Origin of the sequence: Herbidospora cretacea (assembly GCF_001570605.1) — a bacterium.
Lineage (GTDB): Bacteria > Actinomycetota > Actinomycetes > Streptosporangiales > Streptosporangiaceae > Herbidospora > Herbidospora cretacea.
In genome coordinates, this window is the sequence record NZ_BBXG01000006.1 from 169662 (window position 1) to 225718 (window position 56057).

54 protein-coding genes, 1 tRNA gene and 1 pseudogene (2 of these 56 cut by a window edge) are annotated in these 56057 nt (G+C 70.3%); 30 read left to right on the forward strand and 26 right to left on the reverse strand.

All coding sequences use genetic code 11. The features are described 5' to 3' along the window. The 3 genes from ddaH to AW270_RS13515 form a co-directional block, all read right to left on the reverse strand. On the reverse strand, nt 1-585 hold the 5' portion of the coding sequence (gene ddaH / locus AW270_RS13505; RefSeq protein WP_061294829.1) for a dimethylargininase. 189 nt of this gene lie to the left of the window's left edge; only the first 585 of its 774 coding nucleotides appear in the window; the start codon lies at nt 583-585; its stop codon lies off the left edge, out of view. A gap of 199 nt (nt 586-784) precedes the next feature. Further along, nucleotides 785-1216 (reverse strand): Lrp/AsnC family transcriptional regulator, encoded by a 432-nt coding sequence (locus AW270_RS13510; protein WP_034382928.1) that lies wholly within the window; start codon nt 1214-1216, stop codon nt 785-787. A gap of 31 nt (nt 1217-1247) precedes the next feature. Further along, a complete protein-coding gene (locus AW270_RS13515) occupies nt 1248-1889 on the reverse strand; it encodes a TetR/AcrR family transcriptional regulator (protein WP_245674698.1) in 642 nt (213 codons plus the stop codon). A 55-nt stretch (nt 1890-1944) separates the two neighbouring features. Between AW270_RS13515 and AW270_RS13520 the strand changes: the two genes are divergently transcribed. Beyond that, nucleotides 1945-2673: an ABC transporter ATP-binding protein gene (locus AW270_RS13520; protein ID WP_061294533.1), complete on the forward strand. Its 729-nt coding sequence runs from the start codon at nt 1945-1947 to the stop codon at nt 2671-2673. Between the two features lie 103 nt (nt 2674-2776). Then, on the forward strand, nt 2777-3496 hold the full coding sequence (locus AW270_RS13525; RefSeq protein ID WP_061294535.1) for an ABC transporter permease: 720 nt from the start codon (nt 2777-2779) through the stop codon (nt 3494-3496). On the opposite strand, the gene AW270_RS13530 is transcribed toward AW270_RS13525, so the two are convergent. From AW270_RS13530 to AW270_RS13545, 4 genes are all read right to left on the reverse strand, one after another. Continuing rightward, nucleotides 3493-3675 carry a DUF397 domain-containing protein gene (locus AW270_RS13530; RefSeq protein ID WP_439649054.1) on the reverse strand — a complete coding sequence of 61 codons (183 nt, stop codon included), beginning with the start codon at nt 3673-3675 and terminating at the stop codon, nt 3493-3495. The two genes, AW270_RS13525 and AW270_RS13530, sit on opposite strands and share 4 nt — an antisense overlap. Before the next feature lie 106 nt (nt 3676-3781). Then, nucleotides 3782-4675 (reverse strand): Sco1979 family transcriptional regulator, encoded by an 894-nt coding sequence (locus AW270_RS13535; RefSeq protein ID WP_245674700.1) that lies wholly within the window; start codon nt 4673-4675, stop codon nt 3782-3784. A 134-nt stretch (nt 4676-4809) separates the two neighbouring features. Further along, complete coding sequence (locus AW270_RS13540; RefSeq protein ID WP_082801528.1) at nt 4810-6912, reverse strand: MMPL family transporter; 2103 nt, start codon at nt 6910-6912, stop codon at nt 4810-4812. Between the two features lie 94 nt (nt 6913-7006). Continuing rightward, a complete protein-coding gene (locus AW270_RS13545; RefSeq protein ID WP_218009210.1) occupies nt 7007-10372 on the reverse strand; it encodes an ATP-binding protein in 3366 nt (1121 codons plus the stop codon). Between the two features lie 96 nt (nt 10373-10468). Between AW270_RS13545 and AW270_RS13550 the strand changes: the two genes are divergently transcribed. Both AW270_RS13550 and AW270_RS13555 read left to right on the forward strand, forming a co-directional pair. After that, entirely contained in the window at nt 10469-10975 is a 507-nt protein-coding gene (locus AW270_RS13550; RefSeq protein WP_061294543.1) for a hemerythrin domain-containing protein, read from the forward strand. Nucleotides 10976-11013: 38 nt separating this feature from the next. Continuing rightward, the gene (locus tag AW270_RS13555) at nt 11014-11670 is read left to right on the forward strand and encodes a hemerythrin domain-containing protein (RefSeq protein ID WP_061294545.1); all 657 of its coding nucleotides are present in this window, start codon (nt 11014-11016) and stop codon (nt 11668-11670) included. Between the two features lie 18 nt (nt 11671-11688). Here AW270_RS13555 and AW270_RS41775 read toward each other — a convergent pair whose 3' ends face one another. Both AW270_RS41775 and AW270_RS13565 read right to left on the reverse strand, forming a co-directional pair. After that, the gene (locus AW270_RS41775) at nt 11689-12405 is read right to left on the reverse strand and encodes a DUF5941 domain-containing protein (protein ID WP_061294547.1); all 717 of its coding nucleotides are present in this window, start codon (nt 12403-12405) and stop codon (nt 11689-11691) included. Further along, complete coding sequence (locus AW270_RS13565; protein ID WP_061294549.1) at nt 12402-13931, reverse strand: CDP-alcohol phosphatidyltransferase family protein; 1530 nt, start codon at nt 13929-13931, stop codon at nt 12402-12404. Before AW270_RS13565 ends, AW270_RS41775 begins: the two co-directional genes overlap by 4 nt. Before the next feature lie 170 nt (nt 13932-14101). On the opposite strand from AW270_RS13565, the gene recO reads away from it, so the two are divergent. Further along, nucleotides 14102-14839, forward strand: coding sequence for a DNA repair protein RecO (gene recO / locus AW270_RS13570; protein WP_061294831.1), 738 nt, complete (start codon nt 14102-14104; stop codon nt 14837-14839). Between the two features lie 43 nt (nt 14840-14882). Further along, nucleotides 14883-15653, forward strand: a complete 771-nt coding sequence (locus AW270_RS13575; protein ID WP_061294551.1) for an isoprenyl transferase — start codon at nt 14883-14885, stop codon at nt 15651-15653. 8 nt (nt 15654-15661) lie between these two features. On the opposite strand, the gene AW270_RS13580 is transcribed toward AW270_RS13575, so the two are convergent. Genes AW270_RS13580 through AW270_RS13605 form a run of 6 tightly spaced genes read right to left on the reverse strand, consistent with a single transcriptional unit; the run spans nt 15662 to nt 19559 of the window. Then, the gene (locus AW270_RS13580) at nt 15662-16186 is read right to left on the reverse strand and encodes a CGNR zinc finger domain-containing protein (protein WP_061294553.1); all 525 of its coding nucleotides are present in this window, start codon (nt 16184-16186) and stop codon (nt 15662-15664) included. Between the two features lie 30 nt (nt 16187-16216). Then, complete coding sequence (locus tag AW270_RS13585; RefSeq protein WP_061294555.1) at nt 16217-16594, reverse strand: Fur family transcriptional regulator; 378 nt, start codon at nt 16592-16594, stop codon at nt 16217-16219. Then, nucleotides 16591-17421 carry a metal ABC transporter permease gene (locus AW270_RS13590; RefSeq protein ID WP_061294557.1) on the reverse strand — a complete coding sequence of 277 codons (831 nt, stop codon included), beginning with the start codon at nt 17419-17421 and terminating at the stop codon, nt 16591-16593. The genes AW270_RS13585 and AW270_RS13590 overlap by 4 nt, the downstream gene beginning before the upstream one ends. Beyond that, nucleotides 17418-18200, reverse strand: coding sequence for a metal ABC transporter ATP-binding protein (locus tag AW270_RS13595; protein WP_061294559.1), 783 nt, complete (start codon nt 18198-18200; stop codon nt 17418-17420). Before AW270_RS13595 ends, AW270_RS13590 begins: the two co-directional genes overlap by 4 nt. Nucleotides 18201-18214: 14 nt before the next feature. Further along, a complete protein-coding gene (locus AW270_RS13600; RefSeq protein ID WP_061294561.1) occupies nt 18215-19129 on the reverse strand; it encodes a metal ABC transporter substrate-binding protein in 915 nt (304 codons plus the stop codon). A 46-nt stretch (nt 19130-19175) separates the two neighbouring features. Next, nucleotides 19176-19559, reverse strand: coding sequence for a DUF6703 family protein (locus tag AW270_RS13605; protein WP_061294563.1), 384 nt, complete (start codon nt 19557-19559; stop codon nt 19176-19178). Between the two features lie 53 nt (nt 19560-19612). On the opposite strand from AW270_RS13605, the gene AW270_RS13610 reads away from it, so the two are divergent. Next, a complete protein-coding gene (locus tag AW270_RS13610; RefSeq protein ID WP_061294565.1) occupies nt 19613-19894 on the forward strand; it encodes an antibiotic biosynthesis monooxygenase family protein in 282 nt (93 codons plus the stop codon). A gap of 85 nt (nt 19895-19979) precedes the next feature. Further along, a complete protein-coding gene (locus AW270_RS13615) occupies nt 19980-21344 on the forward strand; it encodes a glycine--tRNA ligase (RefSeq protein ID WP_061294832.1) in 1365 nt (454 codons plus the stop codon). Here AW270_RS13615 and AW270_RS13620 read toward each other — a convergent pair whose 3' ends face one another. Continuing rightward, a complete protein-coding gene (locus AW270_RS13620; RefSeq protein WP_063819198.1) occupies nt 21345-22766 on the reverse strand; it encodes an alpha/beta hydrolase in 1422 nt (473 codons plus the stop codon). Nucleotides 22767-23065: 299 nt separating this feature from the next. Here AW270_RS13620 and ppdK point away from each other — a divergent pair, with 299 nt between their 5' ends. From ppdK to AW270_RS13635, 3 genes are all read left to right on the forward strand, one after another. Beyond that, a complete protein-coding gene (ppdK, locus tag AW270_RS13625) occupies nt 23066-25663 on the forward strand; it encodes a pyruvate, phosphate dikinase (protein ID WP_061294570.1) in 2598 nt (865 codons plus the stop codon). Nucleotides 25664-25777: 114 nt separating this feature from the next. Further along, nucleotides 25778-27010 (forward strand): deoxyguanosinetriphosphate triphosphohydrolase, encoded by a 1233-nt coding sequence (locus AW270_RS13630; RefSeq protein ID WP_082801530.1) that lies wholly within the window; start codon nt 25778-25780, stop codon nt 27008-27010. A gap of 10 nt (nt 27011-27020) precedes the next feature. Next, nucleotides 27021-28214 carry an NAD(P)/FAD-dependent oxidoreductase gene (locus AW270_RS13635; RefSeq protein WP_061294575.1) on the forward strand — a complete coding sequence of 398 codons (1194 nt, stop codon included), beginning with the start codon at nt 27021-27023 and terminating at the stop codon, nt 28212-28214. 15 nt (nt 28215-28229) lie between these two features. Here the strand turns inward: AW270_RS13635 and AW270_RS13640 are convergent. After that, nucleotides 28230-29312 (reverse strand): annotated as a pseudogene (locus AW270_RS13640) (RNA-guided endonuclease InsQ/TnpB family protein); the annotation flags it as partial. 174 nt (nt 29313-29486) lie between these two features. Here AW270_RS13640 and AW270_RS13645 point away from each other — a divergent pair. The 4 genes from AW270_RS13645 (at nt 29487) to AW270_RS13660 (ending at nt 34002) form a co-directional block, all read left to right on the forward strand. Further along, nucleotides 29487-30338 (forward strand): M23 family metallopeptidase, encoded by an 852-nt coding sequence (locus AW270_RS13645; protein WP_061294833.1) that lies wholly within the window; start codon nt 29487-29489, stop codon nt 30336-30338. 9 nt (nt 30339-30347) lie between these two features. Continuing rightward, nucleotides 30348-32180 carry a DNA primase gene (gene dnaG / locus AW270_RS13650; protein ID WP_061294576.1) on the forward strand — a complete coding sequence of 611 codons (1833 nt, stop codon included), beginning with the start codon at nt 30348-30350 and terminating at the stop codon, nt 32178-32180. Between the two features lie 178 nt (nt 32181-32358). Then, nucleotides 32359-33465, forward strand: coding sequence for an RNA polymerase sigma factor RpoD (rpoD, locus tag AW270_RS13655; protein WP_245674701.1), 1107 nt, complete (start codon nt 32359-32361; stop codon nt 33463-33465). A gap of 66 nt (nt 33466-33531) precedes the next feature. Beyond that, on the forward strand, nt 33532-34002 hold the full coding sequence (locus tag AW270_RS13660; RefSeq protein WP_061294578.1) for a hypothetical protein: 471 nt from the start codon (nt 33532-33534) through the stop codon (nt 34000-34002). A 58-nt stretch (nt 34003-34060) separates the two neighbouring features. Here AW270_RS13660 and AW270_RS13665 read toward each other — a convergent pair whose 3' ends face one another. Further along, the gene (locus AW270_RS13665; RefSeq protein ID WP_061294580.1) at nt 34061-34342 is read right to left on the reverse strand and encodes a hypothetical protein; all 282 of its coding nucleotides are present in this window, start codon (nt 34340-34342) and stop codon (nt 34061-34063) included. A gap of 169 nt (nt 34343-34511) precedes the next feature. Between AW270_RS13665 and AW270_RS13670 the strand changes: the two genes are divergently transcribed. The 4 genes from AW270_RS13670 (at nt 34512) to AW270_RS13685 (ending at nt 37671) form a co-directional block, all read left to right on the forward strand. Next, nucleotides 34512-34584 (forward strand) — tRNA-Asn (locus AW270_RS13670). Between the two features lie 273 nt (nt 34585-34857). Continuing rightward, a complete protein-coding gene (locus tag AW270_RS13675; RefSeq protein ID WP_061294582.1) occupies nt 34858-35970 on the forward strand; it encodes a nitric oxide synthase oxygenase in 1113 nt (370 codons plus the stop codon). A 13-nt stretch (nt 35971-35983) separates the two neighbouring features. Beyond that, on the forward strand, nt 35984-36763 hold the full coding sequence (locus AW270_RS13680; protein ID WP_061294834.1) for an enoyl-CoA hydratase-related protein: 780 nt from the start codon (nt 35984-35986) through the stop codon (nt 36761-36763). 23 nt (nt 36764-36786) lie between these two features. Continuing rightward, the gene (locus AW270_RS13685) at nt 36787-37671 is read left to right on the forward strand and encodes an alpha/beta fold hydrolase (protein ID WP_061294585.1); all 885 of its coding nucleotides are present in this window, start codon (nt 36787-36789) and stop codon (nt 37669-37671) included. Here the strand turns inward: AW270_RS13685 and AW270_RS13690 are convergent. Beyond that, nucleotides 37658-38377: an aminoglycoside 3'-phosphotransferase gene (locus AW270_RS13690; protein ID WP_061294587.1), complete on the reverse strand. Its 720-nt coding sequence runs from the start codon at nt 38375-38377 to the stop codon at nt 37658-37660. The two genes, AW270_RS13685 and AW270_RS13690, sit on opposite strands and share 14 nt — an antisense overlap. After that, on the reverse strand, nt 38377-39483 hold the full coding sequence (gene galK / locus AW270_RS13695; protein ID WP_061294589.1) for a galactokinase: 1107 nt from the start codon (nt 39481-39483) through the stop codon (nt 38377-38379). The genes AW270_RS13690 and galK overlap by 1 nt, the downstream gene beginning before the upstream one ends. Nucleotides 39484-39501: 18 nt before the next feature. On the opposite strand from galK, the gene AW270_RS13700 reads away from it, so the two are divergent. The 6 genes from AW270_RS13700 (at nt 39502) to trxA (ending at nt 42799) form a co-directional block, all read left to right on the forward strand. After that, nucleotides 39502-40293 carry a 1-aminocyclopropane-1-carboxylate deaminase/D-cysteine desulfhydrase gene (locus tag AW270_RS13700; RefSeq protein WP_218009211.1) on the forward strand — a complete coding sequence of 264 codons (792 nt, stop codon included), beginning with the start codon at nt 39502-39504 and terminating at the stop codon, nt 40291-40293. A gap of 2 nt (nt 40294-40295) precedes the next feature. Next, nucleotides 40296-41009 carry a peptidoglycan editing factor PgeF gene (pgeF, locus tag AW270_RS13705; RefSeq protein ID WP_061294593.1) on the forward strand — a complete coding sequence of 238 codons (714 nt, stop codon included), beginning with the start codon at nt 40296-40298 and terminating at the stop codon, nt 41007-41009. A gap of 34 nt (nt 41010-41043) precedes the next feature. Further along, nucleotides 41044-41220: a DUF4236 domain-containing protein gene (locus AW270_RS37675; protein ID WP_082801531.1), complete on the forward strand. Its 177-nt coding sequence runs from the start codon at nt 41044-41046 to the stop codon at nt 41218-41220. 57 nt (nt 41221-41277) lie between these two features. Then, a complete protein-coding gene (locus AW270_RS13710) occupies nt 41278-42060 on the forward strand; it encodes a class I SAM-dependent methyltransferase (protein ID WP_061294594.1) in 783 nt (260 codons plus the stop codon). An 89-nt stretch (nt 42061-42149) separates the two neighbouring features. After that, complete coding sequence (locus AW270_RS13715; protein ID WP_061294596.1) at nt 42150-42488, forward strand: MerR family transcriptional regulator; 339 nt, start codon at nt 42150-42152, stop codon at nt 42486-42488. Next, nucleotides 42485-42799 carry a thioredoxin gene (gene trxA, locus AW270_RS13720; RefSeq protein WP_061294599.1) on the forward strand — a complete coding sequence of 105 codons (315 nt, stop codon included), beginning with the start codon at nt 42485-42487 and terminating at the stop codon, nt 42797-42799. The genes AW270_RS13715 and trxA overlap by 4 nt, the downstream gene beginning before the upstream one ends. On the opposite strand, the gene AW270_RS13725 is transcribed toward trxA, so the two are convergent. After that, on the reverse strand, nt 42790-43293 hold the full coding sequence (locus AW270_RS13725; protein ID WP_061294601.1) for an O-acetyl-ADP-ribose deacetylase: 504 nt from the start codon (nt 43291-43293) through the stop codon (nt 42790-42792). The genes trxA and AW270_RS13725 overlap by 10 nt on opposite strands. Nucleotides 43294-43314: 21 nt before the next feature. After that, nucleotides 43315-44886, reverse strand: coding sequence for a GDSL-type esterase/lipase family protein (locus tag AW270_RS37020; RefSeq protein ID WP_063819199.1), 1572 nt, complete (start codon nt 44884-44886; stop codon nt 43315-43317). Nucleotides 44887-45336: 450 nt separating this feature from the next. Here AW270_RS37020 and AW270_RS13735 point away from each other — a divergent pair, with 450 nt between their 5' ends. From AW270_RS13735 to AW270_RS13745, 3 genes are all read left to right on the forward strand, one after another. Next, nucleotides 45337-46320: an endonuclease domain-containing protein gene (locus AW270_RS13735; protein ID WP_063819209.1), complete on the forward strand. Its 984-nt coding sequence runs from the start codon at nt 45337-45339 to the stop codon at nt 46318-46320. After that, nucleotides 46320-46946: a hypothetical protein gene (locus tag AW270_RS13740; protein ID WP_061294605.1), complete on the forward strand. Its 627-nt coding sequence runs from the start codon at nt 46320-46322 to the stop codon at nt 46944-46946. Before AW270_RS13735 ends, AW270_RS13740 begins: the two co-directional genes overlap by 1 nt. Nucleotides 46947-47044: 98 nt before the next feature. Then, a complete protein-coding gene (locus tag AW270_RS13745; protein ID WP_218009212.1) occupies nt 47045-50164 on the forward strand; it encodes an ATP-binding protein in 3120 nt (1039 codons plus the stop codon). Here AW270_RS13745 and AW270_RS13750 read toward each other — a convergent pair. Continuing rightward, on the reverse strand, nt 50142-51821 hold the full coding sequence (locus tag AW270_RS13750) for a DUF2264 domain-containing protein (protein WP_061294609.1): 1680 nt from the start codon (nt 51819-51821) through the stop codon (nt 50142-50144). The genes AW270_RS13745 and AW270_RS13750 overlap by 23 nt on opposite strands. A 55-nt stretch (nt 51822-51876) precedes the next feature. Here AW270_RS13750 and AW270_RS13755 point away from each other — a divergent pair, with 55 nt between their 5' ends. Continuing rightward, on the forward strand, nt 51877-53265 hold the full coding sequence (locus AW270_RS13755; protein WP_061294610.1) for an aldehyde dehydrogenase family protein: 1389 nt from the start codon (nt 51877-51879) through the stop codon (nt 53263-53265). Then, complete coding sequence (locus tag AW270_RS13760; protein WP_061294835.1) at nt 53262-54200, forward strand: hydroxyacid dehydrogenase; 939 nt, start codon at nt 53262-53264, stop codon at nt 54198-54200. Before AW270_RS13755 ends, AW270_RS13760 begins: the two co-directional genes overlap by 4 nt. Here the strand turns inward: AW270_RS13760 and AW270_RS13765 are convergent. The 3 genes in view from AW270_RS13765 to AW270_RS13775 are tightly spaced (at most 27 nt apart) and all read right to left on the reverse strand, a layout consistent with a single transcriptional unit that may run on beyond the window. Then, nucleotides 54197-55042 carry a carbohydrate ABC transporter permease gene (locus tag AW270_RS13765; protein WP_061294612.1) on the reverse strand — a complete coding sequence of 282 codons (846 nt, stop codon included), beginning with the start codon at nt 55040-55042 and terminating at the stop codon, nt 54197-54199. The two genes, AW270_RS13760 and AW270_RS13765, sit on opposite strands and share 4 nt — an antisense overlap. Continuing rightward, nucleotides 55039-56007 carry a carbohydrate ABC transporter permease gene (locus AW270_RS13770; RefSeq protein ID WP_082801532.1) on the reverse strand — a complete coding sequence of 323 codons (969 nt, stop codon included), beginning with the start codon at nt 56005-56007 and terminating at the stop codon, nt 55039-55041. The genes AW270_RS13765 and AW270_RS13770 overlap by 4 nt, the downstream gene beginning before the upstream one ends. A gap of 27 nt (nt 56008-56034) precedes the next feature. Continuing rightward, nucleotides 56035-56057 carry the 3' portion of an ABC transporter substrate-binding protein gene (locus tag AW270_RS13775; RefSeq protein ID WP_169807314.1) on the reverse strand. It continues 1207 nt past the right edge of the window, so only the last 23 of its 1230 coding nucleotides appear in the window; its start codon lies beyond the right edge, outside the window; it ends in the stop codon at nt 56035-56037.

The window sequence follows — 56057 nt, forward strand, 5'->3', positions numbered from 1 at the left end:
CGTGGCGATGACGGCGTCGGGGAACATCCGCCGCAGCACCCGCAGGCTGCCTTCGGAGAAGGCGCCCGGGTAGTAGGCGACGTTGTGACCGTCGAGGGCGAACAGCGCGGTGTCGAGGTGGTAGAACCGCGGGTCGACCAGCCGCAGCGTGATCACCGGGCGGCCGAGGAACTCCTGGGCCTCCATGTGGGCGGCCACGTCGGTCCGGAAGCCGGTGCCGGCCAGGATCACCTCGTCGAGCGTGAGGAAGTCGCCCTCGCCCTCGTTGGTGAAGTTGGCCTCCTTGACCGGCAGGCCGAGCTCGGCGAACCACTTGGCGTACGCCGGGCCCTCGTCGGCCCGCTCGGCGTGCGCGAACTTCGCGCCGTAGACGTGGGCGTCGACCACGAGAGCGCCGTTGGCGGCGAACACCATGTCGGGCAGCCCGTCGATCGGGTCGATCACACTCACCCGGTGGCCCAGCGACTCGTAGGCGGCCTTCAGGGCGTCCCACTGCTGGACCGCCTTGCCGGCGCTCGCGCCCGCGACCGGGTCCATCCAAGGATTGATCTTGTACGTCACGTCGAAGAATTCCGGGCGGCACATAAGGAAATGACGCGGCGTGGCCACCCGCTCGCGGGTGGTGGTCGTCGTCTCGTAAGCGGGTGTGTTCACGCACGTCTCCGGCGGTGAGCTGGGGCAGTGCTCTCAGACTAGGAACCGGCGGCCGGTGCTCCAATGCGGCGACATTGCGTCCCTAACGCGGTCTCTTGCGTCTTTGGGCCGGTTGGCGGTGATTTGTTGCTCAGGTGATCAGCCGGGTGAGCACGATCGCGCTTTTGGTCCTCGTCACGAACGGCTCGGCGGCGATCCGCTCGATGACCTGCTCGACGTGGCGGACGTCGGTGGCCCGGATGTGCAGCAGCGCGTCGGCCTCGCCGGTCACCGTGCAGGCGCTGACCACTTCGGGGTGGCGGGAGACGGCCAGGCCGATCTCGGCGGGGGAGGTCTTGCCCCGGCAGAACAGCTCGACGTAGGCCTCGGTGGTCCAGCCGAGGGCGGACGGTTCGACGCGGGCGGTGAACCCGGTGATGGCCCCCTGCTGGACCAGGCGGTCGACCCGCCGTTTCACCGCAGGGGCGGACAGGCCGACCTGCCCGCCGATCTCCGCATAGGTCGCCCGGGCGTCGTCCACGAGGGCCCCGATGATCGCCCGGTCTAGCTCGTCCAACTTCACGAGCATCTGTATACCGCCTGCGGACGGCCGATCAGCGGGCGGGACGCGCCCGCGCGAAGTCGGGAGCGGCGCGTTCGAGGAGGTCGAAGGCCCTGACCACCTCTCTCCTGAGGTCGGGCAGGATCGCGTCGGGGGTCTCGCCGGCCGTGCGGCGCTGGAAGTAGGACGAGGCCGTGACGCGGACCACCGCGCAGGTGACGGCGGCGATGACCTTGGGCGTGATGTCGCCGGGGTCGGTGCCGGCCTCGTCGGCGAGGGCCTCGGCGAGGACCTGTTCCCGCCGCTCGTGCAGCTCGCGGGTGCGCGAGACCAGCGACGGCGAGTCGTTGATCATCTTCGCGACGAGCTCGCTGCCCTCGGAGGTGCCGTACCGCCAGTCGCGGGTGTCGATGGCGTCGAGCAGGTCGCGGCGGATCGCCTCGACGGCCGACTCGCCCGGCTCCCGGTTGCGCACCACGACGGCGAGGCGCTGCTCGGCCTCGTCGAAGCGGTCGAGGCAGAGGTCCTCTTTGGTCTTGAAGTAGTTGAAGACCGTGTTGACCGACACGTCGGCGACCCTGGCTACCTCGGCGACGGTGACGTTGTCGAAGCCGTGGTGCAGGAACAGGCCCGTGGCGATGTCGGAGATCCGGAGCCTCGTCTCCCGCTTCTTGCGCTCGCGCAGCGTCTCCATGGTTGTGATTCTACCAAACTTGTAGTGACACCAAATTTGTGGTTTCTCTAAAAACATGATTCACGCGAAAGCGCTGACCAGGACCTTCAAGGGCGTGCCCGCCGTGCGGGGCGTCGACCTGGACGTGCACGAAGGGGAGATCGTCGGGTTCCTCGGGCCCAATGGGGCCGGCAAGACCACCACGCTGCGCATGCTGACGACGCTGCTGCGCCCGACCTCCGGCACCGCCACCGTGGCGGGCCACGACCTGGTCGCCGACCCCTCGGGGGTCCGCGGGTCGATCGGGTACGTCGCCCAGGGCGGCATGTTCACGCCGCCGTCCCTGATCGGAGCCGAACTGCTGCTGCAGGCGCGTCTCCACGGCCATTCGGCCCGGGAGGCCCGGCGGCTGGTGGGGGAGGTGCTGGAACGGGTCGGCCTGGCCGGGTTCGAGCGGCGTTCCCCCGCGTCGCTGTCGGGCGGGCAGGCCAGGAGGGCCGACCTGGCGCTGGGGCTGGTGCACGCCCCCAGGCTGCTCTTCCTCGACGAGCCCACCAACGGTCTCGACCCCCGGGCGCGGGCCGAACTCTGGGACCACATCCGCGGCCTGAGGACCACGATCTTCCTCAGCACCCACTACCTCGACGAGGCCGACGCGCTGTGCGACCGGGTGCTGATCATCGACGGCGGGCGCATCGTGGCCTCGGGGTCACCCGCCGACCTGAAGCGCGACCACGCGGCCGCCACCCTCGACGAGGTGTTCCTGACGGTCACCGGCCGTCCGATGGCGGAGGCGGCGGCGTGAAATGGCGGCCGGTGATGTGCGGAAGTAGGTGTCCGGATATTGCCGGACGTCCGTATCGACGGAAACGCCCGGGAATTTCGGCTGACTCGCGGGAGGTCATCGGATGACTGCGTTTGTTGTGGCGGCGCATTATCTCCGCGAAACGTTCCGGCACAAGTTCGTCATCGTTTTCGGTGTGGTTCAGCCCGCGCTCTATCTGGTCTTCTTCGGGCCGGTGTTCACCGGTTCGGGGGTCGGTGACTGGGACGTGCTCGTCCCCGGTCTGCTGATGCAGCTCGCGCTGCTGACGTGTGGGCTCACCGGCTTCAACATCGTGTTCGACCACCGGTTCGGGGTCCTGGAACGGCTCCGGGTGACGCCGGCCGGCCGGTTCTCCCTGCTGGTGGGAAGGGTGCTCAAGGACGCCGTCCTGCTGCTGGTCCAGGCGGCCGCCCTGCTCGGGCTGGCCCTCGCCTTCGGGCTGCGGGCGTCGGTCCCGGGCGTGGTGGCGGGGCTCGCGCTGGTGGTGACCATGGCGCTCGGGCTGGCGGCGCTGTCCTACGCGGCGGCGCTGACCCTCGGCGACGGGCTGTTCGCGCCGGTCATGGGCACGGCGGTGGTCCCGCTGCTGCTGCTCTCCGGGGCGCTGCTCCCGATGGAGGGCGCCCCGGCCTGGCTCGACGCCGTCTCCCTGGCCACCCCGTTCCGGCACGTCGTCGACGCGCTCCGGGCGCTGTTCGCCGGGTCGTCACACGGGATCGGGTGGGCGGTGCTGAGCGTCGGGCTGTTCCTCGCGGTCGCGCTCCCCCTGGCGACGCGGGTGTTCAACCGGGAGAACGCCTAACCGAGCAGGTGGTCGAAGCGGCCCGACTTGATCTCGGTCAGCATCGCCGTGACCGCCTCGGCCCCGAAGACCAGCGCCGGTCCCTGCGGATCACGGGAGTTGCGCACCGCCGTGGTCCCGTCGGGGAGGCGGGCGAACTCCACGCAGCTGCCGTTCGGGTTGCTGTGACTGCTCTTCACCCAGACCGCATGTCGCAGCTGACCGGAATTCGGGACGTAGCCCATCGTGCCCCTCTCAAGTGGTGAGAGGGCCACCCTAGTAGGTCATCTGCACGTGCATCGGCAATTACAGAGAGGCGCGAATCTCTGTCAACAGATCGTGTGTCTGCCGGGCCTGGTGGGCCTCCACGCACAGGCTGTTCATGACCTGCATGTAGCGGTCGACCTCGTCGAGTTTCTCCAGGTAGAGGGCGCTGGTGAGCTGTTCGAGGTAGACCACGTCAGGCAGTTCGCGCTCGTCGAAGCGCAGGATCGTGAACGGCCCGCCGGCCGCCGCGTGGCCGCCCCGGTCGAACGGGACGATCTGGAGCGTGATGTTCGGGTGGTCGGCCATCTCCAGCAGGTGGTCGATCTGGGCCCGCATGACGGCGCGGCCGCCGAGCGGTCGGCGCAGCGCGGCCTCGTCGATGACGGTCCACAGCTTCACCGCGTCGGGGCCCCGCAGGCGGGCCTGCCGGGTCATCCGGAGGGCGACCCGGCGCTCGATCTCCTCCTCGGGCGCACCGCCGTTGGCCAGCAGGATGACGGCGCGGGCGTAGTCGGGGGTCTGGAGCAGGCCGTGGACGAACTGGACCTCGTAGGCGCGGATCACCGACGCGGCCTCTTCCAGGCCGACGTACATCTCGAACCAGGAGGGGAGCAGGTCGCTGTACTTGTGCCACCAGCCGGGCGAGTTGGCCTGGCGGGCGAGGGAGATCATCGCGTCGCGGTCGGCGGAGTTGGTGACGCCGTAGAGGGTCAGCAGGTCGGCGACGTCGCGCTCCTTGAAGCTGACCCGGCCGAGCTCCAGCCGGCTGATCTTCGCGTGGGAGGCGCGGATGACGTGTCCGGCGTCCTCGGGGGAGATGCCCTTGGCCCGGCGCAGCCGCCGGAGCTGGGCACCCAGCAGGATGCGCAGGACCGTGGGGCCACCACGGGAGTACGACAGCACACCGGCGGTGGGGTCCGGGTCAGCGGTCACGACAATCTCCACACGGGTCAGCACGAGTAGGCGTATTTCCTGAACGTGCATCATTGTCGCATCAGCGGCTCTTGGCAAACAGTGCATCATTCATGGGAAATCACCAAGAGCCGCTTCTGCACGTGCATATGTACTTATTTCTGGATTAGTGCGGATTCCTTGTGAACCGACTTAGTGGGCAGCGCGTCGTGGTGCCGGACGTCGGGCAGCACCCGGCCGAGCCATCGGGGGATCCACCAGTTGGCCCGGCCGAGCAGCGCCATCGTGGCGGGCACCAGCACCAGCCGCACCAGCGTCGCGTCGATCAGCACCGCCGCCGCCATGCCCACCCCGGTCGTCTTCACCGTCACGTCGGGGTCGAGCGCGAAGCCGACGAACACCGCCACCATGATCGCGGCGGCGCTGGAGATGACCCGCCCGGTCGAGGTCAGGCCACGGATCACGCTGCCCCTGGCGTCGCCGGTGGCCAGGAAGTCCTCCCGGATCCGGGACAGCAGGAACACCTCGTAGTCCATCGACAGGCCGAACAGCACGGCGAACATCAGGACCGGCACCCACGTCGACACCGAGGCGCCGTGCGGCAGCCCGACCAGGGCCGCCCCGGCGTCGGTCTGGAACACCACCGTGATCACGCCGTACGCCGCCGCGACCGACAGCAGGTTCATCACCGCGGCCTTGAGGGCGACGACGGGGGCCCGGAACATCACGGTCAGCAGGAGCAGCGACAGCACCACCACGAAGGCGACCACCACCCAGAGCCGCTCGGCCAGCCGGTCGGAGATGTCCCCGAACACCGCCACCACCCCGGTGACCATCACGCCGTCGGGCAGGGTGGCGCGCAGGCGACGGACCAGCTCGGTGGTCCGTTCGTCCTGCGGCCCCGTCGCGGGCTCGACGGTGATCACGGTGGCCTCGCCCCGCGTGACCGGCGGGGACACCGCCCTGATCCCGGGCTGCCCGCCGAGGGCGGCCGTCACCCGCCCGGCCAGCTCCGCCCGCATCGCCAGCACGACCGGGCCGTTGGCCCCCGGGCCGAACTCCTCGGCGACCAGGTCGTAGGCGACGCGGGTGGTCTTGCTCTCCGGCTGGGTGCCGGCGTCCTGCGGCCAGGTGCGCATGCCCAGCATCGGCGCGGCCAGCGCCAGCAGCACGACCACCGCGACCAGCGCCGACCGCTTCGGCCGGCGGCCCACCCACTCCGCCCACCGGGCGGTGCGCGAGGTCCTTCGCGCCGGCCGGGTGAGGCCGAGGCGCTCCCTGCGGGGCAGCACCCGCCGGCCCGCCAGGCCCAGCATCGCCGGGACCAGCGTGACCGAGGCGATCATGACCGCGCCGACGGTGGCGAAGGTGGCGTACGCGAACGAGGCGTAGACCGGCAGCGTGGACAGGTGCAGCCCGAACAGCGAGACCAGCACGGTCAGGCCCGCCATCAGCACCGACGTCCCGGCGGTCGCGGTCGCGTGGGCCGCCGCCTCCCGGGGCGGCAGGCCCGCCCGCAGGGCCTCGACGTGCCGGCTGACCAGGAACAGCGCGTAGTCGATGCCGACCCCGAGGCCGACCATCGTGGCGATCGTCGGCGCGATCGTGGAGATCTCGATCACCCCGGCCAGCAGGGTGACGATCGCGGTGCCGACGCCCAGGCCCGTCATCGCGACCAGCAGCGGCAGCCCGGCGGCGACCAGCGAGCCCAGCCCGGCCAGCAGGATGACCAGGGCGGCCACGATGCCGGCCGCCTCGGCGACGCCGCTCGGCGCGGAGACGTTCTCCGGCATCTCGCCGCCGAACGCGACGGTGAGGCCCGCCGCCCTGGCGGGGGCGGTGGCCTCGGTGAGGGCGTCCACGCCCTCGGAGCCGGAGAAGTCGGTGACCGGGACGCGGTAGCCGACCTCGATCAGCGCGGTGTCGCCGTCGGCCGAGACGCGCGCCGGGGCGACATGGGAGACGTGCGGCATCGCGGCGAGCCGCTCGTCCAGGGTGGCCAGCAGGTCCGGCGGCACCGGCCGCTCGCCGTGCACGACCACCCGCGCCCCGGCCCCAGCCAGGTCGGGGAGGTGCTCGGCCAGGAAGTCCTTGCCCGCCTGGGAGGGGATGCCCGGCACGTCGTAGTCGTCGTGGGGGGTGCCGCCCGCCGCCAGGGACAGGCCGGTCGCCGCGACCAGGGCGACCAGCCAGGCGGCGAGTGTGCGCCACGGGTGGGCGGCGGCCGCGCCACCGAGGCGGCCGAGCAAGCGAGACATGGGGGGCGTCCTCTCCTGGATCCGCGTTTGTGCTGATCCAGGGTCGGCCGGGCCGCTTGGTCACCTCTTGGGGCGGGCTTGGAGCCGAGTCGGGTCAGCCCGGGGGGAGGGCGGCCAGGGCCTTCTCCGCGTCGGCGGCCCAGACGGGGGCGCCGCGACGGCGGGCCACCTCGGCGGCGTGCCGGTAGCAGGCCGCCGCCTCGTCGAGGTCGCCGAGCCGCACGGCCAGGTCGCCGAGCAGGTGCGCGACCGGGCGCAGCGAGACCGACAGCGAGGCCGCGCCGGGCAGGCTGTCGCGCAGCGGCAGGAGCTCCGCGCGGATCCGCCGCACCTCCTCCGGCGTGCCCACCGCGGCCGCCGCCAGGGCGCGCAGGCCCAGGTAGAGGGAGTAGTAGAAGTCCTTGCGGATGGGGGCCAGCCGGGTGCGGATCTCGGCCGCCTCCTTGAGACGGCCCTCCCGGCTGAGCGCCACCGCGAGCAGGTCGCTGACGATCGCGCCGTGCTCCTCGTGCAGGGCGTAGGCGATGTCGGCGTACTCGCCGTGGCGGTCCTGGCTGACCCGGATCGCGAAGACCGCCAGCGCGTGGGCGCCTTCGGCGTTGAGCGAGCCCTTGCGGAGCAGCAGACCGAACGCCGCGCCGTAGGCCGCCTCCGCGCCGTCGAAGTCGCCGGCCACGTGGCGGAGCGTGGCATAGGCCACGTTGGTGACCTCGCGGGCCTCGATCATCTGGTACGCCGTCGCCAGGTCGTGTGCCGCCTTGAGATGCCGGTGCATGCCGGGCACATCGCCCAGCATCCAGCAGGCCCGGGTGGCGACGAACTCGCCGTACCAGCGGTAGGCCAGCAGGTGGTCGTGGCGGTAGGCCAGGTCGGCCAGGCGCACCGACAGATCCAGCACCTGCCGGGGGGCCAGCTCGAACGGGGTCTCCTTGATCCGGACCGTGAGGGCCAGCGCGGTCATCGCCGGGTCGTCGAGCGTGGCGGCCAGCGCCTCCAGCTCGTCGGCGGCCGCGGCGCTGCGCGGGTCGCCCTCGTTCTCCAGCTCCGAGACGACCATCTCCAGCAGGCGGCAGCGCACGACCGGGTCGAGGTCGTCCCGCCTCAGCAAACGGGTGATCAGGCCGACGGTGCGTTCGTCCACGTAGGAGTAGGGGCGGATGAGCCACGGGGTGGCCTCGGTCCAGCACGAGAACGCGGCGATCAGCAGGTCGTCGCGGCCGGCCGCCTGGGCGACGTCCACCGCCTTCTGGCGGGTGGCCCGCGCGTGCGCGACCGCGCCGTCCTGCACCTGGGCGCGGACCAGCGCGGCCAGCAACTCGACCTTCGCGGCGTCCCGGTCGGCCGTCGCCTGGACGGGCACGCGCTCGAACGCCACCAGCGCCTGTTCGTACAGTTCGGTGGCGGTGTCGTAGGCGTAGCGGCGGGTGGCCAGCTCGGCGGCCTTGACCGAGTGCGCGACGGCGCGTTCGGCGGTCGCCGAGGTGCCCGCGCTAGCGTAGTGGTGGGCCAGCGCGGTGTGGTCGTCGGGGTGCAGGGCGGCCAGGGAGTCGGCGACGCGGGCGTGCATGCGGGTCAGCCGCACCTGCGACAGGTCGTGGTAGAGGGTGTCGCGGACCAGCGCGTGGGTGAACCGCACCCGGCCCGGCGACGGCTCGGTGAGCAGGCCGGTCAGCACGCCCGCCTCCAGGGCGTCGAGCACGCCGTCCTCGTCGGCGTCGGCCGCGCCCACCAGGACCTCGACCTCGGCCTCCCGGCCGACGGCCGCGGCGAGCCGGAGCACGGTGACGGCGGGGGCGGGCAGCCGGGCCAGCCGCCGCCGCAGGACGTCGCGCACCCCTTCGGGCACGCTCCTGGCCACGCCCGCCAGGCTGCCCTCGGAGGCCAGCAGGCGGGCGCTCTCCCGTACGTAGAAGGGGTTGCCGCCGGTGCGCTCCGCGATCCAGGCGACCGTCCCGGCCTCGACCTCGCGTCCACAGACCGACGTCACCAGGCGCTCGACGTCGCCTTCGGACAGGCCGTCGAGGTGGAGGCGGGTGGGGGAGCGGGCGGCCAGCGCGGCCAGCGCGTCCTCCTGGGCGTCGGTCACGTCGGAGGGGCGGAAGGCGGCCACCAGCAGCACCCGCGCGTTCGTCAGCTCCCCTGCCACCGCGACCAGCAGGCCCAGCGTCTCGGCGTCGGCCCGGTGGAGGTCGTCGAGGAGGATCGCCAGCGCCCGCCCCGACGTGCGGGTGAGCGAGCGCAGCCAGGCGCAGGCGGCGCGGTGCATGCGGAAGCGGCCGGTGGCGGAGTCGTCGGCGTCCGGGCGCGCGTCGCCGAGCAGCGGGGCCAGCGCCTCGGCGTGCTCGCTCAGCGGGGCGATCTCGGTCAGCGGGCCGAGCGCCTCGATCCACGCCCAGGCGGGCGGCGCGCCCTCGGTCTCGGGGCAGCGGCCGGTCACGACCAGCCAGGTCGCCGGGTCGAGGTCGTCGGCGATGCGGGCCATCAGGGTCGACTTCCCGGCCCCGGGCTCACCGCTGATCAGCACCACCTCCGCGTCGACGGCGGCGGCGCGGGCGGCGGCCTCGCCGATCTCGGCCAGCTCCAGGTCCCGGCCGACGAACAGCGGCCCCGCGGGATCGGTCCACGATCCGGCCGGGGGAGCGGCGATCATGACCGGCGAGGGGTCGGCCGGTTCGGGCGCGCGGGTGGCGGCGTGCAGCAGGTCGAGCCGCTGGGCCAGCACCGCCTCTTCGAGCTCGGTCAGCGCCGGGCCAGGGTCGAGGCCCAGCTCGTCGACCAGGGTGGTGCGGGCCCGGCGCAGCGCCGCGAGCGCGTCGGCCTGCCGCCCGCTGCCCCACAGGGCCAGCGCCAGCAGCCGCCACCCCTCCTCGCGGAGGGGTTCGCGCCGCGTCAGCATCTCGGCGGCCGGCACGGCGTCCGCCGGCGGAGCCGACCGCAGGGTCGTCTCGACCAGCAGTTCCTGGGCGGCCAGCCGCAGTTCGGTCAGCCGGGCGGCCTCGGCGACGGCCCACTCCTCGTCGGCGAACTCGGCGAACGCCGCGCCCCGCCAGTTGCCCAGGGTGTCGCTCAGCAGCGTGCGGGCCGCGCCGGGGTCCCGCGCGCTCAGGTCGCGGGCCTCACCGGCGGCGCGCTCGAACCGCCAGGCGTCGACGGCCTCGGCGTCCAGCCGGACGGCGTAGCCGGGGGCGGCGCTGACCAGCACCGAGGCGGGTGCGCGCGGCGGCCGGCCGGGTTCGAGGAGGCGGCGCAGGTTGGCCACATAGGACTGCAGCGACGCGATCGCCTTGGCCGGGGGCTCCCCGCGCCAGAGATCCTCGATCATGCGGTCGACGGAGACGACGTCCCCGCGCGCGGCGACCAGCAGGGCGAGGACGGCGCGCTGCCTCGGCCCGCCGAGGAGCACGGAACGCCCGTCGACGTCCGCTTCGAGCGGTCCAAGGACCCGCACGCGCACAGCCACGGAGCAATGGTATACACCCAGAACATCCCAAGAGACCTTCAAGCCATATGGCGGACATTCAACCTCTGACCTCGACAGAAAGGTTGAAAAGAGATCATGTCTGCCGATCGGCCCGACACCCACGACATGCTCGTGGTCCACCGGGTGTTCCGCCGCGAGTCGCGGGTGCTCGCCGGGCTCGTGCCCGCCGTCGCCGCCGGGGACGTCGTCCGCGCCGGGATCCTGGCCGCCCACTACCGCGACCACGCCCTGGGCCTGCACCACCACCTCAGCGCCGAGGACGACCTCGTCTGGCCGAAACTCCTGGCCAGGGTCGACATGGAGGCCGACCTGGTCATCCGGATGGAGCACCAGCACGAACGCGTCCGGGAGGGCCTCGACCGCATAGGCGCGGCGATGCCCGAATGGGAGCGCGAGGCCGACCCCGCCGTCCGCGACCACCTGGCCGGACTGCTCGCCGACCACCGGGCCGCCCTCGTCGAGCACCTCGACGACGAGGAGAGACACGTCCTGGCCCTGATCGAGGAGCACCTGTCGGCCGCCGAGTGGGCCGCCGCCGTGGCCCGTTGGATCGGGCCCGTACGCGGGGCTTCAAGAGCGTGACCAATCATCTCCAAGTGGGTCCTCCCACCCTGGAGCACATGACGAACGAACGCCCCTACGTCCAAGAGATGGTCATGATCCACCGGGTCTTCCGGCGCGAGTCGAAGATGATGCCCGAGCTGTTCCGCCGGATCAGGCCCGGCGACACCGCCCGCGCCGCCCTCATCGCCGAGCACTACCAGGGCTACGCCGACGGCCTGCACGGCCACCACACCAACGAGGACGACCTGCTCTGGCCCAAACTGCTGGCCCGGGTCACCCTGGAGGCCGACCTGGTCAAGCGCATGGAGCACCAGCACGAGTACATCGCCGACACCATGCGCCGCGTAGAGGACCTGCTGCCCGGCTTCGCCCGCACCGCCGACCCCGCCGTCGGCGACCGCCTCGCCGACCTGCTCACCGACCACCACCACGCGCTCGTGGAGCACCTCGGCGAGGAGGAGACGCACATCCTGCCGCTGGTCTCCACCCACATCACGGTGGCCGAGTGGAAGGAACTGGGGGAGCGCGGCGTGAAGGAGGCGTCCGGCGGCTCGCTGCAGCGGCAGCTCGTCGTGCTCGGCGCGATCCTGGAGGACGCCACCCCCGAGGAGCGCGCCCACTTCATGGGGAACCTGCCGGTCCCCGCCAAGCTCGCCTGGAACCTGGCGGGGAAGCGCCTCTACAGGAAGCGCGCGGCTCTGATCAGGGCCTAGTCCGGGTCTGGTCCGGGTCTAGGTGGGCTCGGTGTCGCCGGTGGCCGCCTCGACCGCGTCCTCGGGGCTCGCCTCGAGGTCCTGCTCGGCGTTGGCCACCGCGAGCGCCGACTGCTTGTCGAGCCGCACCCAGCTCGTGACGCTCTCGACCGAGAACAGCACCACGAGGTAGAGGGTCAGCGCGCCCGCCACCCAGGTCAGCGTGCCGGTGGCCGCGCCGGCGCCGAGCACGAGCAGCCGCACCTCCCAGCCCAGACCGGCCTGGAAGATCCACGCCGGGGGCCAGATGCTCTGCCGGGTCCGGTAGACGGTGTCGTAGGTGTGGTAGCCCACGATGTAGAGCAGCACGAACAGCAGCCACTTGGGGGTGTCGACGGCCAGCCCGACCAGGATGATCGTCAGGAACTCGGCCGCCCGCAGCAGCGGCGGGGTCAGCCAGTCGAAGCGTCCCAGGTGGTCGTGGGCCGAGGTCGGCACCACCAGCAGGGTCAGCACCAGCGCGGGCACCAGCAGCATCGGCCCCTCGGTCAGCGACCCGGTCACCGCCAGCGCGATGATCGCCAGCAGCGCCGCCAGCGTCATCGGCACCGGCGGCAGCCCTCTGCCCAGCCGGGGCTTCAGCAGGGCGACCAGCGGCCCGTCGTCGCGGTAGGCCACCAGGCGCGCGGTCTGCACGCGCTGCCGCTCCAGGTGGGGGTCGACGACCTCGGGCTCGGGCTGGGGGTGCGTGATCATGCCATCGACCTCAGGAGACGTCCGGTCAGGGTGTACGTGGCCGCGATGCCGCCCCAGGTGATCAGCACCAGGAACGTGATCCGGGGATCGAAGAACGCGGTCACGATGGCGATCGCGGCGAACCGCTCGCCGATGGGGAAGACGATCATCTTGCGGGCCCAGTAGACCGACTTGAAGCGGCCCGCCCTCGTCCACATCCGCAGCAGCGCCTTGACGGGGGTGGTGCTGCCGCTCTTGCGCACCTCCAGGGCGTCGCGGAGCTGCCGGTCGTCGGCCACCGCCAGGTCGAGCGTCGGCAGCGGGTTCGGCGGCTTGCGGCGGTTGGCCGCGCCGAACGAGAAGTCCAGCAGGTGCTTGACCGACTGCAGCGACAGCGCGATCAGGGCCAGCGTCCAGATCTCGTCGCTGTCCTGACCGGCCACGGTCGCCCCGACGGCCAGGCCGACGAAGACGGCGTACTCCTTGAACCGGTCGAACGTCGCGTCGAGCCAGGCCCCGAGCACCCCGAACTTGCGGGCGTACCGGGCGACCTGCCCGTCGACGCAGTCGAACACGAACGCGAAGTAGATGAGGATGCCGCCCGCGACGTACCCGGGCCGCCCGCCGGTCGCGAACGCCCCGGCGGCCAGCAGCCCCAGCGCGATCGAGATCAGCGTGACCTGGTTGGGGGTCAGGCCGCGGCGCGCCGCCCAGCGCGCGATGAAGCGCGAGTAGGTGCTGACGAAGTAGGTCGTGAAGAAGCCGTCGGCGCCCTTCACGGCGTTGTCGAGCCGGGCCCGGTCCTCGTCGTAGGTGCGGAACTCGTTCTGGGCGTCGAGGGCGTTGGCCTCGTTGAGCTGCCGGTAGAACAGGTCCCGGCGGCCCCGGATGCCGACCGACACCCCGCGCCGGACCAGCCCGAGGGTCAGCAGTTCGGTCACGCCGTCTTCGGGCCCGCTCAGCGAGGCCAGCTCGGCCAGGTCGGTCGCCGCCTCGGCCAGGGTCGGCACGTGCCGAGCCTTGACGTGGAGCGGGCCGAGCAGCGCCGCGTTCGGCCGGGTCACCTGGTGGTAGGCCGTGCCCACGGAGATCACCCGGGTCCTGCTGATCCGGGTCCGCTGCGGCCGTCCTTCCAGGACATTGGTCCCGATCTCGGGCACGGCCTCCTCGATGGGGGCCAGTTCGGGCGCGTCGGGGTCCCGCTCCTCGCGGACGACCAGCGCGACGGCGCCCTTCTTGGACTTCACCAGCTGGTAGATCAGCTCGTCGTGGATGAGCGAGTCGGCCGGCAGGACCAGCAGATCGTCGTCCAGCACGGCGGCCAGCTCACCGATCGCCCGGAGGTCACCGGCCCGGTCGGCACTCTCGACCGCACGGGCCCCGGGGTAAAGGGCGGCTTGACCTGGCCGTACGATCACCACGGGCTCGGGGTCGTACGGGGCGGCCTGGTCGAGCAACCGCTGGAAGGCCGTGGGTGAGCCCGAAAGGCCGGTGAGCGGCAGTGGGGGAGCCCCGGATTCGGAGCCCAGCAGCACCACGCGGGTCATGGCACCCTTTCTCTGGTTCATGCGACGGGCGGAGGAAACCCACGCAGAGGCCAAAGCTTAGTGACCTTTCGGTTAACCCGTCGCACCCCAGGTTTACCGGACGTACAGACAATGCCATCAGGTTACTTACCGAAATTTGGCCAAATGTGACCCGGAGTAGCATGGCCGCCGTGAGTCTCTACCGTGACGAGGGCGTCGTCCTGCGCACCCACAAACTGGGCGAGGCCGACCGCATCATCACGATCCTGACCAGGCGCACCGGCAAGGTCAGGGCGGTCGCCCGCGGCGTCCGCAAGACCAAGTCCCGCTTCGGCGCCCGCCTGGAGCCCTTCACCCACGTCGACGTGCAGTTCCACACCGGACGGACGCTCGACATGGTCACCCAGTGCGAGACCATCCGCCCCTACGGCGAACCGCTGGTCTCCGACTACCCCCGCTACACGGCCGGCATCGCCATGCTGGAGACGGCCGACCGCCTGACGGTCGACGAGAAGGAACCCGCGCTACGGCAGTTCCTCCTCCTGGTCGGCGGCCTGCGGACCCTGGTCGACGGCTCCCACGAACCCCGCCTGGTCCTCGACGCCTTCTTCCTGCGCTCCCTGGCGGTCGCCGGCTACGCCCCCGCCCTGTCGGAGTGCGCCCGCTGCGGCGCCGAGGCGGTCCGCGCCTTCGCGATCGTGTCCGGGGGAGTGGTGTGCGGGAACTGCCGCCCGTCGGGCGCGGCCGTCCCGGCCGCCGAGACGATCGCCCTGATGATCGCGCTGCTGCGCGGCGACTGGGAGACCGCCGACACGTCGGAGCAGCGCAACCGGGTCGAGTGCAGCGGCCTGGTGGCCGCCTACCTCCAGTGGCACCTGGAACACGGCATCCGCTCGCTGAAGCACGTCGAGCGCGGCGGCGTCGTCTGAGGTCGTTCTGAGCGCTGACCGCGACCCAATACGCTCAGGGACCATGGTTCGTCCCCCGTCGCCCCACCCTTCCGGGGCCACCCCGCCCGCCCTGCCCGCGGATCTGGTCCCCAAGCACGTGGCGATCGTCATGGACGGCAACGGCCGCTGGGCCAAGCAGCGCGGCCTGCCGCGCACCAAGGGCCACGAGATGGGCGAGGCGTCGCTGTTCGACGTCATCGAGGGCGCCATCGAGATGGGCATCCCCTACCTGTCGGCCTACGCCTTCTCGACCGAGAACTGGAAGCGGTCGCCCGACGAGGTCCGTTTCCTGATGGGCTTCAACCGCGACGTCATCCGCCGCCGCCGCGACGAGCTCAACGCCATGGGGGTGCGGGTCCGCTGGTCGGGCCGCCCTGGGCGGCTGTGGAAGTCGGTCATCCAGGAGCTCACCGAGGCCGAGGCGATGACCGTCGGGAACAGGACGCTGACGCTGCAGTTCTGCGTCAACTACGGCGGCCGGGCCGAGATCGTCGACGCCGCCCTGAAGCTGGCCGCCGACGTCGAGGCGGGCCGGGTCAAGCCGGGCAAGGTCAACGAGAAGACCTTCGCCCGCTACCTCCACCAGCCCGAGATCCCCGACGTCGACCTGTTCGTCCGCTCCTCGGGCGAACAGCGCACCAGCAACTTCCTGCTCTGGCAGTCGGCCTACGCCGAGATGGTCTTCCTCAACCGCCTGTGGCCCGACTTCGACCGCCGCGACCTGTGGCACGCCTGCGAGGTCTACGCCAGCCGCGACCGCCGCTACGGCGGCGCCGTCCCCAACCAGGTCTGAGGCAGGGGCTAGGCCCGGCGGCGGGCCCGGTAGGCCGCGACGTGCATGCGGTTGCCGCAGGTCCGGGAGTCGCAGTAGACGCGTGAGCGGTTCCGCGACTCGTCGACGAAGACGTGGGAGCAGTCGGGGGCCGAGCAGGTCCGCAGGCGCTCCCACTCGCCCTCGACGAGCACGTGGGCCAGCGCGACCCCGCAGTCGGCGGCCAGGTGTTCGGCCAGCGACGCGCCCGGCGCGAAGTAGTGGACGTGGAGCGGGAAGCCGTCGTGCCGGGTCAGGCTGGGTGTGATCCGGGTGCGGCCGAGCAGGGTGTTGAGGCGCGTCACGGCGACGTCCTCGTCGGGGGAGGTGAAGACCTCGTGGAAGGCCGCCGAGAGGGTCTGGACCTCGGCCAGGTCGGTGGCGTTGACGAACTCGATGCCGCTGACCTGGCGGCGTTCCACTAACGTGCCGAGCTCCTCGAGGTCGCCCGGCGGGGTGTTCACCAGGTCCACCACCGTGGCCAGCGAGTGCACCATGTCGTGACTGAACGGCATCGCAGCTCCTCTGGGGTCTGTCCCGGAACTCTAACCCTTCGCACAGGCGGCGCAGGTGCCGAACACCTCGACCGTGTGGGTGATGGCGGTGAAGCCGTGTTCCGCCCCGACCTGCTCGGCCCACAGTTCGACGTCGGGGCCGTCGACCTCGACGGTCCGGCCGCACTTCACGCAGACCAGGTGATGGTGGTGGCTGTCGGTGGCGCAGGCGCGGTAGACGGTCTCGCCCGCGTCGGTGTGGAGGACGTCGACCCGGCCGTCGTTGTTGAGGGCCTGGAGGGCGCGGTAGATCGTCGTCAGGCCGATCTTCGAGCCGTCGGCGCGCATCTCGGTGAAGATGTCCTGGGCGCTGCGGAACGCCTCGCTCTGCCGAAGGATCTCGTGCACCGCGTCGCGGCTTCTGCTCATGCTGTCGACTCCCCTGTACGGCTCCGCCTCACGAATCTACCGATCCCGAGCGCGACCGCGAACCCGGCGAGGGCGAGCAGCACGATCGTGGCCCCGGAGGGCACGTCGAGGTAGAACGACGACGTGAGACCGCCGACGGTGGCGAGGACGCCGAAGACCATCGACAGGGCCATGGTCGTCCGGAAGCTCCGGGTGAGCTGCTGTGAGGTGGCCACCGGCACAACCATAAGCGCGCTGACGAGCAGCAGCCCCACGGCCCGCATCGCGACGACCACCGTGACCGAGGCGATCACCGCGATGAGCAGGCCGAGGAACCTGACCGGCAGGCCGCTGGCCCTGGCCACCTCCTCGTCCTGGCAGAGCACGAACAGCTCCCGGCCGAAGACGGCCAGCAGCGCCAGGACGGCCACCGCGAGGCCCGCGATGACCCACAGGTCGGTGGCGTCGACGCTGGTGATCGCGCCGAACAGGTAGGAGTTCAGGGAGGCGGTGCTCTCGCCCGGCGTCAGGTAGATGATCATCACGCCGCCGGCCAGGCCGCCGTAGAACAGCAGGGCAAGCGCGACGTCGCCGCTCGTCTTCCCGCGCGCCCGCACCATCTCGATCGCCACCGCCCCCAGCGCGGCCACCACCACGGCGGTCGCCACCGGGGCCGTGCCGGTCAGGAACCCCAGCGCCACCCCCGTCAGCGCGACATGGCCGATGCCGTCGCCCAGCAGGGCCAGCCGCCGCTGCACGATGAAGGTGCCGACGGCGGGCGCGGTCAGACCGACCATGACGGCGGCCACCAGGGCGTACCGCATGAAGTCGAGATCGAAGATGGTCATGCCTTCTCCTGGGCCAGCGCCCAGCCCGGCAGGGTGGTCTCCGCCGGCTCGGGCTCGTGCGGGTGGACGTGGTCGTGGCCCGGGAGCGCGTGGGTGCCGACCGCCGTCGGCGGGGCGCCGTCGTGGACCTTGCAGCCCTGGTTGAGCACGACCGCCCTGCTGATCAGCGGCTCCAGGGGGCCGAGCTCGTGGGCCACCAGCACCACCGTCTTCCCCCGTTCGACCAGGGCCGACAGGGTCTCGGCGAGCATCTGCTGGCTGCCGGAGTCGACCCCGGCGGTCGGCTCGTCGAGGACGAACGCGTCGGGCTCCCCGGCCAGCGCGCGGGCGATCAGCACCCGCTGCTGCTGGCCGCCCGACAGCGACGAGACGGGGTCGCCCGCGCGGTCGGACAGGCCGACCTCGTTCAGCGCCGCCGCGACCGCCTGCCGGTCGGCCGAGCTGGTGAGACGGCCGCGCCGCTGCCGGGCGATGCGGCCCGAGGCGACCACCTCGCGGACCGTCGCCGGAACCCCGCCGCCGACCGACAGCCGCTGGGGGACGTAGCCGATCCGCCACCACTCCCGGAAACGGGCGGGCGGGCGGCCGTACAGGAGAGTGGTGCCGCCGGAGAGGGGCTGAACCCCGAGCAGGGCGCGGACCAGCGTCGACTTGCCGGAGCCGTTGGGGCCGAGCACGGCCACGACCTCGCCGTCGTCGACGGTCAGGTCGACGCCGCGCAGGATCTTCCTGCCGTCGATCGTCACCTGACCGGCGGTCATGTCGAAAGCCGTGCTCATGGGTCGCCTTCCGGTCATTGGCAGCCGAGTGCGGTGCGGAGCTCGGTGAGGTTGGCGGTCATGCCGGAGATGTAGTCACCGCCCTGGGGAGGGCTCTCCAGCGGATTGAGAACCGCCGTCTTGGCCCCGACCTCGCTCGCGAGGACCTCGGCGACCTTGGGGCTGACGAGTTCCTCGGTGAAAATGGTAGTCACCTTCTTCTCCTTCGCGATCCGGGCGGCCTCGGCCAAACGGGCAGGAGACGGCTCCCCGTCGGGGTCGATGCCGCCGATGCCGACCTGGTCGAGCTTGTAGCGGTTCGCGAGGTAGCCGAAGGCGGTGTGCGCGGTGACGATGGTCCGGTTGGCGCAGGTCTCCAGGCCCTTGGCGAACTCCGCGTCGAGGGTGGTCAGCGCCGCCGCGGTCTGCTTCGCCCGTTCCTTGTACGCCGCCCCGTGGGCCGGATCGGCCTCGGCCAGCCGCCCGCCCAGCGCGGTCGCCAGCGTGGCCATGCGGGAGGGGTCGAGCCACAGGTGGGGGTCGTAGGGGAGCTCCGCCTCCTCGTGGCCGTGCTCCTCCTCCTCTTCCCCGGAGTGGACGGCCTCCAGGGTGGGCACCGCCGTCGCCGCGTCGAACCCCCGGTCGGCGGCGTGCTGGGCCACGGCCTCGTCGACGGCGGGCTGCACGCCCTTGACGTACACGACCAGAGAGGCTTCGGCGACCCCGGCCACCTGCTGGGGGGTCAGTTCGAGGTCGTGGGGCTCGACTCCGGGCTTGGTCAGGCCCTCGACCGTGACGTCGGGGCCGCCGACCTTCTCGGCGAGCCACTGGAGGGGGAAGAAGGCCGCGTCGACGACCGGCTTGCCCGAGTCGGCCGCGGTGGTGCCGCCGCAGGCGGCGGTCAGGGCGAGGGCGGACAGGGCTATCGAACGCGCAATATTTCCGGGCATCACCTCATCGAGTGTGCCAGAAAATGAAAATGATTGTCAAAACGGCTCAGAAGCCGCCGAATCGGGTCACCGCCACTGCCAGCAGGAACGCCAGCAGGGCCAGCCGCAGCACCCGCGAGCCGACCCTCAGCGACGGCCACGACAGGTAGGCCAGCCACCCCGTGAACGCGATCACCGGCAGCATGCACAGGCCGCCGCGCCAGTCGGGGAAGGCGAAGCCGCCGATGAAGAAGGCCACCAGCACGATCGGCAGGACGATCTTCGGCAGCTGGTAGAGGAAGACGAGCAGCGGCGCGCTGCGGGTCTCGACGGTCTTGCGCAGCCCGGTCGCGCCGGGCGTGAAGAACTGCTCGCCGGGCGGCAGCGGCCGCGGTGCCTTCTTGGTCTTCCGAGGCTGGGCGAGAGGATGGCGAGGTCGACGGTTGGCCACCCGTCGAGGTTACTCGCAGGTGGAAGACCCCCGCCTGATGGCATGCTGGGCTCATGCTGGCCGTGATCCGCTATTCCGTGCCCGAAGCCAGGGCCGAGGAGTTCGCCCTCCACGCCCGCGAGGTGATCGACCTCTTCTCGGCCCAGAGCGGCTACCTGCGCGGACAGGTCGGCCGCTCGGTCGACGAGCCCAACCTGTGGGCGCTGGTCAGCGAGTGGGAGGGCGCCGGCTTCTACCGCCGCGCCCTGTCGGCGGCCCGCATGACCATGTATCCCCTGATGACCCTGATGATCAATGAGCCCGGGGCGTTCGAGCAGGTCTATCCCAAGGGCTGAGGCCACTAGGCTTGCGGCTATTCCTTTCACCATCGCCGACACCCAGCCGGATGGAGCACCACTCATGGCACGTCGCACCGACGTCATGGAAACCATCGTCAGTCTCGCCAAACGCCGCGGGCTCGTCTACCCGTCGAGTGAGATCTACGGCGGTCTGCGGGCGTCCTGGGACTACGGACCCCTGGGTGTCGAGCTCAAGAACAACGTGAAGCGCGAGTGGTGGAAGTCCATGGTGCAGGGCCGCGACGACGTCGTCGGCCTCGACTCCTGCGTGATCCTGGCCCGTGAGGTCTGGCAGGCCAGCGGCCACGTCGAGACCTTCACCGACCCGCTGACCGAGTGCCAGTCGTGCCACAAGCGCTACCGCGCCGACCACCTCGAAGAGGCCTACGCCGAGAAGCACGGCAACCCCCCGGCCAACGGCCTGGCCGACATCACCTGCCCCAACTGCGGCAACAAGGGCACCTTCACCCAGCCCAAGCAGTTCAGCGGCCTGCTGAAGACCTACCTGGGCCCGGTCGAAGACGAGTCGGGCCTGGCCTACCTGCGCCCCGAGACCGCGCAGGGCATCTTCATCAACTACCTCAACGTGCAGCAGTCGGCCCGCAAGAAGATCCCGTTCGGCATCGGCCAGCAGGGCAAGTCGTTCCGCAACGAGATCACCCCGGGCAACTTCATCTTCCGCACCCGCGAGTTCGAGCAGATGGAGATGGAGTTCTTCGTCAAGCCCGGCACCGACGAGGAGTGGCACCAGTACTGGATCGACGAGCGCCTGCGGTGGTACGTCGACCTCGGCATCTCCAAGGACAACCTGCGTCTCTACGAGCACCCCAAGGAGAAGCTGTCCCACTACTCCAAGCGGACCGTCGACATCGAATACCGCTTCAACTTCACCGGTTCCGAGTGGGGTGAGCTGGAGGGCATCGCCAACCGCACCGACTACGACCTGTCGAGCCACGGCAAGGCCTCCGGCACCGACCTGTCGTTCTTCGAGCAGGACAGCGGCGAGCGCTACGTGCCCTACGTCATCGAGCCGGCCGCCGGCGTCGACCGCGCCACGCTGACGTTCCTGCTCGACGCCTACACCGTCGACCAGGCCCCCAACGCCAAGGGCGTCATGGAGGAGCGCACGGTCATGCGCCTCGACCACCGGCTCGCCCCGGTCAAGGTCGCGGTGCTGCCGCTGTCGCGCAACGCCGACCTCACCCCGAAGGCCAAGGACCTGGCCGCGCAGCTGCGCCGCCGCTGGAACGTCGACTTCGACGACGCCGCCGCGATCGGCCGCCGCTACCGCCGTCAGGACGAGATCGGCACCCCGTTCTGCATCACCGTCGACTTCGACACCCTCGACGACCACGCGGTGACGATCCGCGAGCGCGACACGATGGCGCAGCAGCGCATCGCGCTCGACCAGGTCGAGTCCTACCTCCGCCAGCACCTCAACGACTGATCAGGTCGCCGGGCAGACGGTGCCCTTCTTGGGCACCGTCCCGTTGATCAGGAACGCGTCGACGGCGTCGGTGATGCACGCCGTCTGGCCGTAGGCCCCGTGGCCCTCGCCCTCGAACGTCAGCAGCACCGCGTTGCCCAGTTCCGCGGTGAGCTTCGGGGCCCACACATACGGGGTGGCCGGGTCGTTCTTGGCCCCGACGACGACGATCGGCAGGGCCGTGCCGCGCGCGTCCACCCGCTTGTTGGTGTCCTCGCCCGGGACCGGCCAGATGCTGCAGATGCCGGCGCTGGCCGCGTCCGGGCCGAAGATCGGCGAGACCTTCGTCAGGTCCCTGGCCAGCGCCTCCGACTGCGCGAAGGTCGGCCGGTCGGTGGTGTCGGCGCAGAGCACCGCGTTCAGTGACGACAGCAGGGTGTTGTACGTCCCGTCGGGCTGACGGCCGGCGTACTGGTCGGCGAGGGACTGGAGGCCTGTCCCGTCGCCCTTGATGGCGGCGGCCAGCGCCTCCGAGAGCAGCGGCCAGGTGGCCTTGCTGTAGAGGGCCTCGCTGATGGCCGACCGCGCGGTGTCGTCGGTCACCTCGCGCCCGTTCACGACCAGCGGCTTCTTCTGGAGCTGGTCGAGCAGGGCGACCACGGCCGCGTTCCCGCCGAAAGGGCAGTTCTGCCGCAGGCAGTCGGCCAGATAGTTCTCGTACGCCTTCTGGAAGCCCAGCACCTGGGTCTTCGACTGGTCGAGCAGGCCGACCGTCGGGTCGAGGGCGGCGTCGAGCACCATCCGGCCCGTCTTGGCGGGATAGAGGGTGGCGTAGGTGGCGCCGAGGTGGGTGCCGTACGAGAAGCCCAGGTAGTTGAGCTTGGGGTCGCCGAGGCCCTGCCGGAGGAGCTCCATGTCCTTGGCGGCGTTGACCGTGCCGACGTAGGGGAGGATGCGCCCGGCGTTGCGCTGGCAGCCCTGGGCGAACTCGACCGACAGGTTCCGCTCGGTGGCCTCGTTCAGCGACGGCTCGGCCTCCAGGAACTCCTCGAACTCCTTGGGCGGCAGGCACTGGATGCCGCTGCTGCGGTCGACGCCGCGCGGGTCGAAGCTGACCAGGTCGTAGTTGCGGTTCAGGGTGCCGAAGGCGGCGCCCGAGGCGATCAGGGTGGTCACCCCCGAGCCGCCGGGGCCGCCGAAGTTGAAGACCAGCGACCCGATGCGCGGCCCGGTCGCCCGCAGGCGGACCACGGCGAGGTCCAGGGTGCCCTTCGACGCGTCGGCGTAGTCGAGCGGCACGCGCAGCGTCGCGCATTCGTAGGACGCCAGCGGGGCCTCGGCGCACCGCGCCCATTTCAGGCCCGGCGGATCGGCCGGGCCGCCGCCCCCGCCGACACCGGTCATCGCCACCAGGGCGATCGCGACCAACTTCGCTCGGCTCATCCGTCACCCTCCGGAATGGGATCTTGTCGGAGGGTGTTTCCACGATAACAGGGCATTGGTCTGAACCAATTGTCGGGGGTCGTGAAAAATGCTTGGTCGAATTGGTTCAGACCAATCTGAGTCTCCGGAAAAAACGGCCGTTCTTTACGTTCCGGCGAATTGGATTAGACCGGTTGTACCCGCTCTGCCTGCGGGAACACTTATAGATGACAGCCGTGAGGTTTCATGCTGTGCTTAATCGGTAGAGTCCCGCTCGCGGGGTGGATCCGCGATTGTTTGGGCCCCTGGAGGAGACTGTCGTGCCGAAGCTCGTCTATGACTTCACTGAAGGAAACAAAGACCTCAAGGATCTTCTCGGGGGCAAGGGCGCCAATCTCGCGGAAATGACGAACCTCGGTCTCCCGGTCCCGCCCGGCTTCACGATCACCACCGACGCCTGCCGCGCCTACATGGAGGACGGCTCGATCCCCGCCGAGGAGATCGGCACGCACCTGGCCAAACTCGAGGCCGCCATGGGCAAGCGCCTCGGCGACCCGGAGGACCCGCTGCTGGTGTCGGTCCGGTCGGGGGCCAAGTTCTCGATGCCGGGGATGATGGAGACCGTCCTCAACATCGGCCTCAACGACAGGTCGGTGCTCGGCCTGGTCCGCCAGGCCGGCAACGAGCGCTTCGCGTGGGACTCCTACCGCCGCCTGATCCAGATGTACGGCAAGACCGTCATGGACATCGACGGCGACCTGTTCGAGGCGGCCATCGACGAGCTCAAGGCCGGCCGGACCGACCTCGACCTGACGGCCGAGGACTTCAGGGCCCTGGTGGGGACCTACAAGGAGATCGTGCGCCGCGAGAAGGGCCGCGACTTCCCCGAGGACCCCAAGGAGCAGATGGAGCTGGCCATCAAGGCCGTCTTCGACTCCTGGAACGCTGACCGCGCGATCCTCTACCGCCGCCAGGAGCGCATCCCGGCGGACCTCGGCACGGCGGTCAACGTGGTCGCGATGGTCTTCGGCAACCTCGGCATGGACTCGGGCACCGGCGTCGCCTTCACCCGCGACCCGGCCAGCGGCCAGCAGGGCGTCTACGGCGACTACCTCCAGAACGCCCAGGGCGAGGACGTCGTGGCCGGCATCCGCAACACCGTGCCGCTCCAGGACCTGAAGGAGATCGACCCCCACTCCTACGGCGAGCTCATGGACATCATGGCCAAGCTCGAGGGCCACTACCGCGACCTGTGCGACATCGAGTTCACCATCGAGCGCGGCAAGCTCTGGATGCTGCAGACCCGGGTGGGCAAGCGCACCGCCGGAGCCGCCTTCTGCATCGCCACCCAGCTCGTCGACGAGGGCCTGATCGACCTCGACGAGGCGCTGCGGCGCGTCACCGGTGACCAGCTCGCCCAGCTCATGTTCCCCCGCTTCGCGGCCGACCACGGCAACAGCGTGCTGACGAAGGGCATGAACGCCTCCCCGGGCGCGGCCGTCGGCAAGGCGGTCTTCTCCTCGGCCCGCGCCACCGAACTGGCCGCTCAGGGCGAGCACGTCATCCTGGTCCGCCGCGAGACCACCCCCGACGACCTGGCCGGCATGATCGCCGCCCGGGGCGTGCTGACCTCACGCGGCGGCAAGACCTCCCACGCCGCCGTGGTCGCCCGCGGCATGGGCCGGACCTGCGTCTGCGGCGCCGAGGAGATCGAGGTCGACGCGCAGGCCAGGCGCTTCACCGTCGGCGACGTCGTCGTCGAGGAGGGCGACATCATCTCCATCGACGGCGGCACCGGCCGCGTCCACCTCGGCGAGGTGCCCGTGGTCGCCTCCCCGGTCGTGGAGTACTTCGAGGGCTCGGACAACAGCGACGAGCTGGTCCGCGCCGTCGACACGATCATGAAGCACGCCGACGGGCGCCGCCGCCTCGGCGTCCGGGCCAACGCCGACACCCCCGACGACGCCGGGCGGGCCCGCCGGTTCGGCGCGAGCGGCGTCGGCCTGTGCCGGACCGAGCACATGTTCCTCGGCGACCGGCGGGTGCTGATCGAGGACCTGATCCTGGCCGACACCCCCGAGGAGCGGCAGGCCGCGCTCGACGCCCTGGAACCCCTCCAGAAGGCCGACTTCGCCGGGCTGTTCGCGGCCATGCAGGGCCTGCCGGTGACGATCCGGCTGATCGACCCGCCGTTGCACGAGTTCCTGCCCGACATCATCGACCTGTCGGTCAAGGTCGCCACCGGCAAGGGCACCAAGAAGGACCGCCGCCTGCTGGAGGCCGTGCAGCGCCTCCACGAGCAGAACCCGATGCTCGGCCTGCGCGGGGTCCGCCTCGGGCTCGTCGTGCCCGGCCTGTTCGCCATGCAGGTGCGGGCCATCGCCGAGGCCGCCAAGGCCACCGAGGGGGCCGAGCCCGAGATCATGATTCCGCTCGTGGGGGCCGTACAGGAACTGGAGAGCGTGCGCGAGGAGGCCAGGCGGATCCTCGCCGAGGTCGGGGTGGACGCGCTCATCGGCACCATGATCGAGGTGCCGCGCGCGGCCCTGACCGCCGGGCAGATCGCCGAGGCGGCCGAGTTCTTCTCCTTCGGCACCAACGACCTGACCCAGATGACCTGGGGCTTCTCGCGGGACGACGTCGAGTCGGCGTTCTTCGGCACCTACCTCGACAAGGGCATCTTCGGGGTCTCGCCCTTCGAGTCGCTCGACCGCGACGGCGTCGGCCGCCTCATGAGGGTCGCCGTCGAGGAGGGCCGCCGGGCCCGGCCCGGCATCAAGATGGGCATCTGCGGCGAGCACGGCGGCGACCCCGACTCGGTCAGGTTCTGCCACGAGATCGGCCTCGACTACGTCTCCTGCTCACCTTTCCGGGTGCCGGTCGCCCGGCTGGAGGCGGGCCGCGCGGCGGTGCTGTAACGCCAGTAACACGGGACGGCGGCTCAGGCAATCAGATGTTTCCAGGGTGTTTGTCGTGAAGCCCGATATTTGCGGGTACCTTCTAGCTCCCTCGCCGCGACGAAAGGGGGAGCCGTGAGGCCATACAGCCAGCACGACGAGGCACGATGGGTTCCCGAGCCGCCGGGGAACCCGGAGAGAAGCCCGTTCGAACGCGACCGCGCCAGGGTGCTCCACAGCGACGCCCTGCGCCGGCTCGCCAGCAAGACCCAGGTGGTCGCGCCGGTCGACCAGATGATGCACAGCCCGCGCACCCGCCTGACCCACTCCCTCGAATGCGCCCAGATCGGCCGCGAGATGGGCAAGGCCCTGGGCCGCGACCCCGACCTGGTGGAGACCGCCTGCCTCGCCCACGACCTGGGCCACCCGCCGTTCGGACACAACGGCGAGTTCGCCCTCAACCAGATCGCCGAACGCTGCGGCGGCTTCGAGGGCAACGCCCAGAGCCTGCGCCTGCTGTCGCGCCTGGAAGCCAAAGTCATCACCGAGGACGGGATCAACGCCGGCCTCAACCTGACCCGGGCCACCCTGGACTCCGCGATCAAGTACCCGTGGGACCGCTCCTGCGGGGAGAAGTACTGCGTCTACCCCGACGACATGCCGATCTTCGAGTGGGTCCGCCAGGGCGCCCCGCCCGGCTCGGTCAGCTTCGAGGCCCAGATCATGGACTGGGCCGACGACGTCGCCTACTCCGTCCACGACCTGGAAGACGCCCTGCACAGCGGCTATGTCACGCCCACCATGCTCCGCGACCCGGCCGAGCGCCTGGAGGTCTGCAAGCTCACCCAGGAGTGGTACCTGCCCGACGCGGACCTCAACGAGTTGGAGGACACCTTCACCCGGCTGATCGGCGAGCCCCTGTGGCCCGGCCGGTTCGACGGCGGCTTCCCCGACCTGGCCGCGCTCAAGCAGCTCACCAGCACGCTCATCGGCCGCTTCTGCCGCCGCGCCCAGGACGCCACCCGCGACGCCTACGTCCTCGACGAGGCCGGCCGCCACGACGCCGACCTGGTCGTGCCCCACGTGACCCGGCTGGAGTGCGCCCTGCTCAAGGGCGTCACCGTCCGGTTCGTGATCGGGGAGGCCGACAACCAGACCGTCCGGGCCCGCCAGCGGGAGCTCCTGGCCGAACTGACCTCGCTCACCATGCTGGGCGCCCCCCACACCCTCCAGCCCGCGCTGCGCCCGGCCTTCGAGAACGCCAAGGACGACGCGGGGCGGCTGCGGGCGGTGATAGACCAGATCGCGTCGCTGACGGACGCGTCCGCCACGGCGATGCACCGCATGCTGTCCGCCAGGAGCGCCTGAAGGAGCACCCATGTTCGTCATCATCGGAGCCGGCCTGGCCGGGGCCAAAGCCGCCGCCACCCTCCGCGAGGAGGGCTACGAGGGCGGGATCACCCTCCTCGGCGCCGAGCACGAACGCCCCTACGAGCGCCCGCCGCTCTCGAAGGGCTACCTCCAGGGCTCCTCGGAACTGGAGAAGGCCTACGTCCACCCCGAGGGGTGGTACCGCGACAACGACGTCGACCTCCGCCTCGGCACGGCCGCGACCTCCGTCGACCGCGCCGCCCGCGAGGTCGTCGTCGGCACCGGCGAACGGCTGGGCTACGACAAGCTCCTGATCGCCACCGGCGCCACCCCCCGCCCCCTCCCGTTCGAGGGGGCCGACCTCGACGGCGTCCACTACCTGCGCACCGTCGCCGACAGCCAGGCCCTGCGGGCCGCCTTCGCCCACGGCGGCAACGTCGTGGTGATCGGCGGCGGCTGGATCGGCCTGGAGACCGCCGCCGCGGCCCGCAAGGCCGGCTGCGACGTGACCGTCGTCGAGCCCGAGCCGACGCCCCTCCACCGGACGCTGGGCGCCGAGATGGGCGAGGTCTTCGCAGGCGTCCACCGCCGCAACGGCGTCGACCTGCGCCTGGGCGCCAAGGTCGCCCGGCTGACCGGCGACGGGCACGTCCGCGAGGTCGTATTGGAGAGCGGCGAGTCGATCCCCGCCGACGACGTGATCGGCGGCATCGGCGCCGCCCCCAACGTCGAACTGGCCCGCGACGCCGGCCTGGAGATCGGCACCGGCATCCTGGTCGACGCCTCCCTGCGCTCCAGCGACCCGGACATCTACGCGGCCGGCGACGTCGCCGAGGCCTACAACCCCCTGCTGGGCCGCCGCATCCGCGTCGAACACTGGGCCAACGCCCTCAACCAGGGCCCGGTCGCCGCCAGGGCCATGCTCGGCCAGGACGTCGTCTACGACCGGGTGCCCTACTTCTACACCGACCAGTTCGAGATCGGCATGGAGTTCTCCGGCGACATCACCGGCGCCGACGACCTCGTCGTCCGGGGCGAGGGCCTGGAGTTCATCGCCTTCTGGCTCCGCGAGGGCAAGGTCGTCGCGGGCATGAACGTCAACGTGTGGGACGTCGTGGGCGACATCCAGAAGCTGATCCGCTCCGGCGAGCCCGTCGACGCCAAGCGACTGGCCGACCCCGACACGCCACTGGCAGGTTGACCTTCCCCAGCGGGATTCCTGCTTCATCGCCGGCCGCCCGCCCGGGACGGCTCCCGTTGGGGTCTCACATCGGCTCCACAGGCGTTTCGTCTCTCCGCCAGTCCGGCGGCGAGGATGTTCAGGGCCGCGTTCACGTCCCGGTCGTGGGACGCGCCGCAGGCGCACTCCCACGACCGGATGTCGAGCGGGAGGGGGCCACGGTGTGTCCCGCACGAGGAACACATCTTGGAACTGGGGAACCACCTGTCCACGATCACGAGTTCCCGTCCGTACCACTGGGACTTGTAGTCCAGCATCGACCGGAGTTCGTGCCAACCGGCCCTGGAGATGGCCCGGGCGAGGTGGCGATTTTTGATCATGGAGGAGACGGTCAGGTCCTCAACGGCGATCACTTGGTTGTCGCGAACAAGCCGTGTGGAGAGTTTGTGCAGGTGATCCCTGCGGCGGTCGGTGATGCGGGCGTAGATTTTCGCGACCTTCAGTCGTGCCTTGGCACGGTTGGCTGATCCCGGCGCCTTGCGGGCGAGCGCCCGCTGGGCTTTGACCAGCCGCCGCTCGTCGTGCCCATTGCGGGGGTTGAGAACTTTCTCTCCCGTGGACAATGTGGCAAGAGTGGTGATCCCCAAGTCCACACCGACCGACCCTGATGACGTGGGGAGCGGGTCGATGGTCTCCTCTACCAGGATCGACACGAACCAGCGGCCCGCCGGATCTCTGGAGACGGTCACCGTCGACGGCTCGGCGCCCGCGGGGAGCGGGCGTGCATCGTGATCGCTTCTTGGACTTGAACGCCGGACATCCGGCGCGCCCGGCGTAGAAGTTCGCATATGCCGACTGAAGGTGCCGCAGCGCCTGCTGTAGCGGCACGGACGACACCCGGTTCAGGAACGACAGTTCCGGGCTTCTCTTCCAGTTGGTCAGCGCTGCCGACGACGCGGAGTAGGAGATGGTCCGGCCTTCGGAGCGGGCGGTGTTTCGTTCCTCAAGGGCTTTGTTGTAGACCAGGCGTACACACCCGAAGGTCCGGACCAGTTCTTCGGCCTGCCCGGGGGTGGGGTGGAAGCGGTACTTGTACGCCCGCTTCACCGTTCTCGCCATAACCGGCTTTATACAAGACGGCCCGGACAGAAATCGCGCAGATGTTCGGATGGGGGCCAGCTTTCTTCCGGCCCGCTGGAGGTATGGCGATGGAGCGGGCAGGATGACATCACCTTCGGTTCAAACCGGCCGTTGGGTCATCTCGCGTCAGATAACGTCATGAGGGTGGAGATCATGCGACCGGGGATCCTGGCCCTCGTGGTGGTCGGCCTCACCGCGGCCTGTAGCGCCCCGGCGGGCGTCGCGGGCGTGAGCACGCATCCCCCCGAGCCCGCCACGGCCCTGCCGCTCGACGACTCGACCTCGCCGGAGCCGGCCTTCATCGCGGCGGCGGTGCCGCCCACCGGTGACGAGCCGGTGCGGCTGCCGCCGCCGAAGCTGTCGAAGTTCCAGTACGCCTTCCCGGTCAAGGGGTGTGAGGTCAGCTACGCGCGCAAGCTGCTCGTGCTGCCCAAGACGACGATCTGGGCCGACAAGGGGTGCGCCTTCGTGGCGCCGGTGTCGGGGACGATCCGCGAGGTCAACGTCCAGAACCGGTGGGTGCCCTCGACCGACAGGGGCGGCGACCGCGAAGGGCGGTTCGTCACGCTGCTCGGCGACGACGGGGTGCTCTACCTGGGCGGCCACCTCGACACCGTGAAAGAGGGGATCACGCCGGGGACGAAGGTGAAGGCGGGGCAGCAGCTCGGGACGGTCGGCAACACCGGCAACGCGCGCGACACCGCCAGCAACCTCTACTTCGCGATGACCTGGAAGACCGACGCCAACGAGTGGTGGATCCGGCGCGGCATGGTCGAGCCGTGGGACTACCTCGACGCGTGGCGGAACGGCAACCGCACCTACTCGCCGCTGGCGGAGATGCGGAGCGTGCGGAAGAAGACCGGGCCGCTGCCGGCGTGCTCGGTGGCGTGCGCGGCCAAGCCGGAGGTCAAGGGCGTCGAACGGCCCCGGCCCACGCCGACGAAGAAGCCCGTCAAGCCCGTCGAGGTCGGACCTCTGGGCGTCGACCTGCTGGCCGGTGACTAGACTCACGACGTGGCAGGCCGGATCAGCGATGACGACATCGCCCTCGTCAGGGAGCGTTCCCCGATCGCCGACGTGGTCGGCGAATACGTCCAGCTCCGCAACGCCGGAGGCGGCAATCTCAAGGGCCTGTGCCCGTTCCACGAGGAGAAGTCGCCCTCGTTCAACGTGACCCCCGCGCGGGGGATGTACTACTGCTTCGGCTGCTCCGAGGGCGGCGACGTCATCTCCTTCCTCCAGCGGATCGACGCGCTGACCTTCGCCGAGTCGGTCGAGCGGCTGGCCGGGCGGGCGGGCGTCCAGCTCCGCTACGAGCAGGGCGGCTACGTGCCGGGCCGGCAGCAGGGGGAGCGGTCGCGGCTGATCGAGGCCCACAAGGCCGCCGCCGAGTTCTACGTCTCCCAGCTGACCTCGCCCGAGGCCGCGGTCGCCCGCAAGTTCCTGTCGGAGCGCGGGTTCGAGCGGGCCGACGCCGACCATTTCGGGGTCGGCTACGCCCCCAACGAGTGGGAGGCGCTGTCGCGCCACCTGATGGGGCGGGGTTTCGGCGTCCAGGAGCTGATCAAGGGCGGGCTGGCCCGGGAGGGCCGCCGGGGGCCGATCGACCGGTTCCGGGGGCGGCTGATCTGGCCGATCCGCGACATCACCGGCGACGTCATCGGCTTCGGCGCCCGCAAGCTCCACGAATCCGACGACGGCCCCAAATACCTGAACACCCCCGAGAGCCCGATCTACCACAAGAGCTCGGTCCTCTACGGCGTCGACCTGGCCAAGCGCGAGATCTCCAAGCGCTCCCAGGCGGTCGTGGTCGAGGGCTACACCGACGTGATGGCCCTCCACCTGGCGGGGGTGCCGACCGCCGTGGCCACCTGCGGCACCGCCTTCGGCGAAGACCACATCAAGGTGCTGCGCCGGATCCTGTTCGACCAGGGCCAGGGCGAGGTCATCTTCACCTTCGACGGTGACTCGGCCGGGCAGAAGGCCGCGCTGCGGGCGTTCCAGGACGAGCAGAAGTTCGTGACCCAGACCTTCGTGGCGGTCCAGCCCGACGGGCTCGACCCCTGTGACCTGCGGGTCCAGAAGGGCGACGCGGCCGTCCGCGACCTGGTGGCCAGCCGCGAGCCGCTGTTCGCCTTCGCCATCCGCAACGTGATCGGCCGCTACGACACCAGCACCAACGAGGGCCGCCTGGCGGCGCTCGACGCCGTGGTGCCCGTGGTCGGGTCGATCAAGGACCCCACGCTGCGCAAGATGTACACGGTCGACGTCGACCGGTGGCTCGGCATCATGGACGAGAGCCTGGTGAGCGCGAGAGTGGCCGAGGTCGCCGCCCGCCCGGCCGAGCCGCGTGCCAGGACGAAGGCCGCCGCGCCGATGGATCCGGTGGCCCGCCTGGAACTGGAGGCGCTGAAGCTCGCGATCCAGCGGCCGGCGCTGCTCGGGCCCGAGTTCGACGTCCTCGGCGCGGGGGCCTTCACCGTCCCCGAGCACGCCGCGCTGTTCGCGCTGGTCGCCTCGTGCGGCGGCACGGCGGCCGGCGGCCCCGGCGGGCGGCAGTGGGTCGAGACGCTCCTCGCGGCCGCCTCCGAGGATCTCAGGCCGCTGCTCACCCGTCTCGCGGTCGATCCGGTGAAGGTCGAGACCAACGTCGAGGAGCGCTACGGCATGGCCGTTCTGGCCAAGCTCCAAGAGGTCACCGTGGGTCGTCAGCTCGACGCGCTGAAGGCGACGATGCAGCGGCTGAACCCGGTCGACCAAGTGGCCGACTACAACCGGATGTTCGCCGAACTGGTCGCCCTCGAACAGCAGCGACGCGTCTTGAGAGAACGCGCCGCCGGGGCGTGAATATCAATTCCTATCCGCCCCTCACAGAGGCGAAACACGGGTTTGATATCGATTCGGTAATGACACAGATCTTACCTTCGGTGACAAAAATAGGCCTGCCGTTTTGTTGTGGTTGTACCGCAGACTGTGTTCCGTGGGTGCATCGGTGCTGCCAAGCGGGCCGCCATCGGTAGACCAGGTGGCCGAGCTCGTCGTGAAGGGAAGGGAGCGCGGGAGCGTCACGGTTGACGACGTGGCCGCCGCGCTCGACCGATCCGGGCTTGAGGCCGACGCGCTGGAGCGCGTCGTGCGCATGCTCGCCGAGAACGGAGTGGAGGTCCTCGAGCCCCAGGGCGACGAGGAGACATCCAAGCCAGACGAGGAAGACGTCACCAAGAGGGCGCCGACCAGCGACCTGGTAAGGATCTACCTCAGGGAGATCGGCCGGGTTCCGCTGCTCACCGCCGAGGAGGAGGTGGAACTCGCCAAGGCCATCGAGGCCGGTCTCTTCGCGGAGGACAAGCTCTGTGAGAGCCCCGCGATCAGGGTGGCCAGGCCCGAGTTCGAGGACCTGGTGTGGGAGGGCGTCCGGGCCAAGCAGCGTCTCATCGAGGCGAATCTGCGGCTCGTCGTCTCCATCGCCAAAAGGTATGTCGGCCGTGGAATGTTATTCCTGGACCTCATTCAGGAAGGCAATCTCGGATTGATCCGTGCGGTCGAGAAATTCGACTACACCAAGGGCTACAAGTTCTCCACTTATGCCACGTGGTGGATTCGGCAGGCGATCACCAGAGCCATTGCCGATCAGGCGCGGACCATTCGAATTCCGGTCCACATGGTCGAGACGATCAACAAACTGGTGCGGGTCCAGCGGCAGCTGCACCAGGATCTCGGCCGGGAGCCGGCGCCCGAGGAGATCGCCGCCGAGATGGACCTGCCGATCGACCGGGTCATCGAGATCCAGCGGATCGCGCAGGAGCCCGTCTCGCTCCAGTCGCCCATCGGCGAGGAGGACTCCGACCTCGGGGACTTCATCGAGGACGCCGACGCCGTGGTGCCGATCGAGGCCGCCGCGTTCATCATGCTGCAGGACCAGCTCGACGACATCCTCGCGACGTTGTCCGAGCGGGAGCAGCGCATCATCCAGCTCAGGTTCGGCCTCGCCGACGGGCATCCGCGCACGCTGGAGGAGGTCGGCCGCGAGTTCGGGGTGACCCGGGAGCGCATCCGCCAGATCGAGTCCAAGACGCTGGCCAAGCTGCGTCACCCGACGCGTGCCCAGATGCTCCGCGACTACCTGGACTGACCGTCATCGGATACGGCCCGTGCCCCCTTCGGAGGGCACGGGCCGTCCGCTTGTACATTCACCGGTATGCCTCTGTTCGGGAACCGCCTGCCCGCCGACGTCCGCGCCCGCCTGTCGGGGGAGCGGCCGCTCAGCTCCGCCCGCACGCCGTCCGGCGACCACGCCGTCGCGACCTTCGTGGCGCTGCACCTGCCCGGAGGTGAACGGGTGCCGTGGCACACCGTCGACAAGGCCACCTGGGACGAAACCGGGGTAACCATTACAACCGTTACAGGCGGCGTTTATCGTGTCGATTTGGAAGAACCCGGCTTCCTGCCCGAAACCATCCGGGAAAGGGTGCAGAACTCCATCGTCGCCAACCGCTATGTGAAACTCACCACAAACGCGGGGGTCCGCTTCATCGCCCGGCGCATCGCGGGCAGTGATGTCATCGAGTGGGAACTGGCGTTCGACGACGGGATCGACGGCGGCGACCCCGGCGTGCTGGCCGCCGCCGAGCAGGCCCTGGAGCAGGTCCGCCGCAGCCTCGGCGTCTGATCCTCCCCATACGACGAGGGCCCGCCCCCTGCCGGGACGGGCCCTCGTCGTGTCGTTGTCAGGTGATCCGGTTGACCTCTGGGTCTGGCCAGCCTGTCGGACCGGCTGTGGTCTCCCCGTCCCAGGGGTCAGGCTTACGCAGGAACGGGACCCTGTCCTTGGCCGCGACGGTCATCTTCGACACACGTGCCCCCACCAGCCCGGCCGCCTCCTGCACGGCGGGACTGTCGGACACCCGCTTCGTCGCACGCACGATCTGCTCATAGCGCTCACGCCCGGCGCGGGTGCCCAGGACGTATCCAAGACCCAGCCCGGCGGCGAACATCACCTTGTACCGCATCTTCCACCTCCGCGCTTCGCTACCTCGGCCCCTACCCAATGGGTCCTCTTCTATCCAAACCGGGCCGACTCAAAGCCTGGATCAATGGATGTGACAGACCACCCCCGGAGTGCGCTAATCTAGTTCCGCGCCGCAAGGAAAGCCGCAAGGCAAGCGGAGCACCGCACGATCCCGTGTAGCTCAATCGGCAGAGCAGCCGGCTGTTAACCGGCAGGTTATAGGTTCGAGTCCTATCGCGGGAGCTGCCAGAAAGCCCCGGCCTGAGAGATCAGGCCGGGGCTTCTTCGTGTGCGCACCCACCTGTCGATCCTGACGCTGTGTCGCGAAGGATGCACAGAGATAGATGACAAATCCGGTGCAAGCGCAGAAAATGTGATCCGCGCTGTGCGTCTGCCGACGGGCGGCGTGGTCGCCGCGGACCAAACTACGCACCGGCGGTGGGGAGAGGGCCACCGCCACGAGGGTCGTCGTCGCCGCCCGGAACGGCCACCGGCGATCCGCGAGGGGAATTCGCGATGCGGACGTGGTGGAGAAGATCCGATGACGAGAGCGGTGGCGAGGGGGTCGACTGGGAAGAGGCGGCGGAGTTCGTCCGGCTGCACCATGCCGAGGTGCCCTCGGCCGGGCCCGTGGAGGTGCGGCTGCGGGAGATCGCGGCCGAGATCGAGCAGACCGGCACGTACACGCACACGCTCGACGAACTGACTTTCGGCGCGCGGGTGGCCTGGCGGAACAGCGGGCGGTGCATCGGGCGGCTCTACTGGCAGTCGCTGCGGGTCCGCGACCGGCGTGAGGTCGACACGGCCGACGCCATCGCCGACGAGTGCGTGGCCCATCTGCGCGAGGCGACCAACGGCGGCCGGGTGCGGCCGACGATCACCGTGTTCGCCCCCGACCGGCCCGGTCAGCGGGCTGCCCGGATCCGCAACGACCAGCTGATCCGGTACGCCGGCTACGAACGCGACGGCGAGGTGGTCGGCGACCCGGGCTACGTGGAGTTCACGCGGGTGGCCGAGGCGCTCGGCTGGGAGGGCGACGGCGGGCGGTTCGACGTGCTGCCGCTGCTGATCGACGTGAAGGACCACGTGGAGATGCGCGAGCTGCCGCCCGAGGTGATCCTGGAGGTGCCGCTGATCCATCCCCACTACCCGTGGTTCGCGGAGCTGGGGCTGCGCTGGCACGCCGTCCCGGCGATCTCGAACATGTGCCTGGAGATCGGCGGGGTCTGCTATCCGGCGGCGCCGTTCAACGGGTGGTACATGGGCAGCGAGATCGGCGCCCGCAACCTCGCCGACACCGGGCGCTACGACCAGCTCCCGGTGATCGCGCGCAGGCTCGGCATGGACACCTCCAGCGACCGCACGCTCTGGCGCGACCACACCCTCGTCGAGCTCAACGTGGCGGTGCTCCACTCCTTCGCCGAAGCGGGGGTGACCATGACCGACCACCACACCGAGGCCCGGCGGTTCATGACCCATCTGGAGAAGGAGGAGCGCTCGGGGCGGGTCTGCCCCGCCGACTGGTCGTGGATCGTCCCGCCGCTGTCGGGGGCGCTGACGCCCGTCTTCCACCGCTACTACGACGAGGTGACGCTCAAGCCGTCCTTCACCCACCACCGAGCGCTGTAGTAGAACTTTGTTCGTGAGTGACTTGGTGCTGAGCGAGATCGCCGGCGGCGTCCTGACGCTGACCTTCAACCGTCCCGAGCGCCTCAACGCGTGGACCGACGCGCTCGGGACGCGCTACTTCGACTTGCTCACCCAGGCCGAGGCCGATCCGGCGGTGCGGGTGATCGTGGTGACCGGCGCAGGACGGGGGTTCTGCGCCGGGGCCGACTTCGAGACGCTCACCGCGCTCCAGGAGGGGACGCTCACGGGCTCCACCGAGACCCGGGCCACCACCTTCCCCACGACGATCGGGAAGCCGATCATCGCGGCCGTGAACGGCGCGTGCGCGGGCCTGGGCATGGTGCACGCCCTCCTGTGCGATCTCGTCTTCACGGCCGCCGAGGCGAAGTGGACCACCGCCTTCTCCCGGCGCGGCCTCATCGCCGAATACGGTCTCGCCTGGGTGCTGCCGAAGCTGATCGGCCAGGGGCGCGCGCTCGACCTGCTGCTGTCCGGCCGCACCTTCACGGGAGAGGAGGCGGCCGGGCTCGGGCTGGCCCTGCGCGCGGTGCCCGGGTCCTCGCTGACCGAGGTGGCCGGCGCCTACGCCCGCGACCTGGCCGCCCACAGCTCGCCGACCTCGATGGCGGTGATCAAGCGGCAGGTCTGGGGCGACTGGGAGCTGTCGCTCGACTCCTCCCGTACGAACGCCGAGCGCCTCATGGCCGCGTCGTTCGGCCGGGCCGACTTCGCCGAGGGAGTGGCCAGCTTCCTGCAGAAACGCCCGCCGGAGTTCCCGCCCTTCACTGGGTAGGGCCACAGGCGAGGTGATGCGACATGGCGTTCCCAATCGTCACACGGACCCTGCACCGTCACATCGACGTCGACGGCCTGCGGGTCTTCTACCGCGAGTCCGTACCGGAGACCGAGCAGGCGCCGACGCTGCTCCTGCTGCACGGCTTCCCGTCGGCCTCCCACCAGTACCGGCGGCTCATCGACGCGCTCGGCGCCCACTACCGGCTGATCGCGCCGGACATGCCCGGCTTCGGCCACAGCGACGTCCCGCACGGCCCGCTGACCTTCGACCGGCTCGCCGACGTCATGGCGGGCTTCGTGCAGAGGCTCCGCCTCGATCATTTCGTCCTGTACGTCTTCGACTACGGCGCCCCGGTCGGCTTCCGCCTGGCCCTGCGCCACCCGGACCGGATCGCCGGCCTGGTGATCCAGAACGGCAACGCCTACGAAGAGGGCCTCTCGCCGATCATGCGGAACCTGATCGCCCTGGAGCCGGGCCCCGCCGGGGAGAAGGCGGCCCGCGAGATGCTGACCCTGCCGACCACCCGCCACCAGTACGAGGCCGGCACGACCGACGTCAGGCTCGTCTCGCCGGACAGCTGGGTGCTCGACCAGTACTTCCTCGACCAGCCCGAACGGGCCCGCCCGCAGGTCGAGCTGCTGCTCGACTACCGCCACAACGTCGGCCACTACCCGGAGTGGCAGGAGTGGCTCCGGACGTCCACGCCACCGACCCTGATCACCTGGGGCCGCGACGACATGTTCTTCCCGGAACCCGGCGCGCGGGCCTACCTCCGCGACCTGCCGGACGCGCAACTCCACGTGTTCCCGACCGGGCACTTCGCCCTGGAGGAGCACCTGCCGGAGATCGCGCCGCTGATCGCCGACTTCCTCGACGCGACGTGGAAGCTGGTCAGCCCCAGGTGAGCGGATCGAGGCAGAGGTAGAACCGGAGCCGGTCGGGGTCGACGTCGAAGAGCCCCGCCCTCGGCGTCTCCCCGGCGGTGGCGAAGAGCAAGGCGTAGTCGGCGTGGGGATCGGCCAGGCCCAGCCGCCCGAGGTCGACGAAGCCGGTGACCGTCAGGGTCGCCGGGTCGACCACGATGTTGGGCAGGGTCAGGTCGCCGTGGCACACGACGGCCTGCTCGGCCTCCTGCCGGTGACGCAGGTCGAGTTCCGGCGTCAGGCGGGCCAGGAGCTCGGCCGGCGGGGTCCCGACCTGGTCTTCGGGGAGGAAATCGGGGTTGACCGCGTCGCGCGCGACGACGTCGGCGGCCTTGGCGTACATGAGCGACAGGTCCCGGGAGAACGGGCAGCCGGGGAGGGCGTGGAGGCGGCCCAGCACCTCCGCGATCGACGGCCAGGTCTTCCGGAGGTCGTCGCGGGAGAGCCGGTCGGCGGGCACGCCCCGCACCGCTGAGGTCACCAGGCAGGCGCCCTCGTCGGTGATCCGCCAGTCGAGCACGCGCTGGCCCGGGAAGTCCTGGGCGGCGAGCCACTCGACGCGGTCGCGTTCGGCCGCCAGGTCGTCGGCGGGGCCGTACTTGGCGTAGCGGGCGCCGTCGGGCGACCGGAACACCCGCGCTCCTGATTCGCCGTGGGCGACGGGCGTCCAGTCGTCGTGACCGGTCATCAGGCGAGCCGCCGGGCTCCGGCCGAGGGGGTGGCGGTGCGGAAGACGGGGGCCTTCCAGCCCCTGTCCTCGTAGGCGTCGGCGACGGTGCGGCGCATCGCGTCGGCGCGTTCGGCGGTCACCAGGGCGATGGCCGAGCCGCCGAAGCCGCCGCCGGTCATCCGGGCGCCCCGCGCGCCGCCCCTGATCGCCGACTCCACCGCCACGTCGAGCTCGGGGCAGCTCACCTCGAACTGGTCGCGGAGGGACAGGTGGGAGGCGTTGAGCAGCGCGCCGATCTCGGCGACCGCGCCCGCCCGCAGGAGGCCGACGACGGCCTCCACGCGGTGGTTCTCGGTCACGACGTGCTGGGTGCGGTCGCGCTCCTTCCCGCTCAGCCCGGACAGGGCGGCGGCGAGGTCGGTGACGTCGCGCAGGGTCTCCACGCCCAGCGTCCGGGCGGCGTTCTCGCAGTCGCGGCGGCGCGCGGCGTACTGGCCGTCGGCCAGTTCGTGGTGGACGCCGGTGTCGATGATGACCAGTTCGAGCCCGTGGGAGGGCAGGTCGAGGGGGATCGCGCGGCTGCCGAGGGTGCGGCAGTCGAGGAGGAGGGCGTGGCCCTCCTTCGACAGCGCCGAGGCGGCCTGGTCCATGATCCCGCAGGGCATGCCGACGACCTCGTTCTCGGCCCGCTGCCCCAGCTTGGCCAGGTCGAGCGGCTGCTGACCGAGGTCGTGGAGGTCGTTGAGGGCCAGCGCGACGGAGATCTCCAGGGCCGCGCTGGACGACAGGCCCGCGCCCCGGGGGACGTCGCCGTCGATCGCGATGTCGGCGCCGCCGACCGGGAGACCGGCCGCGCGCATGGTCAGCGCCACCCCGATCGGGTAGGCCGCCCAGCCCTCGACCTCCTCCACCGGCTCGCCGCCCGCCTGGACCGACACGACCCGCACCCGGTCGTCGGACCGTCTGCTCACCGCCGCCGTCACGCCCCAGGGGACCGCGAAGGGGAGCACCAGACCGTCGTTGTAGTCGGTGTGCTCGCCGATGAGGTTGACCCGGCCGGGGGCGTGCCAGACGCCCTCAGGAGTGCCGCCGAAGGCGGTGGCGAAGGAGGAGACGACCCGCATGGCCGTTAGGTTATCGCTGTGGTCTCGCCGCTCACCCCCGCCGACGGGGTCCTGTTGAAGCGGGACGACCTTCTTCATCCCGACATACCAGGCAACAAATGGCGGAAGCTCAAGTACAACATCACGGGCGAACCGCTGGTGACCTTCGGAGGGGCCTACTCCAACCACATCCGCGCGGTCGCGGCGGCCGGGCGCGCGCTGGGCTTCGCCACCGGCGGGGTCATCCGCGGCGAACCGGTCCGCAACGAGGTGCTCGACTTCGCGGTGGCGTGCGGGATGCGGCTGGTGTTCGTGACCCGGGCGCTCTACCGGGAGAAGGGTTCGGCGGAGATGCTCGGCCTGCTCGACGCCGAGTTCCCCGGCCACCGCGTGCTGCCCGAGGGCGGCTCGAACGCCGCGGCGGTGCGCGGGTGCATGGAGATCGGGCCGGAGCTGGCCCACCTGGGCGAGGCGGTGGTCTGCTGTCCCGTCGGGACCGGCGGCACGCTGGCCGGGCTCGCGGCCGGGCTGCCGCCGGGGTTCACGGCGGTCGGCTTCTCGGTGCTCAAGGGCGGCGGGTTCCTCGACGACGAGGTCGCGCGGCTGCAGACCGAGGCGCTCGGCCACGTCACGACCAACTGGCGCATCGAGACCGGGTTCCATTTCGGGGGCTATGCCCGGACCACTCCGGAACTGAGCGCGTTCATCCGTGATTTCGAGGCGCGCCACGGGCTCCGGCTCGACCCTGTCTACACGGCCAAGATGATGTACGGGATCCGCTCGCTCGGGCTCGGTCCCACGGTGGTCGCGTTGGTCACCGGTAAGGTGTGAGGGTGCTGCTGGGCGAGGGCGTACACGCCGCGATCACCGACCGTCACGGGGGCGTGAGCGGGCCGCCCTACGGCAGCCGCAACCTCGGCGGGGCGGTCGGCGACGACCCCCGCAGCGTCGAGGCCAACCGCCGCGTGACCGCCGAAGAGTTCGGCGTCGATCCGTCCCGCGTCGTCATGATGCGGCAGGTCCACGGGCGCGACGTCGCCTATGTCGACCGGCCGTTCACGGGTGAGCCGCCCGAGGTCGACGCGATCTTCACCGCCGAAGAGGGGCTGGCGCTGGTGTCGCTGGCCGCCGACTGCGCCCAGGTGCTGGTGGCCGATCCCGCCGCGCGGCTGGTCGGCGCCGCCCACTCGGGGCGGCCGGGGACCCTCGCCGGGGTGGTGCCCGCGCTGGTGGAGGCCATGGCCGGGCGCGGGGGAGACCCGTCCCGGATGGTCGCGCTGGTCGGGCCGGCCGCCTGCGGGCGGTGCTACGAGGTGCCCGCCGCGATGCGCGACGAGGTCGCCGCCGTCGTCCCCGAGGCCTGGGCGACCACCTCGCGCGACACCCCGTCGGTCGACCTGCGGGCCGCCATCGCGGCGCAGCTCGCGCGGGCCGGGGTGGCCGACGTCAGGCACGACGACCGGTGCACCATCGAATCGGCCGATCTGTATTCATACCGCCGGGAAGGCCGCACCGGGCGCTTCGGGGCCTATATCTGGCTCGACTAGGAACTTTCCCTCGTGTTCCGCTCGTTCTCCGGGCATGGGATGGGACTACAGGAAGTCCGTAAAAGTCGGACCGATGCGCTTTCACCTTTCACGTCACGGCGTCTCCCGCAGCTACGGAGGCCGCCGTTTCCACGTCTACCGCACCCCTGACGGCCGCCGCCACGTGAGCGTGCGGCTGCCCGGCGGGTTCCACCTCGGCAAGACGTTCTAGTCTCACTATCTGATACATATCCTCTCGCATCGCGAGACTGGGGATACTCTCGTGCCCATGCACTACACGCATGGGCACCATGAGAGCGTGCTGCGGTCCCACCGCTGGCGCACCGCCGAGAACTCCGCGGCCTACCTCCTGCCGCACCTGACCCCCGCCACCACCCTGCTCGACGTGGGATGCGGCCCCGGCACCATCACCGCCGACCTGGCCGCGCGGGTCGCCCACGTCACCGCCACCGAGATCGGCCCCGGCGAGCTCGACCTCGCCCGCGCCGAGGCGGCGCGACGCGGGACTCCGAACATCGCCTTCGCGGTGGCCGACGTGCACGCGCTGCCGTACCAGGACCGGGAGTTCGACGTCGTGCACGCCCACCAGGTGCTGCAGCACGTCGCCGACCCGGTGCGGGCGCTGCGCGAGATGGGCCGCGTCGCCGGTCTGGTCGCCGCCCGCGACAGCGACTACGGCGCCTTCACCTGGTTCCCGGCGCTGCCGGAACTCGACGAGTGGCTCGCGCTCTACTACGCGGTCGCCGCCCTCAACGACGGCGAGCCCGACGCGGGCCGGCGGCTGCTCTCGTGGGCCCGCGCGGCCGGGTTCACCGACATCGAGGTCTCCACGTCGACCTGGTGTTACGCCAATCCGGAGGACCGGGCCTTCTGGGGCGGCATGTGGGCCGAACGCGTCGTGAAGTCGTCGCTGGGCCGCCAGGCGCTGGCGGCGGGCCTGGCCACCGAGCGGGACCTGCGGCGCATCGCCGACGGCTGGCTGACGTGGGCGGCCGACCCCGACGGGTTCCTGTCGATCACTCACGGCGAGGTCCTCTGCCGTGTTTCCTGAGGCAGATTCAGAGCGCGAGCCACAGCCGGCCTTCGGCCGTCAGCGTCTCGCTTGACCTTGACGCTGATGTCAAGGTTTAACCTGCGGGTATGCGGATCGGTGAGCTGGCACGGCGCTCGGGAGTGAGCACCCGTTCGCTGCGCCATTACGAGGAGAAGGGCCTGCTGGTCTCCCGCCGGAGCACCAACGGATACCGCGACTACGACGAGACCCATGTCAGGCTCGTGCAGGAGATCCGGGCGCTGATGGCGGTCGGCTTCACCCTGGAGGACGCGCGCCCGTTCGTCGCCTGCCTGCAGGCCGGCAACGAGTCGGGCGGCGTCTGCCCCGAGTCGGTGGAAGTGGTCCGCCGCAAGCTCATCGAGATCGACACCGAGATCCGGGACCTGATGGCCCGCCGCGACGAGATGCTACGGAGGAACACATGATCGAGGTCACCGCCGAGACGTTCGAGCGTGACGTGCTGGGCAGCGATCGCCCGGTGCTGCTCGACTTCTGGGCCGAGTGGTGCCCGCCGTGCAAGATGATCGCGCCCGTGCTGGAGGAGATCGACCGCGACCACGGCGACAAGGTGGTCGTCGCGAAGATCAACGCTGACGAGAACCCGTCGATCGCGCTCCGCTACAACGTCCTCGGGCTGCCCACCCTGAACCTCTATCGCGACGGCGAGGTCGTCCACCAGATCAAGGGCACCCGCCCCAAGCGGGCCATCCTCGACCAGATCGCCCCTCACATCTGAGCCTGGAACTGCTCGAACGCCTCATCGGTGAACAGGACGAACCGCACCTCCTCCACCTTCGTGGGGGTGTCCCTGACGGTCCCGACCGCGATGCGCGCCGCGTCGTCCATCGGCCACCCGTAGATGCCCGCCGAGACCGCCGGGAAGGCGACCGTTCTGGCCCCCAGCTGGTCGGCCACGTGGAGCGACTCGCGGTAGCACGACCTGAGGATGTGCGACCGGTCCTCCGACCTGCTGTGGACCGGCCCGACGGTGTGGATCACCCATTTCGCCGGCAGCCGCCCGGCCGTCGTCGCCACCGCCTGGCCCGGCGGCAGCCCCTTGCCGTAGGCGGAGGCCCGCAGTTTGCGGCAGGCCTCCAGGATCTCGCTGCCACCCTTGCGGTGGATCGCGCCGTCGACGCCGCCCCCTCCCAGCAGTGAGGAGTTGGCGGCGTTGACGATCGCGTCGGCCCGCTGATCGGTGATGTCACCCTGAACCACAATGATCCGCATGGCCGGATCCTGCCCGCTGGATCAGACGTTCACCACGTCGAACTGCTCCCAGGGCCCGACGGCGGTCCGGTTGGCGATGAGGGGCTGCGCGCCCCCGCCGTCGGCGCAGACGTAGTTGCCGTTGGCCTGGGCGCGGAGGCTGATCGTGCCGTTGGGGTTGTTGACGACCTGGAAGGTCTCCCACGGCCCGACGGCCGTCCGGTTCGCGACGAGCGGCTGGGCTCCGGCCGCCTCGGCGGCGACGTAGAGGTTGTTCGCCCGCGAGCGCAGCGCGATGTTGCCGTTGCCCAGGTCGATGCGGTCGAACGTGGTGGCGGTGCCGTTCGCGACCAGGGTCGGCCCGGCGTTGACGAGCTGGTTGTTGGCGCGCGAGCGGAGCTGGATGCCCGGCGTGCCGCTCGTGGCCCCGAACCAGGCCAGGTCGAAGGCGTTGGCCATCGCCTGGAAACCGGCGTCGTTGGGGTGGAGGTGGTCGCCCGGGTCGTAGGCGGGCAGGAAGCGCGTCGGGTTGGCCGGGTCGCGGGTGGCGGCGTCGAAGTCGACCACCCGGTCACAGCCGCTGCCCGCGCTGCGCACCCACGCGTTGTACGCGGCCCGGCTGTTCTCGCCCTCCTGCGTCCAGTAGTTCGCGCCCTGGAAGGGGGTCAGCGTGGCGCAGATGAACTGGATGCCCCGGGCGTGCGCCCGGTCGACGAGGTTCTGCGCGCCGGTGATGAGCTGCTGCGCCGTGGGCACCGGCCGGTTGGACCCGACGTCGTTGATGGGATTGTCGGCGAAGACGACCCACTTCACCCCCGTCTGGTTGAGCACGTCGCGCTCGAACCGGTTGATGGCGCTCTGCCCCGCGCCGTCGCGGAGCAGCTGGTTGCCGCTGATGCCCTGGTTCACCACGCCGACCGTCCGCCCGGAGGCGTTGAGCCGGTCGGACAGCAGGTTCGGCCAGCGCCGGTTGGCGTTGTGGCTGGACGCGACCCCGTCGACGATCGACGCGCCCAGCGCGACGATCGTGCCGGCGCCGGCGGGGTTGTCGACGTCGACGCCCGACAGGATGAAGTTGTCACCCGTCTCGCCGGTCGGCGTGATGGAGGCGTTGCCCGCCACGTTGCCCGCCGCGATGTAGCTGGTCTGCAGCGCCGTCTGGTGGTAGGTCGCCGGCCCGGTCGCGGACGGCAGGTGGAAACTGACCGCCAGGTCGGAGGAGGCCGCGACCGGCACGCTCGCCGCGTCGCTGATGGCCAGCCCCCCGATGGGGATCGTCACCGACTGCTGCCCGCCGAACGTCACCAGCCGGTCGCTGGCGGCGTCGACCGACGACCCGCTCGTCCTTCTCGCCACGTGGACGTTGGAGACGGTGAGGGCCCGGGTGCCGAAGGCGTTGGAGAGCTGCACCCGCACGGCCGTCCCGCCGATGCTGGTGCGCACGATCTGCCGCAGCGTCTGGTTGCTGAACTCCCGGTTGGATCCGCTCTGGGGCGACGCGCCCCAGGTGCCGTTCCAGGTGGCGGCCGAGGCCGGAGCGGGCAGGTTGGCCGCGACCAGGAGCGCGACGAGGGCCGCGATGAGCGCCCGGGTTAACCGATGGAACCGATGCATTCTGTCCTTCTCGCCTGTACGGGACCACGCTCGTGATCAGGCCGAGATTAAGCTGACAGGCCTTTGTCGTCAACAGATAGGTTGGATGTATAGGCGTGGGAACGGTGCAAACGGGGCGTTCGAGTGGCTCGAAATCGGACATAGGTCGGATCTTGAGGGTGGCGGGGGTTCGGTTGTCTGGGTTTTGCATGCGAGGGGGGACCGGACAAGTTCGGATATTCGGGGATTTGAAGCATTGTCAGGATGGCCGTTTGGAGTGTTTTGTAACTCCGGAAACAGGGATATCTCTGGAATTCCTGCGCATCAAGTGGCGTGCCCTATACCCTCTGCGGCGTCACGTTTTCATATGAGTGTCCAGAGGGAACCGGCATGCCATTCGCGTGGGGCGATCTCCCGGTGGGGAGGGTGCTCCGCATTGCCGGGGTCGATTCCAGCATTGACGCCAATGTCATGGAATTGTTGCTGGACCCTTTACCGGAGACCGGTCCCGCGGTCGTCACGTATGCGGCGGCGGAGTGCGACTCGCTGCCTGAGCTGGTCGGATCCATCCTCCGCGAACTGGAGACCCTGGCCATCGGCCTGTTCCCCGCATGGTTGCCCGAAGGGGAGAAGCTCGACGGCCCGGGTGGCGCCGGAATGGCGGCCGCGCGTGTTCTCGCGATGCGCATGGCCTCCGGTACCCGTCATTTCGGACCGTTCCTGGCGGAACTCGCCTGCCACGCGATTCAGCACCAGGGCGCGTTCGCGCCCCGGCCGAAACGCGCGTTCCCCGCAGAAGTGCGCGCGGCCGGGCTCGCCCGGGTCATCGCCGCCACATTCCAGCGGGAGGAGGCGGCGCTCGTCGTCCACGTCCCCGAGAAGCTGAGCCCCCACGGGGAGACGGTGTTCGTCGCCGGGTGTGAATGGCTGGCCCATCAGAGCGGAATGGGCGTCTGGCTGGTCGGACGCGAACTCAAGCGGGTCGAGACCGTTCATCTGCTGGTCCCCCCGCCGGTCACCCGGCTCGCGGCCGAATTGCCGTCACCGGAGGCACCGCCCGCCGAGAGCGTCGGGGTGCCGCCGCTGTGCGGGCGGCCCGCCAGGTACAGCGTGGTGGAACAGGCCGTGGAGCGGGCGCTCGGCGAGTGCCCATGGGCCTACGGCCGCACCTGGAACCAGACCTACGCGTCGCCCGATCCCCTTTTCGTGCCGATCCGTACGGATCTCATGTGGGCGGCGGAGAAATGCGTCGTCGAACTCGACGGTCCCGAACACCGGACGCCGGCCCGGATGGAGCTCGACCGGCTCCGCGACCGCCATTTGGAACGTGCCGGGTTCACGGTGCTGCGCTTCACCAACGAGCAGGTGCTCGACGATCTTCCGGCGGTGCTCCGCCGGATCAGGGATTTCCTCCTGGGGCGGCGGAGCCTCGGGCTGAACGAAGGAGCGGTTTGATGTCCGAAGAACGACTGACGTATCAGCAGGTCGCGGCTCTGCTTGTCCTCAAGACATTAGGGACCGAGGTCGGACGCAAGGAACTGGTGGAGACCTGGGGCCTCGACCTCAGCACCAAGAACCGCGCCGGGCTGGTCGACCACAAGTTGATGGAGGTGGAGAAGCGGGGGAACAGCCTTTGGTACTCGATCACAACCGCCGGTGAGGACCGGGCGCTCGAAGAAGTTCAGAAGGGTGTCGCGGTGACTTCGCGGTCGGGCAAGACCTTGGCCCTGCTCTACCTGCACACCCTTCTTTCGCCCGCCTTGCCTCAGGCCGCTGCGCCGGAGCCGCCCGCAGTTGCCGCCGACCTCACCGACGAGGAGGTTGAGGACCGCATTCGTGCGGCCTACGCGAAGATCACCCCAGGTGTGGGGGAGTGGGTCTCCCTGACGAGATTGCGGCCACTGCTCGACGGCATCGACCGGAGCAGGCAGGACAACGCGCTGCGCAGCATGCTGCTGAACTCCTCTGAGGTGCACATCCTCGCAGCCGCGATCCCGGGCCGCCTGTCGCCCGAGGACCACGCGGCCGCCGTCGTGATCGGTGACGAGCCGAACCATCAGCTGCGAATCGGGGAGCGTTGATGATCACTGATTGGTATGCCCTCAGCTCCCTGAACTTCATCTCAAGCGTCGCTGGAGAAGAAGACGTCTGGCAGCCGGTCCCCTTCCACGTGGATGGGATGCACCCCCAGGCAACGCGAGCGCTGACGGCGGGCCTCGAAGCCGCCGCCCGGAGCGTGGGCACCTCCAGCCCGATCGGGGTTGTCCTCGAAGGCACGTCGGGAAGCGGCAAGACCCACCTGATGAGCTGGCTCCGGGAACAGGCCATCCAGCGCGACGGCTACTTCTTCCTGATGAGCGTGCTCGACGCGCGCAACTTCTGGGACAGCACCCTGGTGTCCATCCAGGATGGCCTGGCCAGAGTCGGGACCGATGAGGAGAGCCAGCTCAAGCGCTTTCTCCGCAACCTGACCGCGCAGCTGGCGCTGCCGCGCCGGACCCAGCAGGCGGTCATCGGGAACCAGCCCCTGGAGAAGGGGCACCTCGACGAGTTCCTGCAGGCGCTCTACAAGAAGGACCGCAGAGTCTTCCAGGAGGCCCAGGACACCGCGCGGGCTCTGGTGTTGCAGGCCACCAACGACTACAACCTGGCCAGCGTGGGCGACAGCTACATGTATGGCCTTGACGACGTCGACGGCGGCCGGGGCGAGTGGGGATTCCGCCAGATCGCGCGCAGCCCGCAGGAACTGGTCCGGGACATCTCACGGCTGCTGGCCATGACCGGACCGAGTGTCATGGCCTTCGACCAGCTCGACCCGCTCATCAGCTCGATGGCGCTGTTCGGGACCGGGGAGGTCGACCCGAAGACCCGGGCCACCGCCTTGCAGATCGCCCACGGGCTGACCTCCCTGAGAGAGGTATCCAGCAGGACCCTCTCAGTCGTCTCCTGTCTGCCGGACACCTGGATACTGCTCAAGGAATTGGCAGTGTCCAGCTTCAAGGACCGGTTCGAAGGAACCACGATCCTCAAGCGTATCCCGAGTCCTGAAGTGGGCCGGGAGCTCGTGACCCGGAGGCTTGCTGAGCACTTCAAGAGCATCGGGTTCGAACCGCCCTATCCCACGTGGCCGGTTCGGCCGGAAGCCTTCGCGGAAGCGCCGTTCTACACTCCGCGGAAGGTCCTCAAGGCTCTCACCGAGCACATCAAGACCTGTGTGGCTAGGGGTGAGGTCAAGGAACTGCTGCGGTTCGACGGAGTCGAGACGCACCAGGTCGAGCCGACCACCGCGATCCAGTCGACGCTCAGCGAGATCCACGGGATCGAGACGAAGTTCGCTCTCCTTGAGGACTCCGCTCACGTCACTGGTGCACTCGACCCGACGCAGGAGGACGCCGTCCTGCCCAGCCTGCTCGCCGCCGGGCTCCAGGCGTGGGCCATCGAAAAGGGCGACGACGCCACCGCCTACAAGGTCGACCCGACTTTCGGGCAGCGCACCTCTCTGCACGCTCGTCTCCGGCAGGTGCTCGACGAGACCCGGGAGGACGAGATCCACTGGGCGATTCGCGGTATCAGCGCCAAGCACCCGAACGCGGCGCTGACCCGGCTCAAGCGGGCCGTCATCGCGGCCGGTCTCGAAGCCGAGACGCCCAAGCGCAGGCTCGTCATCATCAGGAACGTTCCGTGGGCGGGCGGTCCGAAGACCCAGCAGGCCCTGGCCGACTTCCGCGCGCGGGGCGGGCGGGTCGTCAAGGTCGACGAGGACGACCTGAAGACCCTCAGCGCCCTGCGCGACCTCATGGCGCAGAATCCGCCCAGCATCAACAAGTGGCTGGTCCTGAAGCGCCCGGCCAGCGCGATCAAGCTGCTCAGAGACCTCTTGGAGGACTGGTCGGACGAGCCGCAGCCAGCCGGGGCCGCCCCGGTCGAGGTGGAGCCGAGCGCCCCGCAGGTGCCGCAAGCCCCAAAAGCACCTGAGGGCGACATCCTCGAGGAGCCGCCCGCACCCGCGCAGTCGCTGCCCACCCGTGAGGCCGGGGTCTCGGGCCACGGTCCGCAGAACGTCCCCGTCGGGGTGCCGTCGCTGATCGTCGGGCGCTCCTATGAGCGTGGGCTTCCCGTCTCCGTCGAGCTGGAGGCGTTGCGGAAGCACGTCGCGATCTTCGCCGGTTCCGGTTCCGGCAAGACCGTTCTGATCAGGCGCATCGTCGAGGAGTGCGCCATCCAGGGTGTCTCCTCGATCGTGCTCGACACCAACAACGACCTCGCCCGGCTCGGCGACCCCTGGCCCGAGGAGCCCTCCGCCTGGGGTCCCGGTGACGCCGCGCGGGCCGCTCGCTACATCGCGGACACCGACGTCGTCGTGTGGACGCCTCGCCGGGAGAAGGGACGGCCGCTGGCCTTCCAGCCGCTGCCCGACTTCGCCGGCGTCCGGGACGACGTCGACGAGTTCAACGAGGCCGTCGACGCCGCCTTCGCCGCGCTGGTCCCCCGGGCCAAGCTTGAGGGGAACACGAGCAAGGCCGAGGTGGCGCGGGCGGTGCTGAAGGAGGCCGTCGTCCACTTCGGGAGGTACAAGGCCGGCGGGCTCAACGGGCTGGTCAACCTGCTCGCCGACTTCCCGGAGGACATCAGCCGGATCAGCGGAGCGGTGAAGATCGCGGATGGGCTCGCCCAGGTGCTCAGGGCCGCGATGGTGAACGACCCGCTGTTCGGGGGTGCGGGGCAGCCGGTCGATCCGGGGCTGCTGCTCACCCCGGCGGCCGGCAAGCGGGCGCGGGTATCCGTCATCTCGTTCGTGGGGTTGCAGAGCGACTCCGAGCGGCAGTCGTTCGTGAACCAGCTCCAGATGGCGCTGTTCGCGTGGATCAAGAAGAACCCCGCGGGGGACCGGCCTCTCGGGGGGCTCTTCGTCATGGACGAGGCGCAGAACTTCGCGCCCTCCGGCGCCGGCACGGTGTGCACGCAGAGCACGCTGGCGCTGGCGTCGCAGGCGCGCAAGTACGGGCTCGGGCTGGTGTTCGCGACCCAGGCTCCGAAGGGGCTGCACAACCGCATCCCGGGCAACGCGGCCACCCAGTTCTACGGGCTCCTCAACGCCCAGGTGCAGATCGAGGCGGCCAAAGAGATGGCCCGGGTGAAGGGGGGCAAGGCCGACGACATCGGGTCGCTCATGAGCGGGCAGTTCTACGTCGCGCCTGAGGGGGCGGGGTTCGCGAAGGTGCGCACACCGCTCTGCCTGAGCCACCACCCCGCCTCGCCGCTGACGACCGAGGAGGTCATCGAGCGAGCCGGCCGGTGACCAGGCAGGTCAGCCAGAACTCGCCCGGGGCGTGCTCGCCCCGCAGGGTGGGGAGGATCGTGCGCGGCACCAGGACGTTGGTCCCCGGGTGCGGCTGCACGACCTCCCCCTCCCGCCGGACCCCCGTCGGCCATGCGGGGTCGGCCGCGTCTTCTATGCGCGACACGCCCTGGTTCGAGGCCGCCCACGCGTAGCCCGCGCCGCTGTCCCTTTCCGTCTCGGTGTCGCGGTCGACGGCGAAGCCGGCCTCGGCGGTGAACAGGCGGCGGGGCGACACGATGCGGTGGACGCGCAGGTGGCCCGGTGGCCGGGGGACCAGCCAGGTCTCGATCTCCACGTCGTCCCACGGCGACCAGCGCAGGTGCAGGTCTCCTTCGGCTGACGGGACCTCGCAGCAGCGCCAGTGCCGGCCGTCCTCGCTCAGGGCCAGGGTGCTGTCGTAGGCGCCCTGCTCCAGGCCGTGGGAACCGGCGGGGACGCTGAAGCCGAACACCGTCGAGTACGCGAACTTGGCGTACTTCGCCGCGCCGCCTCTGGCCCACATGTTGTGCTGCGCGCCGCTGAGCATCACCACGTGGCGGCCCTCGTCGGAGCGCATCAGCGTCACTCCGGGTTCGGGCTGGTGGACGACCCCGTCCGGCAGCGGCGCGGGGGTTTCCGGGGTGGTCCAGAACGGGTGGGCCTCCGGGAGGGCCAGGGGGAGGAAGGCCTTCATGGCCCAGTAGGGGGAGCCGGGCGCGTTGTACTGCTCGGCCAGCAGCGGCTGCGGGTAGGCGTAGCCGATGGTCAGCAGACCGTCCCGGCCGGCCGCCTCGCGGCTCTCCCACCAGCGCAGATGGCGGAGCAGGTAGCCCTTCGTCTCACCCCACGGCAGCGCGTCGACGCCCGCGAACGCCGTCGCGCCCCAGAACGCGGCCTGCGCGTGGCGGTAGGTCATCGACCGGCCGAAGGGCACCGCCGCGCCGTCGGCGGCGAACCAGTGGCGGAAGTCCAGGGCGAAACGGGCGGCTCGGTCGCGGAAGCGCTCGGCTCGGGCGTCCTCGCTCAGACCGGCGTAGATCAGGCCGTAGTAGTGCATGGCGAACGGCACGTAGTAGTCGCGCTGGGCGGTCGGGCCGTCGGAGTACCAGCCTCGCCCGAGGTCGAACGACTCCAGCCGGTCGAGGCGGGGTTCCAGTGCCTTCTCGTCGAACGCGACCCCTACCCGTCTCAACCCGAGGCCGACCATGACGGGGAAGAACTGCCAGTTGTTGTCGACGCCGGCGCGGTCGAGCGCCTGGGACAGCCAGGCCACCACGCGATCCCGCTCGATTCCGCTCAGACCGTCCCATAACTGCTCGGGGGCCAGGGCGAGGGCGAAGCCCAGTGCCGCCGTCTCGACCAGGCGCTGGTCGATCTCGGCGATGTCGCCCCAGTATTCGGGGTGTGCCGGGTCGGTTCCGGCCGCCAGGCCCTCGCGCCACGGGTCCAGGCCCTCGCCCAGCGGGGCCAGGCCCCACAGCGGCCGGGCGAACGCCTCCAGTTCGGCCGCCGCGTCGTCGTAGTGGGCGGTGTTCACGCCCAGGCGCAGGCGTGCCCGTCCGGGGCTGAAGAGAGGCAAGAGCGGGTCGGTCAGATCCCGTACGAGCTGGGCCATCGCCGCACGATCCGCTGCCATCTCGCTCCTGTCAAGACTTATTTTTATATATACAATTAAGCATAGAATATAGCCTATGCACTACATCGATGGGGCTTTCGTCCCCGCCGCGCACACGGGCTCCGTGCAGGAGAAGGCCACCGGCGCCGAGATCGGGCGCTACGCCCTCGGTGACGCCGCCGACGTCGACCGGGCCGTCGCGGCGGCCCGCAGGGCGCAGCCCGGCTGGGCGGCTCTGGGCGCGCCCGAGAGGGCCGCCCATCTGACGGCGTTCGCCGACCAGCTCCGCGGCAGGTACGACGAGCTGGTCGAGCTGTCCATGAAGGAGACCGGGGGAGTCCGGGCCAAGGCCGTCGACGAGGTGTCGGCGGGGCTGAAGCAGCTCGGGATCTCGGCCGTGGAGGCGTGCGGGACGGCGGGGGAGGTGCTCCAGCCGTACAAGGCGGGGAAGTTGTCGCTGTCCCGGGCGGTGCCGCTCGGGGTGCTCGGGATCATCACGCCCTGGAACTATCCGGTCAATCTGGCCATGCGGGCGGTGGCTCCCGGGCTGGCGTTCGGGAACACGATCGTGCTCAAGCCGGCCGAGCTCACCCCGATCATCGGCGGGCAGGTGCTCGCCGAGGCCGCGCACGCGGCCGGGCTGCCGCCGGGGGTGTTCAACGTGGTCGAGGGCGACGGGCCCTCGGCCGGGCACGCGCTGGCCGAGCACCGGGGGCTCGACCTGCTCGACTTCACCGGGTCGCGGGAGGTCGGGACGGCCATCGCGCTGTCGGCGGCGCGCGATCTGCGGCCGGTCCGGCTGGAGCTCGGAGGGAGCAACGCGTTCGTCGTGCTCGACGACGCGGACGTCGAGCTGGCCGCCTCGTGCGCGCTGATCGCGTCGCTGGAGTTCCAGGGGCAGACGTGCATCAGCGCGAGCCGCCACATCGTGCTCGAACCGGTCGCCGACGCGTACGTCGCGGCGCTCACCCGCAAGGTCGAGGCGCTCAAGGTCGGCGACCCGTTCGACGCCGGGGTGGACCTCGGGCCGCTCATCAGCGAGGTCCAGCGCGACCGGGTGCACGAGCGGATCGTGCTGCCGTCGGTGGCGAAGGGGGCCGTCGTCGCGACCGGCGCGACCTACGACGGGCTGTTCTACCGGCCGACGGTGCTGACCGGGGTCACCCCCGACATGCCGGCGTTCGCCGAGGAGATCTTCGGGCCGGTGCTCCCCGTCACGGTCGCGAAGACCACCGAGGAGGCGATCGACCTGGTCAACGGCTATCCGATGCTGATGAACTCCGTCTTCAGCCGCGACCTGATGCGCGGGCTGGCCGTCGCCGAACGGCTCGACGCCGGTGAGGTCCACGTCAACGACGCGCACGCCCGGCACGGCGCCGAGAACCAGATGCCCGGGTTCACCCGGCGTCAGTGGATCGGCGTCCAGCGCGGGACGCTCGACCTGCCCGCGTGGACGCGGGGATGAGGGTCGACTACGCGATGTACCCGGAGCTCCCGGTCCGCCTGTTCGGGCGGGCCGAGGCTCCGCTGACCGAGTTCGCCAGCCCGGACGCGCGGCGCAGGCTGAGGACGGCCGAGATCCTCGTCACCGGCTGGGGGTGCCCCGTCCTCGACGCCGGGGCGCTCGACGCCGCCCCGCTGCTCAAGGCGGTCGTGCACGCCGCGGGCAGCGTGAAGGGGCACGTCACGCCCGAGGTGTTCGCGCGGGGGATCGTGGTCAGCTCGGCGGCCGACGCCAACGCGATCCCGGTCGCGGAGTTCACCCTCGCCATGATCCTGCTGGCCGGCAAGGCCGTGCCGCGGCTGGCCCGCGAGTTCCACGCCGAGAGAAGGGACCTCGGGCTGCTCACGAGGCAGAGCGACATCGGGAACTACCGCAAGACCGTCGGGATCGTCGGCGCCTCCCGGATCGGGCGGCGGGTCATCGAGCTGCTGCGGCCCTTCGACCTTCAGGTTCTGGTCGCCGATCCCTACGCGGACGATCTGGTCACCCACGACCTCGACGAGGTGGTCCGCCGCAGCGACGTGCTCTCCATCCACGCTCCGGCCACGCGGGAGACGTACCGGATGATGGGCCCTGAGCGCCTGAAGGCGCTCAAGGACGGAGCGACCCTCATCAACACCGCGCGGGGGTCTCTCGTGGACGAGCCGGCGCTGGTCGAGGAGCTGCGAACGGGGAGGATCTCCGCGATCCTGGACGTCACCGACCCCGAGCCCCCGGCGGCGGACTCGCCGCTGTGGGACCTGCCCAACGTCGTGCTGACGCCGCACGTCGCGGGGGCGCTGGGGTCGGAGGTCGCGCGGCTCGGGGCCGCCGCTCTCGACGAGGTGGTACGACTGACGCGCGGTGCCCCCCTCCTGTACGAGGTGGACCCGCGCGCCCTGTCCCACCAGGCCTAGCTCTTCAGGCCCGAGAACGCGATGCCCTGCATGATGCGCCGCTGGAAGATCAGCAGCACGACCATGACCGGGATCACCGCGAGCGCCGCGCCCGCCATGATGTAGTAGGCCCGGCCCGACTCCGTGCTCGCGAGCTGCTGCAGCGCCAGCGGCAGCGTGTAGTAGTCGGGGCTGTTGAGCACGATCAGCGGCCACACCAGGTCGTTCCAGTGGAAGATGAAACTGGTGATCGTCACGACGGCCAGCACCGGCTTCGACAGCGGCAGGATGACCCGCCAGAAGATCGCCATCCGGCCCGCGCCGTCGATGCGGGCGGCCTCCTCCAGTTCGACCGGAAGTGTGCGGAAGAACTGCCGCATGAGGAAGATGTCCAGGACCGAGGCCACGTTGGGCAGGATGATGCCCCATGGGGAGTCATAGACGCCGAGCACCTGGGTGACGTGCAGACGCGGCACCAGCAGGGTGATCGTCGGCACCATCATGCCGGCCAGCATGAGGACGAAGATCTTGTCCCGGCCCGGGAACGGGATGCGCGCGAACGCGTAGGCCGCCAGGGCGTCGATCAGGAGCTTCACCGGGACCAGCACGCAGGTGATCCACACGCTGTTCCAGAAGGCCGTGCCCAGGCCGCTGATCGACAGGACGTACTCGTAGTTCCCGAGCGTGGGGTTCCACTCGCCGGTCTTCTTGTCCAGCGGGAGGAGCTGCGGCACCTGAGTGTAGACGTCGGGGCCGTTCTTGAACGACGTCGCCAGCATCCACACGAAAGGCACGACCGACACCAGCGCCAACAGGATCAGCGCGATGTAGATGGGCAGGCGGCGGACCGTCTTCTGGTTCACGACGCCTCCTGCTTCATGAACTTGAACTGCACGAACGTGATGATCATGATGAAGACCAGGAGGATGAACGACATCGCGCAGGCGGCGCCCATCGCGTTGTAGCGGAACGCGTAGAGATAGATGTGCAGCACGTAGGCCAGGCCCGACTGCTCGGGGCCGCCGGTGACGCTGCGGTTGCCGCCGCCGCTGAAGATGACGTACACCAGCCCGAAGACCTGGAGCGCGGCGATGATGCCGGTCACGACGAGGTAGAAGGTCGTCGGGCGGAGCATCGGCACGACCACCTTGAAGAAGCGCTGCACCGGGCCCGCACCGTCGATGACCGCAGCCTCCCTGATCGACTCGGGGATGCTCTTCAGGCCGGCCAAGTAGATGATCATCGAGATGCCGCACTGCCACGCGGCGATGAACGCCAGCGCCGGGATGACCAGCTCCGGGGTGTTCAGCCAATTCTGGCGGGGGATGCCGACCAGGCCGAGCACCGCGTTGACCAGGCCGTACTGCGGGTCGTAGAGCCAGCGCCAGATGGCGCCGACCGCCGCCTCCGCGGTCACGACGGGCAGGAACAGCAGCAGGCGGAACAGGTTCGAGCCGCGCCTGATCGAGTTGATCAGCAGCGCCTGGCCGAGCGCCGCGATCAGCGTCAGCGGCACGGCGACCAGCGTGTACTGCAGGGTGACCTGGACCGACTTCCAGAAGTGCGGGTACTTCACGTCGTCGAAGAACAGGTCCGTGTAGTTCTGCAGGCCCACCCAGATCGGCGCGGAGTGCAGGTCCCACTCGGTGAAGCTGTAGTACAGGGCGGCCAGGGCCGGATAGAGCAGGAAGATGATGAAGTACACCAGCGCGGGGGCGATGAGGAGCCACCCGATCAGGTGGTCGCGCCTGCCGATGCCCGGACGGCGGCGCCGTCCGGGCCTGGCCGGCGTCTCGGCGGGCCGCTGGGCCACGACCGGAGATGCCACGGTTGCCTCGCTTCCGTGATGGCTGGGCTAGCTGTTCCAGCCGAGCAGGG

Excerpts from the sequence above, each read along its gene's own strand:
- AW270_RS13665 (WP_061294580.1), bottom strand. The coding sequence starts at position 34,342 with ATGCGGTACAAGGTGATGTTCGCCGCCGGGCTGGGTCTTGGATACGTC.
- AW270_RS13685 (WP_061294585.1), top strand. The coding sequence starts at position 36,787 with ATGGCGTTCCCAATCGTCACACGGACCCTGCACCGTCACATCGACGTC.
- AW270_RS13735 (WP_063819209.1), top strand. The coding sequence starts at position 45,337 with ATGGAATTGTTGCTGGACCCTTTACCGGAGACCGGTCCCGCGGTCGTC.
- AW270_RS13760 (WP_061294835.1), top strand. The coding sequence starts at position 53,262 with ATGAGGGTCGACTACGCGATGTACCCGGAGCTCCCGGTCCGCCTGTTC.
- AW270_RS13525 (WP_061294535.1), top strand. The coding sequence starts at position 2,777 with ATGACTGCGTTTGTTGTGGCGGCGCATTATCTCCGCGAAACGTTCCGG.
- AW270_RS13745 (WP_218009212.1), top strand. The coding sequence starts at position 47,045 with ATGCACCCCCAGGCAACGCGAGCGCTGACGGCGGGCCTCGAAGCCGCC.
- AW270_RS13580 (WP_061294553.1), bottom strand. The coding sequence starts at position 16,186 with ATGCCGTTCAGTCACGACATGGTGCACTCGCTGGCCACGGTGGTGGAC.
- AW270_RS13520 (WP_061294533.1), top strand. The coding sequence starts at position 1,945 with ATGATTCACGCGAAAGCGCTGACCAGGACCTTCAAGGGCGTGCCCGCC.
- AW270_RS13725 (WP_061294601.1), bottom strand. The coding sequence starts at position 43,293 with ATGCGGATCATTGTGGTTCAGGGTGACATCACCGATCAGCGGGCCGAC.
- AW270_RS13710 (WP_061294594.1), top strand. The coding sequence starts at position 41,278 with ATGCACTACACGCATGGGCACCATGAGAGCGTGCTGCGGTCCCACCGC.
- AW270_RS41775 (WP_061294547.1), bottom strand. The coding sequence starts at position 12,405 with ATGATCACGCACCCCCAGCCCGAGCCCGAGGTCGTCGACCCCCACCTG.
- AW270_RS13515 (WP_245674698.1), bottom strand. The coding sequence starts at position 1,889 with ATGGAGACGCTGCGCGAGCGCAAGAAGCGGGAGACGAGGCTCCGGATC.
- AW270_RS13565 (WP_061294549.1), bottom strand. The coding sequence starts at position 13,931 with ATGACCCGCGTGGTGCTGCTGGGCTCCGAATCCGGGGCTCCCCCACTG.
- AW270_RS13660 (WP_061294578.1), top strand. The coding sequence starts at position 33,532 with ATGCCTCTGTTCGGGAACCGCCTGCCCGCCGACGTCCGCGCCCGCCTG.
- AW270_RS13620 (WP_063819198.1), bottom strand. The coding sequence starts at position 22,766 with ATGAGCCGAGCGAAGTTGGTCGCGATCGCCCTGGTGGCGATGACCGGT.
- trxA (WP_061294599.1), top strand. The coding sequence starts at position 42,485 with ATGATCGAGGTCACCGCCGAGACGTTCGAGCGTGACGTGCTGGGCAGC.
- AW270_RS13690 (WP_061294587.1), bottom strand. The coding sequence starts at position 38,377 with ATGACCGGTCACGACGACTGGACGCCCGTCGCCCACGGCGAATCAGGA.
- AW270_RS13575 (WP_061294551.1), top strand. The coding sequence starts at position 14,883 with ATGGTTCGTCCCCCGTCGCCCCACCCTTCCGGGGCCACCCCGCCCGCC.
- galK (WP_061294589.1), bottom strand. The coding sequence starts at position 39,483 with ATGCGGGTCGTCTCCTCCTTCGCCACCGCCTTCGGCGGCACTCCTGAG.
- AW270_RS13600 (WP_061294561.1), bottom strand. The coding sequence starts at position 19,129 with ATGCCCGGAAATATTGCGCGTTCGATAGCCCTGTCCGCCCTCGCCCTG.
- AW270_RS13615 (WP_061294832.1), top strand. The coding sequence starts at position 19,980 with ATGGAAACCATCGTCAGTCTCGCCAAACGCCGCGGGCTCGTCTACCCG.
- AW270_RS13595 (WP_061294559.1), bottom strand. The coding sequence starts at position 18,200 with ATGAGCACGGCTTTCGACATGACCGCCGGTCAGGTGACGATCGACGGC.
- AW270_RS13645 (WP_061294833.1), top strand. The coding sequence starts at position 29,487 with ATGCGACCGGGGATCCTGGCCCTCGTGGTGGTCGGCCTCACCGCGGCC.
- AW270_RS13635 (WP_061294575.1), top strand. The coding sequence starts at position 27,021 with ATGTTCGTCATCATCGGAGCCGGCCTGGCCGGGGCCAAAGCCGCCGCC.
- AW270_RS13590 (WP_061294557.1), bottom strand. The coding sequence starts at position 17,421 with ATGACCATCTTCGATCTCGACTTCATGCGGTACGCCCTGGTGGCCGCC.
- AW270_RS13755 (WP_061294610.1), top strand. The coding sequence starts at position 51,877 with ATGCACTACATCGATGGGGCTTTCGTCCCCGCCGCGCACACGGGCTCC.
- AW270_RS13555 (WP_061294545.1), top strand. The coding sequence starts at position 11,014 with ATGACGAACGAACGCCCCTACGTCCAAGAGATGGTCATGATCCACCGG.
- AW270_RS13540 (WP_082801528.1), bottom strand. The coding sequence starts at position 6,912 with ATGTCTCGCTTGCTCGGCCGCCTCGGTGGCGCGGCCGCCGCCCACCCG.
- AW270_RS13740 (WP_061294605.1), top strand. The coding sequence starts at position 46,320 with ATGTCCGAAGAACGACTGACGTATCAGCAGGTCGCGGCTCTGCTTGTC.
- AW270_RS13585 (WP_061294555.1), bottom strand. The coding sequence starts at position 16,594 with ATGAGCAGAAGCCGCGACGCGGTGCACGAGATCCTTCGGCAGAGCGAG.
- AW270_RS37675 (WP_082801531.1), top strand. The coding sequence starts at position 41,044 with ATGGGATGGGACTACAGGAAGTCCGTAAAAGTCGGACCGATGCGCTTT.
- AW270_RS13675 (WP_061294582.1), top strand. The coding sequence starts at position 34,858 with ATGCGGACGTGGTGGAGAAGATCCGATGACGAGAGCGGTGGCGAGGGG.
- AW270_RS13550 (WP_061294543.1), top strand. The coding sequence starts at position 10,469 with ATGTCTGCCGATCGGCCCGACACCCACGACATGCTCGTGGTCCACCGG.
- AW270_RS13750 (WP_061294609.1), bottom strand. The coding sequence starts at position 51,821 with ATGGCAGCGGATCGTGCGGCGATGGCCCAGCTCGTACGGGATCTGACC.
- AW270_RS37020 (WP_063819199.1), bottom strand. The coding sequence starts at position 44,886 with ATGCATCGGTTCCATCGGTTAACCCGGGCGCTCATCGCGGCCCTCGTC.
- AW270_RS13715 (WP_061294596.1), top strand. The coding sequence starts at position 42,150 with ATGCGGATCGGTGAGCTGGCACGGCGCTCGGGAGTGAGCACCCGTTCG.
- AW270_RS13610 (WP_061294565.1), top strand. The coding sequence starts at position 19,613 with ATGCTGGCCGTGATCCGCTATTCCGTGCCCGAAGCCAGGGCCGAGGAG.